Here is a 57,671-nt window from a genome sequence, read left to right on the forward strand (position 1 = left end):
CCTTGTCGCGGCTCCCGCGTCCCTACTGGCCGCCGTGTGGCCGGATGGCACGCTTTTCACCGCTCCCTTCGGTCCCGGGGGGACGTGGAATCTCTACAAGTCGGTGGCCACGCCGATGTCGTGGACGGAGGCCCAGTCGGCGGCGGAACGCAGCGTGGATCCGCTGGGTAAGACCGGGAAGCCGGGTCACCTGATCTGCATCAGCAGCGCGGCGGAGAACATGTTCGTCTATCAGAAGGTGACGGGCCACTACATCTGGCTCGGGCTCACCGATAGTGAGAAGCGCGGGGGCAAGGAGGCGGGAAGCAATCGCAATGGCGGCTGGCATTGGTTGACGGGCGAGCCTTACACGTATCAATCGTGGCGGAGCATCGAACCGAACGAGGGCGAATCGACCGGCGAGGATGCGGTGGCGATCGAGTCGTCCGGCCGCTGGGCGGACTGGCCAATGGGTGCGGACGGGCAGACCGAGCCCAGGCATGCCTCGATGATCGAGTGGGAGACGCGGTCACCGGAACCGGTGGCCGGAGCTGTGAAGATCGAGCGGGTGCTGCCGGAAAAGTGGGCGGTGGATCTTGCCGACTGGAAAGGCAGGGTGCGCGGCGAGGGACCATGGACGGTCATGAGCGTGCTGGGTCTGGATACGTCCAGCATCTGGAGCGTGGTTCAGGGTTTGCAGCAGCAAATGCCGACTTCGACGGTGGCCTACCGGATGTCGAATATGAACTACCACGTGGAGCACAACAATTTCTTCGCCGGTGGCTGGGTGGAGATTAAGGACAACCCGGCCTTTCCGATGTTCATGGGGTCCTGCGCGGCATTGCACGTGGCCAAGGTGAAGCTTGAGAAGCCCGGGACGTGGAGCTTCAACGTCCATTGTGACGACTACGCTGCGGTGCGCTTTCCGGGGCACAAGTGGAAGTCGGTGACGGGGCTGGGAGGCATCGATCCGCTGGATGCGGAGACGATGTACTATGAGTGCGAGTCGGGTGACGGCTGCATGGTGGGTGTGATTGATTTGCCGGCGGGAGAGAGCACGGTGGAGGTGCTGTTAGGAAACCGTGTCTTCGATGGGATGATCCAGATGCTGGCCGCTCCCGGGGAGCACACGATGGACGGGTCCACCGATCAATGGCGGGTGCCGGGCCACAAGGCGGCAGGCGATCTCGCGTGGCCGGGCGTGAGCAGCAAGGGGTGGTCGGTGATTCGCAAGAACTTGCCGACGGGTGCCAAGCCGATGGAGAAGCTGATGGATGGCATGGCGCTGGCCGAGGACGCGCCGGCGGTGACGGCGGAAGGGGTGGAGAAGATCAATTACATCGACTCGGATGCGGCGAGCGACATCAAGTTTCCGAACCCCGCGAATTTGCCTGGAGATGAGCCCGGTGGGCAGAATCAGTTCGTGGTGATGGCGCAGGCGGAGCTCGTGATTCCGCGCGACGGTATGTATCACATTGGCATTCATGCGGACAATCGCTGCGCGCTGCGGATCGCCGATCAGCAGTGGCTTCGTTTCGTGCGCGACACCAGCTACAACGGCAAGATCGAGGGTGACACGATGCACGAGGAGGACCCGGACCGGATGGGCACGGCAGGCCAGCTCTTCGGCGAGATCGAGCTGAAGAAGGGCACTTACACGATCGAGGCGTTTTACGTGAATCTCAAGAGCCCGACAACGCTGTCGGTCTTCGGTGCGCCGGCGGGATATGCGCCGCGGCTGTTGACGAAGGATGGTGGGAAGATCGAGCCGGACATCGATGGTTTGCCGCTGGTGATGCCGGTGGCTGCGGCTGAGAAGTGACTCGTCCGATGACCTCATGAAACGACTCTCCCTTTTGCTTGCCGCACTTGCTGTGGCTCCAATGTCCGCCCAAGCGGGGTGGCCGAACGGCACGCTTTTCACGGCGCCTTACGGTTCTGGCGGGACTTGGAATCTCTACAAGGTGGTCAGCACCCCGATGACGTGGACGGAGGCCCAGTCGGCGGCGGAGCGCAGCGTGGATCCACTCGGGAAGACCGGGAAGCCGGGTCATTTGGTGTGCGTCAGCAGCGCGGCGGAGAACATGTTCGTCTATCAGAAGGTGACGGGCGACTACATCTGGATTGGTCTGACCGACAATGAGAAGCGCGGAGGGAAGGAGGCTGGTAGCAATCGCGCGGGAGGCTGGCACTGGCTCAGCGGTGAGCCGTATACCTTCCAATCATGGCGGACCAGCGAGCCGAATGTGCATGAAGCCACCGGCGAAGACGCCGTGGCGATCGGGCACTCCGGGCGTTGGGGGGATTGGCCGTATGGAGCGGACGGCGAGATGGAGTTTCGTCATCCTTCGATGGTCGAGTGGGAAACCCGGTCGCCGGAACCGGTGGCCGGAGCTCTCAAGATCGAGCGGGTATTGCCGGAGAAGTGGTCAGTCGACCTTGCCGCATGGAAAGGCAGGGTGCGCGGTGAGGGACCGTGGACGGTGATGAGTTTGATGGGGCTCAACACCTCCAACATCTGGGCTGCGGTCCAAGGCTTGCAACAGCAAATGCCGGTATCGCCAGCGGCCTACCGCATGTCGAAGATGAACTATCACATCGAGCACGGCAGCTTCTTCGCCGGCGGCTGGGTGGAGATTAAGGACAATCCGATGTTTCCCATGTTCATGGGGCCCTGTGCGGCGCTGCATGTGGCCAAGGTGAAACTCGACAAGCCTGGGACGTGGAGCTTCAACGTTCATTGTGACGTTTACTCCGCGGTGCGCTTTCCCGGGCACAAGTGGAAGTCGGTGACCGGATTTGGCGGGGTGGATCCACTTGATCCGGAAACGATGTACTACGAATGCGAGTCGGGTGACGGCAGCATGATGGGCGTGATCGATCTGCCGGCGGGAGAAAGCACGGTGGAGGTACTGTTAGGAAACCGCAGCTTCGATGGCATGATCCAGATGCTGGCGGCTCCGGGCGAGCACACGATGGACGGCTCGACCGACCAATGGCGGGTGCCCGGGCACAAGGCGGCGGGTGATCTCGCATGGCCCGGTGTAAGCAGCAAGGGGTGGTCGGTGATTCGCAAGAATCTGCCGGCAGGCGCCAAGCCGATGGAGAAGCTGATGGATGGCATGGCCCTGCCGGAGAGCGCGCCGACCGTGGCCGTCGAGGGGGTGGAGAAGATCAACTACATCGACTCCGGGTCGGTCAGTGACATCAAGTTTCCGAATCCGGTGGAGCTGCCCGGTGATGAGCCTGGCGGGCAAGACCAGTTCGTGGTGATGGCGCAGGCGGAGCTGGTGATCCCGCGCGATGGAATTTATCACATCGGCATCCACACGGATGATCGCGGGGCCCTGCGCATCGCCGATCAACAGTGGCGGCGCTTCGTGCGCGACAGCACGTATCAAGGCGCGATCGAGGGGGACACGATCCACTCGGACGAGGCGAAGCCCATTGGAAATGGCTGCCAGCTCTTTGGCGAGATCGAGTTGAAGAAGGGGACCTATACGATGGAGGCCTTTTATATGAACCGGGATGGCCCGACGACGCTGTCGGTCTTCGGTGCGCCTGCGGGATACGCTCCACGGCTGCTGGCGAAGGATGGCGCGAAGGTCGAGCCGGACATCGATGGCCTGCCGCTGGTGATGCCGGTGGCAGAGCCGGAGAAGTGACCGGCGTGAGACGGGTGGAAAGCTAATTGAGAGACTCCTTGGCAAGTTGTGAGGAGTTATCGTAGTTGAATTCTTTATCTGCGGCATCCGTCCGCTCCTGAACCGATGAATCGACTTTCCCCCTTGCTGGCTGCTCTCGCCCTCGCCCCTGTGACATTGCAAGCAAGTGACATCGGGTGGCCGGACGGAACGCTTTTCACCGCTCCTTTCGGTCCCGGCGGGACATGGAATCTCTACAAGGTGGTCAGCACGCCGATGACGTGGACGGAGGCCCAGTCAGCGGCGGAGCGAAGTGTGGATCCGCTGGGCAAGACCGGGAAGCCGGGGCATCTGGTGTGCATCAGCGGCGCGGCCGAGAACATGTTCGTCTATCAGAAAGTGGAGGGGCGCTGGATCTGGGCGGGGCTGACCGACAGCGAGAAGCGCGGTGGAAAGGAAGCGGGCAGTGATCGCAACGGCGGCTGGCATTGGGTGACCGGGGAGCCCTACACCTTTCAATTGTGGCGGAGCAGTGAGCCGAATGAATATCACGCGACGGGGGAGGATGGCGTGGCGGTCGGGCATGCCGGCCGCTGGCTGGACATGTCGATTGGCGCGGATGGCCAGATGGAGACCAAGAATCCCTCGATGATCGAATGGGAAACCCGGTCGCCGGGGCCGGTGCCGGGAGCCCTCAAGATCGAGCCGGTGCTGCCGAAGAAGTGGGCGGTCGATCTTTCCGCGTGGAAGGGAGAGTCGATCGGTGAAGGGGCATGGACGGTGATGAGCACATTGGACCTCGATGCCTCGAGCATTTGGACGGTGGTCCAAGGCTTGCAGGAAGCGATGCCTGCCGAGACGACGGCTTACCACATCGCGTGGATGAATTATCGAGTGGAACCGCCGAGCAAAAAGACCGCGGGCGGCTGGATGGAGATTCCCAACAACCCGCGGTTTCCGATGCAGATGGGGCCTTGCGCGGCGCTGCACGTGGCGAAGGTGAAACTGGACAAGCCGGAGACGTGGAGCGTCAACGTTCACTGCGATGATTACGTCGCGATCCGCTTTCCCGGCCACAAGTGGAAGTCGGCGAGCGGGCTCGGGGGCATCGATCCATTGGATGCCGAGACGATCTACCAAGAGTGTGGGACGGGCGATGGCAACGTGATCGGCGTGATCGACTTGCCTGCGGGAGAAAGCACGGTGGAGGTGCTGTTAGGTAGTTCACAGTATGATGCGATGATCCAGATGCTCACCGCTCCGGGCGAGCATGCGATGGATGGCTCCACCGATCAGTGGCGCAAGCCGGGCCATACGGCCAAGGGGACGGTCGCGTGGCCGGGCGTGAGCAGCAAGGGGTGGTCGGTCATTCGCAAGAACCTGCCCGCGGGTGGCAAGCTGATGGAGAAGCTCATGGACGGTATGGCCTTGCCCGAGAGCGCGCCCACGGTGACGGCGGAAGGGGTGGAGAAGATCAACTACATCGACTCCGGGGCACCGAGCGACATCAAGTTTCCGAATCCGGTGGAGTTGCCCGGCGACGAGCCCGGCGGGCAGGACCAGTTCGTGGTGATGGCGCAGGCGGAGCTGGTGATTCCGCGCGATGGCACCTATCAGATTGGCATTAACTCGGACAACCGCTGCGCCCTGCGGATCGCGGATCAGAAGTGGAAGCGCACGATGCGTGACCAGACGTATCACGTGAAGATCGAGGGGGACACGATGCATTCCGAGGAGCCGGAGACTATGGGTATGGCCGGCCAATTCGTCGGGGAGATCGAGTTGAAGAAGGGCAGCTACACGATCGAGGCGTTTTACGTGAACGTGAAGGGGCCGACCGTGCTGTCGGTCTTTGGCGCGCTGGCTGGCTTTCCACCGCGGCTACTGGCGAAGGATGGCGGCAGGATCGAGCCTGATGTTTCCGGATTGCCGCTGGTGAAGCCGGTGATCGTGCCTGCGCCGGAGAGGTGACCTCGATATCGGAGCCTATTTGTCTAACATTTCCCCCTTCAGCCTGAATTTATGAAACGACTTTTTGTGTTATTGGCGGGGCTGATCATGGCTCCATTGTCCGCCCACGCCGCTTGGCCGGATGGGACACTGTTCACCGCACCTTTCGGGCCCGGCGGGACTTGGAATCTCTACAAGACGGTGAGCACACCGATGACGTGGGTAGATGCCGAGGCGGCGGCGGAGCGGAGCGTGGATCCGCTCGGGAAGACTGGAAAGCCGGGGCATCTGGTGTGCATCGGGAGTGCGGCGGAGAACATGTTCGTTCGCCAGAAGGTGGATGGTGGCTGTATCTGGATGGGGTTGACTGATAGCGAGAAGCGCGGAGGAAAGGAGGCTCACGATAATCCAAAGGGTGGCTGGCGTTGGCTGACGGGAGAGCCGATCACCTACGCGGCATGGCGCAGCATGGAGCCGAATGACGCCGGGACCGGCGAGGATGCGGTGGCGATGGAATCGGCCGGGCGGTGGGGCGACTGGCCGGACGGGTCCAATGGATTCGCTGAATGGCGGCATTCCTCGATGATCGAGTGGGAGACTCGTTCGGCCGAGCCGGTTGCGGGGGCGATCAAGATCGAGCGGGTGTTGCCGGAGAAGTGGGCGGTGGATTTCTCGAAGAGGGAGCCTATCGGCGGCGAGGGTCCGTGGTCGGTGGTTAGCGTCTTGGAGCTGAATACCATGTCCATCTGGAACGTGGTGAAGGATCTTCAGCAGCGGATGGAGATCCACGGCAACTTCATGCGGATGGAGCGGATGAACTATCACATCGAGCACGGCAGTTTTTTTGCGGGGGGCTGGGTGGAGATTAAGGACAATCCGCAGTTTCCCATGAGGACGAACCTTTGTGCGGCACTGCATGTGGCGAAGGTGAAGCTCGAAAAACCGGGGACGTGGAGCATCAACGTTCACGCTGACGATTACTTCGCGGTGCGGTTTCCCGGTCACAAGTGGAAGTCGGTGAGCGGTCTCGGCGGGATCGATCCGTTAGACCCGGAAACGATGTATTTCGAATGCGAGTCCGGCGATGGGAATGCGATCGGGGTGATCGACTTGCCGGCTGGCGAGAGCACGGTGGAGGTGATGTTGGCCAATCGCCTGCACGATGGGATGATCCAGGTGCTGGCCGCGCCCGGCGACCACACGATGGACGGCTCGACGGACCAATGGCGTGTGATGGGTCACAAGGCGGCGGGTGACTTGGCCTGGCCCGGCGTGAGCAGCAAAGGGTGGACAGTGATCCGGAAAGACCTGCCGGCAGGAGCCAAGCCGATGGACCTGCTGAAGGATGGGATGACGCTTCCCGAGAGCGCGCCAGCGGTGACGGCGGAAGGGGTGGAGAAGATCAACTACACCGACTCCGATGGTGCGAGTGAGCCCAAGTTCCCGAATCCATCGGAGCTTCCCGGTGACAAGCCGGGGTCGCAGAACCAATTCGTGGTGATGGCCCAGGCGGAGCTGGTGATCCCGCGCGATGGCCTTTATCACATCGGCATTTGTTCGGACAACCGCGCGGCCCTCCGCATTGCGGACCAGCAGTGGTTGCGCTTCGTGCGCGATAACAGCTACAAGGGGAAGATCGAAGGGGACACGATCCATACCGAGGATGCCGATACGATCGGGAACTACGGGATGCTGTTCAGCGAGGTCGAGCTGAAGAAGGGGGCCTACACGATCGAGGTCTTCTACATGAACCGGGACGTGCCGTGCACGCTGTCGGTGTTCGGAGCGCCGGCGGGATATGCGCCGCGGTTGCTGGCGAAGGATGGCGGCAAGATCGAGCCGGACATCGATGGGATGCCGCTGGTGATGCCTGTTGCTTCGAAGTGAAATTCTTATTCGCCTGTTAGCCCATGAATCGACTTCTCCCCCTCATCGCGACTCTCGTCGCGGCTCCCGCTTCCTTGCATGCGGCGTGGCCGAACGGCACGTTTTTCACCGCACCGTACGGTCCCGGCGGGACGTGGAACCTCTACAAGACGGTAGACACGACGATGACGTGGACGGAGGCGCAGTCGATGGCGGAGCGTAGCGTGGATCCGTTGGGGAAGACGGGGAAGCCGGGGCATCTCGTGTGCATCGGCAGCGCGGCGGAGAACATGTTCGTCTATCAGAAGGTGCTGGGGCACTACATTTGGCTCGGGATGAGCGACAATGAGAAGTACGGTGGAAAGGAAGCGGGCAGTGATCGAACGAAGGGTTGGCATTGGGTGACGGGCGAACCGGTCACTTTTCAGGCGTGGCGAAGCATGGAGCCGAACGAGTATTTGCCGACGGGAGAGGATGCCGTGGCGATCGAAAGTTCGGGCCGCTGGGGAGACTGGGCAATCGGATCGGACGGGCAGCAGATGGATTTCCGGAATGCCTCGATGATCGAGTGGGAAACCCGCTCTCCCGGGCCGGTCCCGGGAGCGGAGAGGATCCGGCGAGTATTGCCAGCGAAGTGGCGGGTCGATTTATCGAACAACGAGAGGAATGGTCCGGGGGATGGCCCATGGACCGTGATGAGCGTCCTCGGAATCCAGTCATTCAGTATCTGGACCGCGGTGATGGATCTACAGGTCAGGATGTCGTTGCTCAAGGATTCCACCCGTCGCTGCCAGCGGGTCAACTATCACGTCGAGTATGGCATCTCCCTTGCCGGCGGTTGGACGGAGGTCAAGGATCACCCGGATTTTCCCATGGTGAAGGATACCTGTGCGGCGCTGCACGTGGCCAAGGTGAAACTCGACAAGCCGGGGACATGGAGCATCAATGTCCACGGCGATGACTACTACGCGGTCCGCTTTCCGGGCCACAAGTGGAAGTCGGTGAGTGGTCTCGGAGGAATCGATCCGCTCGACCCGGAAACGATGTATTTCGAGAGCGAGTCGGGCGATGGCAATTCGATCGGGGTGATCGATTTGCCGGCCGGCGAAAGCACGATTGAAGTGTTGCTGGTGAACCGCACTGCAGATGGGATGATTCAAGTGCTCGCGGCGCCGGGGGAGCACGTGCTCGATGGCTCGACCGACCAGTGGCGCGATCCCGGCCACAAGGCGGCGGGAGATCTTGCGTGGCCCGGCATCGGCAGCAAGGGATGGACGGTCATTCGCAAGGATCTGCCAGCCGGTGCCAAGCCGATGGAGAGCCTGCAGGATGCGATGGGGCTTCCCGCCAGTGCTCCATCGGTGACTGCCGAGAATGTGGAGAAGCTCAACTACATCGACTCGGATGGTGCGAGCGACATCAAGTTTTCCAACCCGGTGGAAGTACCCGGCGACAGGCCGGGGGCACAGGACCAGTTCATGGTGATGGCGCAGGCGGAACTCGTGATCCCACGAGACGGGCTCTATCAGATTGGCATTTACTCGGACAGCAAGGCTGCCCTACGGATCGCGGATCAGAAGTGGCTGCGCTTCGTCCGCGACAACACCTACAAGGGGAAGCTCGAAGGAGACACGATACACGTCGAGGACGAGGATCGAAACGGCAACTACGGGATGCTGTTCGGCGAGGTGGAGCTCAAGAAGGGCAGCTATACGATCGAGGCACTTTACGTGAATCTCAAAAGCCCGTGTGCGCTGTCGGTATTCGGTGCTCCGGCGGGGTATGCGCCGAGGCTGCTGGCGAAGGATGGCGGCAAGATCGAGCCGGACATCGATGGCATGCCGCTGGTGATGCCAGCGGCTGCGAAGTGATGGGATCTACTGAAGACTGAAGCTCGAGGATCTCACTTGGGCGGAGCTGCTGCCGGTCATGAGGGTGAAGGTTCCCGGGTCCAGGCGGTAGGTTCCATTTGGCATCCAGTAGCCTAGGTCCTTTGAGGGGATCTCGAAGTCGACGGTGACGGTTTTGCCGGCGGGAACAGAGACGCGCTTGAAAGCTTTCAGTTCCTTGATGGGGCGGGTGACGAAGGCGACGTCATCCTGGATGTAGGCTTGAACGACTTCGTCGCCGTCGCGTTCGCCCTGGTTGGTGACCGAGACCTTGAAGCGAACGGTTCCATCATGAGGGATGGTACGCTTGTCTAACAGCGGGGGAGAGATTTGGAAACTCGTGTAGCTGAGGCCGTGGCCGAAGGGCCAGAGCGGGCTATTCTTGATGTCGGTGTATTTGGACGTCCACTTGTCGCCCTCGACGAGGGGACGGGAGGTCGGGGTGGAATTGTAGGTTAGCGGGATTTGTCCGACGCTGCGGGGGAAGGTGACGGGGAGCTTGCCAGCCGGGTTCACGTCGCCAAAGAGGACATCGGCGATGCCGGGGCCGGCCATGGTGCCGCCGTGCCAGGCGAGCAGGATGGCGGGGCAGGTCTCTGCCAGCCAGCCGACGGTGAGCGGGCGGCCGGTCATGAGAACCACGGCGTAGGGCTTGCCGAGGGCGCTGACCTTTTGCACGAGATCGAGCTGCTGTTGGGGAAGATCGATCGAACTCCGCGAAGTTGCTTCGCCGGTCATGTCGCCGTTTTCACCGACGACGACGATGATGTAGTCGGCGTCCTTCGCTTCATCGACCCCGTCGGATGGCTTGCGGAAGCTGAAGCCGGAAGATGAGCCTGCAGGAGTGTAGATCACAGTGCCGTTGTTGCCGAGGCGCTGGCGGACGGCTTCGACGAGTGTGACCGAGTCTTCAGCGTGGCCATCGCCGGTCCAGCTTCCCATTTGACTGAGCTTGTCATTCGCGAGCGCGCCGAGGATGGCGATTTTCTTGGCGGCCGGTGGGATGGGAAGGGTCTGGTTGTTGTTCTTCAGGAGGACGCAGGACTTCGCCGCGGCTTCGCGCGCGAGCTTGAGGTGATCGGGGTGAAGGATGGCTTCCTTTTCACGGGCAGGGTCGCCGTAGGGCTTGTCGAAGAGGCCGAGCGAGAACTTCATGCGGAGCACGCGGCGGACGGCATTGTCGACCAGCTTGAGGTCGTCGGCGTTGTCGATCAGGCCTTGAGCCTGCATCATGCAGCTGCCCCAGATTTCCACGTCGAGGCCCGAGCGGAGCGCGATCTGCCCAGCCTCATCCCAACTCGGGGCGACGCGGTGATTCACGAGCTGACCGATGGCGTCGTAGTCCGAGACGACGATGCCTTCGAAGCCCCACTCCTTGCGCAGCACGTCCTGAAGCAGCCAGGGATTCGAAGTGGCCGGGACGCCATCGATGGCGCTGAAGGAGGGCATGATGGAACCAGCACCGGCCTTGAGGCCGGCGAGGAAGGGCGGGAAATGGGTTTCGCGAAGGGCTCTCAGCGAGACGTCGGCGAAGTTGTAGTCGCGACCGCCTTCGGCTTCACCGGAGCCGGCGAAGTGCTTCAGGCAGGCCATCATGCGGTCGGGGGCGGAGATGTCCTTTCCCTGGAAGCCGTGGACTCGTGCGGCGGTGAAGGCGGAACTCAGGACCGGGTCCTCGCCGGAGCCTTCGACGATGCGGCCCCAGCGGGGATCGCGGGCGATGTCCGCCACGGGGGCGAAGGTCCAGGAGACATTTGCGGCGCGGGATTCCTTGGCGGCTACGGCGGCGCAGCGTTCGGCCAGGTCAGGATCCCAGCTCGCTGCTTCGCCCAGTGGCACGGGAAAGATGGTGCGGTAGCCGTGGACGACGTCGAATGCGAAGACGAGGGGGATCTTGTGGCGGGTGGAGAGGGCGGCCCTTTGCATCTCGCTGGTCGGGCCGGTACCGCGGACATTGAAGGTGCCGCCCAGGACGCCAGCTTGGGCGAGCGCCATGTGCTGGGGCTTCCAGCCGCCGCCAGCGTGGCCGTCGACGAGGCGGAGCTGGCCGAGTTTTTCCTCAAGCGTGAGCTTCGAGAGGATGGCTTCGATGCGTTGCCCGGTCTCGTCCGCGCGCGCCGTGTGAAAGGCGGTTAGGAGCAGCGACAGCGTGAGACAGAACGGACGGGTCATGTCATCATGACATGTGAGCCCGCGGCGGGTGTCAATGTCCCTCGGGTTTACCCGTGTGTCACATTTTGTCAGTCGAAACGCAGCCGCAGGAACAGGCGGTCGCCCAAGGCTGGGCGGGCCACCCGGGCGCGGAGGGTTTCCTGCGTTTCCGTTTCGCCGATGACTTCAAGCGGGACATCGGTCCAAGGCCCGAACTGGTCGCCGGACTCGGCGTGATAGCTGACGTCATTGCGTCCCTTCGGGCGGGTGAAGGTGATGGTGAGGTGAGTGGCGTCCAGCGAGAAGGCGGGAGGGGCGGTGAAGCTGTTAGGATCGGTGCCGAGGGCGTATTCGGCGAGGTTGTCGAGGCCGTCGTGGTCGGCGTCGTCTTCTGGATCGGTCTCACCGGCGAGGATTTGGGCGGCGGTGAACTGCTGCGTTTTCCACAGCGAGTAGATCATGCCATTGATCGCGAGGGTGCCGTTGGCAGTGCCTTGATAGTTCGTGTCGTTCACGGTGGCCACGACGGCGTAGCTGCCGATGGCGGAGGGCGCGGTGGCAGATCCATCGTAGGTGAAGGTCGCCGTAAGGCCTGCGGGGCTGGTGGTGGCGGTCGCTGCTTTCGGGGTGCCATCGTAATCGTGGGACAGGTCGCCGAGGGTGACGGTGGCGGTGGCCTTGCCAATGATGAGGGTGTCGCTCGCGTTGCCCTGATAGTTCGTGTCGCTGATGCTTGCGGCGACGGCGTAGCTGCCGGCGTTTGAAGGAGCACCCGGAGAGCCATCGTAGGTGAACGAGACCGAGAGGCCGAGTGGCGAGGTGGTGGCGGTGGCACTCTTTGGAGAGCCGTTGTAGGTGGGTGTAAGGCTGCCGAGTGTGACGGTGGCGGTCGCTTTGCCGATGACGAGGGTGCCATTCGCGGTGCCCTGGTAGTTCGTATCGTTGATGCTCGCGGCGACCGCGTAGCTACCGGCGTTCGATGGAACAATCGGAGAGCTATCGTAGGTGAACGAGACCGTGAGTCCGGCTGGCGTGGTGGTGGCGGAGGCACTCTTAGGAGAGCCGTTGTAGGTGGTCGTCAGGCTGCCGAGGGTGATGGTGGCGGTAGCCTTGGCGATGATGAGGGTGCCGGTGGCGCTACCTTGGTAATTGGGATTGGTGATGGTGGCTTCGACGGCGTAGCTGCCGGCATTTGTCGGGACGGTGGAGGAGCCATTGTAGGTCACTGAGACGGCAAGGCCCGGTGGTGAGGTCGTGACGCTGGCTGCCTTTGGCGTGCCATCGTAGGTCGGTGTGAGATTGCCGAGGGTGACGGTGGCGGTGGTCGGATTGACCGTCACGCTGGCGGTATTCGAGATGCTGCCGGAGGTGGCGGTGACGACATAGGGGCCCCCGGCGGTGGTGGCGCTGAAGAGACCGGAGCCATTGATGGTGCCTCCGCCGCTGACGGACCACGTGAAAGATGGCGGCTGAGTCGCCATGGCGGTGCCGAATTGATCGAGCAAGGAGGCTCCGAAGGCCTGGGTGCCACCGACGGCCAGGCTTGCTGTGGCGGGAGAGACGGCGATAGACGATGCGGTCTGAACCACGCGGACGTGGACGGAACTGCTGGTGGTGAGGCCTTGGGCATCTTGAACGGCGACGGTCACGAGGTAGTCGCCGGTCGCATCGAAGTTCGCGAGGGTGGTCTTTGCCGCGTTGGTGCCGTTGGTTTGGAAGAAGACCGAGACTGGACCGGTGCTGCTCCAGGTGTAGTGGAGCGCGGGTTCGCCTCCATCGTCGCTGGCGGCCACGGTGAAGGTGGTGCCGGTGCCGCGAAGGATCTGATAGACGGTGGTGTCAGGGTCGGTGACGGCTTCGATAGACGAGCTGCTGGCTGCGGTGGTGATGGCCGGTGCCTGGTTCGTGATATTGCCGCCGCCGATCAGCGAGATGGTATCGACATACCAGCCCGGGCTGGAGGTGCCGGTGTCGGTGGCGAGCCGCCAACGAAGGCGCAGGCTCTTGCCGGCGAACTTCGCGTTGTCGGTGAAATTGACGAGCGTGTTGACGAAGCTGCCGCTGTTGCCGGACCACGCGCTGGTTCCTTCGAACTCGCTGCGGTCGCTCGGTTTGCCAGTGCCGCCGATGGTGCTGTTGTAGCCATTGCTGGCGAAGCTGAGGCCGGAGCTGGCGGAGGTGACTTCAAACCAGGTGCCTCCGTTGATCGAGAATTCCAGTTTTCCGCCATCGCGTGCCGACTGGAGGTTGTAACTGTGCCAGAAGCCCAGCTGCATGTTGCTGGCATTGGCTGGGATGGAGATGGACGGGGAGGTGAGGGCGACGGTGGACTTCGTTGAAGGGGCGGGGGCAAAATACGAGGTTGTCGGGGAATGGCTGTTAGAGGTGACGAGCGACCATGCATTGCTGCCGGTGGTCGCTTGTGAGGTCCAGCCGGTGACGGTGCCGTCGAAGCTTTCGGCAAACAGGGCGCCGACGACGGCGAAGCCATTCGAGAGCGTGGCGGTTTCAAGATCGGGATTGGTCGCCACTACATTCCATGTGCCCGGTGCGGCACCGGTGAGGTTTACCTGGCAGCGCAGTGATTCGCCGATCAGCTGCTCGCCGGTGGCCTGGATGTCGGTCTGGCCGGAGCGGGTCAGCTTGATCGCGGTGCCCGCTTCGAAGCCGGTGCCTGTTAGATCCATGGTGATGGTTCCGGGCAAGGCACTCGCCGGTGTGACGGTGGCGATGGAAAGTGGCGGTGGTGGCGGGACCACTGCGGCCGCGCCATTCAGTAACAGCGAGTAGTTCTGGTTGCCATTGGTCAGCGTGCCGGAGAACGAGACCACGGCTTGCCAAGTGCCGGCGGCGCCGGGCGAGGGGATGAGGACTTGCTCGACGTTGTCGGTGTTGTTGATGCCGGTGGTCGCGGCGGAATCCATCGACGCTTGAGTCCATGTGCCGACGAAGGGCATGACCCAGGGGAAGAACTCCGAACCGGTCGGCGAGACCAGCTTGAGGTTCAGGTTATTGACCAGCCGCGGGCTGCGGAGGTCGGAGGTGGTGGTCGCGGTGCCGGCGGGATCGGTCCAGCAGAGGGTGGCGCGGATGGGCGAGGTGCCGTCCCAGACGAAGGACTGGGTGCGGACGACGGTGCTGGTGGTGACCTGGTTTTCCGTGACGCGATGCTTTTCGGGGAAGCTGGAATGGTCAGTGAGAAGGTCCGCGGCGGCCTTCACGTTCAGGAGGCCCCAGCCGTATTTGTAGTCGGGGCCGGGATTGCCTCGATCATCGGCGGTGTGGATCAAGAGGCCTTTCAGGGTGCTGGCGCGCATCGCTCCGCCGGGGAAGAGATTGCCGTAGAGTTGGATCAGCAAGGCGGCGGAACCGGTTGCGTTCGGGGTGGCCATGCTGGTGCCACTATAAGTGCCGTAGCTCGTGTTGCTGGCATTCAGGCATGAGTAGAGGGCTTCACCATTGGCGACCACGTCCGGCTTGATGCGGCCGTCGTCGGTGGGACCGAAGGAGCTGAACGAGCTTGGCGTCGCCTTCGAGACATCGCGGACGCCGCCGGTCACGGCATCAAGGGTCGATCCGACGGTGAGGATGTTCTTTGCCAGGGCATCGAAGGAAATGCACTCGAAGCCGCCGCGATACTGGCCGTCACCGCTTGGGTGCAGGGCGGGATCGAACGAGACCACCGAGCCGCCGCCGGGAGAGAGGGTCACCCGATCTCCGGTGACGGGGTTGTCTTCGCGCTCATTGCCCGCGGCACGGAACTCCAGGTAGTAGGGGGCGTTGAACGACAGCGCATCCTGATCGCGCGCATAGGTATTGTAGCGGCCGAAGTCCTGCTCGAAGCCGGTGGCGGTGGTGCCATCACCCCACCACTCCCAATCCTGGTTGGCTGCGCCCACCCAATTCCAGCCGCTGATGTAGCCGTAGCTGTGGTTGGAGAGATAGATGCGGGTGGCCTGCTGGCCTGGGGCGGTGGCGCCGCGGGCGGTCATTTCGGTGACGTCGCTGTTCCAGTCGTAGCTGTCGATGGTCGCCTGCGGGGCCATGCCCTTGGCATTTGCCACGACGCCGGCGGCGGCCAGGGTGCCGCCGACGTGGGTCGCGTGGTCGATGGATCCCGCGCCGTCCTTCACGATCACCCGGCCGCCGAATTCCTGGTGGGTGCTGCGTGCCGAGCCGCCGTCCCAGAGGCCGATGGTGATGCCGCTTCCCTGGACCGCGTAGGTGTCCCGCACCAGATTCGCGCCGGTGGAGATCGCGGCGTTGACGTTCTGGGTGGTGAAATAGACCGGCTTTTCGCCATCGAAGTCGGCGAGCTCCTCGATGGTCCCGTTCCGGCGTGTGACGCGGAGGGGCAGGCCCCGCTGCTGGGCCTTTGCCTGGGCGGCTTGGCGGCGCTGGCCGTCCGCGACTTTCAGGCGGTCCACAATGCGCTGGCGGGAGGCCGGGTCATTGAGGCTGGCGCCGGGTTCAGCGAGGAGATCGGCCAGACGTTCTTGGGAAGCCGCGGGAAGGGTGGCAGCCAGAAGCACCGCCAAGGGGAGGATGCGGGTGAGGTTCATCCGGAGGAGAGCATTGGAAATTTCATTTCAAAGGTCAATCCACCGCTAATGAGGCGACTCGGGACTTGGCAGCCCGGCAATCCCGCGTACCGATCAGCCCGTGGGTGCCGGAACCATTCAAGACCCGTCGTATGTCCGCGAGGCCTTCGCGCGCATCGCCGACCGCTATGTGACGACGAATCACGTGCTCAGCCTAGGCACGGATATCCTGTGGCGGCGGAAGGTGGCGCGGATCGTGCGTTCATGGCAGCCGCGGCGGGTGCTCGATGTGGCGACCGGCACCGGGGATCTGGCGCTTGAGATGCAGGATGCTTGTCCGGACGTGGAGGTGACCGGTAGTGACTTTTGCGCGGAGATGCTAGCGCATGCGAGCCGGCGGGGACTGGCGCGGACGCTGGTGGCGGATGCGCTGGCGCTGCCGTTTCGGGATGGGGAGTTTGATGTGGTGACGGTGGCCTTCGGGCTGCGGAACATGGCCGACTATGCTGCGGCGATTCGTGAGATGCGGCGGGTGCTGCGGCCGGGTGGGCATCTTGTGGTGCTCGATTTCTCTTTGCCGGAAGGTGTGATGAGGAAGCCCTATCGCTGGTATCTGCACAATGTCCTGCCGAAGATGGCGGGCTACCTGACGGGGCAGAAGGATGCGTATGAATACCTCGGTGGCTCGATTGAGGAGTTCCCGATGGGGAAGGAGATGTGCGGGCTGATTGATGCGCAGGGTTTCCGAGGGGCGGATGCGCGGCCGCTGTGCTGTGGGGTGGCCTCGATCTATACGGCGGAGGCGGTTTGAAGTGCGTTCGCATACCTATTCCCCATCCCGATAATACCGTGGCAAACCTGAACAAATTCGCTTAGCCTCTGAGGGATGAAACCTGAAACCAAAGTTGTCGCCATCATCTTTGGATACTGCGCCATCCTGTGGGTGACAAACTGGTCGCTCAGCCATGAGTATGCGCGGGAGGTGGGACATACTGCGTCGTCCCTCGATCTGAGAGGACTGGGCGCTTTATTCGGGTTTGTTTCCTCGATTGTTCTCGCCCGTCGAATCTGGCAGGTTTGGCGTGTTATCCTCGATGCGCGGGTCAGGGTACCGAAGTCGGCGCGATTGTGGGGGGACTGGGGTTACCTGTGGCTGCTCCTTCCTCTCCTCATCCATACGGACTTTCATTCGAATGGATCGGCGGAGGACGGCGCGGACGTTCACACCGTCTTCGAGTATGGAAGTTCGGCGGCTTCGTTTCTTCTCTCCGGCCTCGCGATCATGCTGTTCCAGCTTTTGGTCAGACTGGAGGCGTTCAATCCGGAGAACAGGAACGCAGAGCAAGCCGAGACAGGTCATCGCCTGCCGGTCACCTAAGGCCGATGCTGGCTCAAGCGGCCACGCTATGCTTGACGCAGATGCGCTACTGCTTCCGCGAGATCTGCGGGCGTGACTTGATCGCTGAGGTAGGCGTCGCCGGGGGCGCGGAGGAGGACGAAGCGGATCTTGCCGGCTTCGAACTTCTTGTCGCGGCTGAGTTTCTCTAACACTCGCTCGGTGGAGATGGCGTGATCGAGGACGAGAGGGAGTTGGAACTTCTCTAACAGGGCGAGGATTTCCTGTGAGGCGGCGGGGGCAAGGCCGGCGTGTTTTTCGGAGAGGTGGAGGGCGGCGCGGAGGCCGAGGGAGATGGCTTCGCCATGGAGCATGTCGCCGTAGGGGACGGCGGCTTCGATGCCGTGGCCGATGGTGTGGCCGAGATTGAGCAAGGCGCGGAGGCCCTTGGTCTCGTGTTCGTCGGCTTCGACGATGCGGGCCTTGATGGCGATGTTCCGGGAGATGAGGTCGGCAGGGACTTCACGGGTGGCGGGATCGAGTGCGGCGATCTCGGCGAGCATGGCACCGTCGCGGATGGCGGCGTGCTTGATGACTTCGGCGAAGCCCTCGCGGTATTCGCGGCCGGGCAGGGTGGCGAGCACGGCGGGATCGACGATGACGAGCCGCGGCTGGTGGAAGGCACCGAGGAGGTTCTTGCCCTCCGGCAGGTTCACACCGGTCTTGCCGCCGACGGAGGAGTCGACCTGGGCGACGATGGTGGTGGGGATTTGGACGAAGGGAATGCCGCGGTAGAAGATGGCGGCAACGAAGCCGGCGAGGTCGCCGACGACTCCACCGCCGAGGGCGATGACGAAGGAACGGCGGTCGTGGCCGGCGGCGGCGAGGGAGGAGCAGAGGACCTCGGCCTGGGCCATCGACTTCGAGGCTTCGCCGGCGGGGAGAGTGTGGAGGGTGGGGGCGAAGCCTCCGGCGATGAGTGCCTCGGTGAGGGCGGCGGCGTGGAAGTGGCCGACCGTTTCATCGGTGATGATGGCGGCTTTTCCGGAGAGGCCGGCGGAGCGGAGGGCATCGCCCGCGCGGGCGAGCAGGCCATTTTCCACGCGGACTTCGTAAGACCGCTCTCCCAGATCGACATACACGCTCGGCATGCGGCGGAGCATGGGAGGCGGGGGGAGAGGGAGGCAAGCCCGGTAGGTAGCGGATGTAGTCAGTATGACTACCGGCGGAGGCGGTGCCAGCTGGCGGTGTCGGGGTGGAGGAGCGTATCAAGGGGGCGGCCGGCGAGGTCGTGGTGGGTGATGACGTGCTCTAGCAGGAGGAGGGAGGCGACGGCGTCGTAGAGGGCATCGTGCCAACGGCCGCCGGGGTGGTGGGTTTCGAGGACGTGGGCGAGGCCGCGGCTTTCGCAGAGGGCGGAGAGCGAGTGGTCCGGGAGGTCCGGCCAGGCGGCACGGGAGAGGAGGAGGGTATCGACCCACGGACCGAAACCGTGGCCGGGGAAGGCGCGGAGGAAGCGCTTTTCGGTGCCCTTGCCGTGGGCGACGACGACGGCCCCGGCGAGGTGCTTTTTCATCTGCGGCCAGAGGGAGAGCAGGGCCGGGGCACCATGGAGGTCCTCATCCCGGATGCCGTGGACCTTGCGGGCGGACCAGGTGATGGGGGCGTCACTGGCGAGGTAGGACATGAAGCGCTCGCCGTGGCCATCGGCGGCGGACCAGGTGGCGAGGCCGACCTGCACCGGGACATCCGTGCGGCCGCGGGCGGCACCGGCCGACTCGAAGTCGATGGCGGCAAAACGGCAGTCCCCGATGGTCACGGGGGAAGGGCAGCACGGGGGCGGGCGGGTTGGCGATGGGAAAAGCATCGGATGGGGGCTTGCCAAGGGGGGCCCGGTGGCGAAAGTTCCGGCGCTCCTGAATGGCGGAACGCCGCACACCCCTTTGGCTCTGGCCGAATTTGCTCAGCTTGGACGCACCGATCGTCGCGGTGGTGTGGCTGGGGATGTTTGCCCGGGTGTGGCTTGGTTACCTGGAATGGCAAAGCTATCTCGCGCTGGGACTGGCGGTCTGGGTGATCTATGTGGTGGACCGCATTCTCGACGTGAAACTGCTGCACGCGGATGACCCGCGGCTGGGACCGCGGCACGCCTTCGTGAAGCGGAATCAGAAGAAGCTCGGCTGGCTGGCGGTGGCGGCGGGGCTGGGCTGCGTGTTCATGGCGTTCTTCGTGTTGCCGTCGCGCCTGATCGGTCTTCCCACGGAAATCGGTTACCTGCTGCCAGCCGGGATCCTGACCTTCGTGTTCTTTTCGATGAATCTGGCATCTGCCGGAAATCCGGAGATCCCGCACCTGCGGAACCTGCTGGCCGGGGTGACCTTCTCCTTCGGCACGGCGATGCTGGCGCACATGCACATCGGCTCGGAGGGGGTCTTCCACCTGCTGCAGTCGCGGGAGATGCTGTGCTTCGCGCTGCTGTGCGCGGTGAACATTTCGGCGATTCACTTCTGGGAGCAATCGCGGCAATCGCGCGACGAGGACTTCAAGGCGGCGCATGAGCTGGCGCTGACCCTGCCGCTCGGGGTTCTCGGGGCGGCGTGCATTCTCTCTGCGGGGATGGACGAGGAAACGACCGGACGGCCGTTTTTCTATGCGGTGCTGATTTCGGCGGCGCTGCTGTTCATCCTGAACCGCCAGCGGGAGCGCTTCTCGATGGATGCGCTGCGGGTGCTGGCAGATGTGGCGCTGGTGGCACCGTTCCCGATTTTCTGGCTGCTTTCGAGTTCCAGATAGCGCTTGCGGCAGATTGCCGTGGGCCTTTATCTCACGCCTCTCATGTCGAAGGCACTCGATATCAAACGCCCTGCTTTCCTGATCCTCGGCGCGCCGGGGTCGGGCAAAGGAACCCAGGGGAAAATCCTCGGCTCGATCCCGCGCTTCTTCCACTGCGCGTGTGGCGATGTGTTCCGCTCCCTCGACACGCGCACGCCGATCGGCCGACGCTTCGTCGACTACTCGAGCCGTGGTGAGCTGGTGCCGGACGAGCTGACGATCGAGCTATGGAAGGCGCAGGTGGACAACTGGCGCGAGTCCCACGTTTACAAGCCGGACATCGATTTCCTGGTGCTGGATGGCATCCCGCGCAACGTGCCACAGGCGGAGATGATCTCGGAGTTCCTGCACATCCATCAGGTCTTCCACCTTTCCTGCCCGGATCGCGAGGAACTGGCGCGCCGCATGAGAAAGCGGGCGCTGAAGGACAACCGGATGGACGACGCGTCCGACCGCGTGATCCAGCAGCGGATCGCCACCTACGAGGGCGAGACCAAGCCGATCCTGGACTACTACTCGACCGCACTGGTGACGGACATCGATGCGACGCAGCCGCCGGTGAAGGTGCTGAATGACATCATTTCGAAGATCGTTTCGCTTCCGGCTTATCAGGAAGTGGCCAAGGTGGTGGCATGAGTTTGGCGGACGCGCGGGTGGTGTTTTTTGGCAGCGGGGAGATCGCGATTCCCGCGTTCCGCCGCTTGATTGCGGATGGGCCGCGGCCGTTGGCGCTGGTGACGCAGCCGGACAAGCCGGCGGGGCGGCATCGTGAGCTGACGCCGCCGCCGATCAAGCGGGTGGCTCTGGAGGCGGGGATTCCCGTGCTCCAGCCAGAGAGTGTGCGGGATGAGGCGAGTCTGGAGGAGCTGCGTGCCCTCGCACCGGATGTGATCGTGGTGATGGCCTACGGACAGATTTTGCCGAAGGCATTGATCGCCATTCCGCGGATTGCCTGCATCAACCTGCATGCGTCGATTTTGCCGCGGCATCGTGGGGCCTCCTGCTTGCAGGCGGCGATCGACGAAGGCGATGCCGAGACCGGGATCACGGTGATGCACGTGGTGCCGAAGCTGGATGCGGGCGACATCATTCACGCGGTGGCCACGCCGATCGGCGCGGAGGAAACCGGCGGCTCGCTGCATGACCGGATGGCGGAGGTGGCGGCGGAGGCCTTGGCCCAAGCGTTACCGGGGATTCTCGGCGGAACCGCTTCCCGGACGCCGCAAGACGGGGAACGGTCGACCTACGCGCCGAAGTTGGAGCGCGAGCACGGGCGGATCGACTGGACGTGGGATGCGGAGCGGCTCGCCCGGCGCATCCGCGCCTATGAGCCGTGGCCCGGGACCTGGACGAGCTTCGACGGCAAGCGGATCAAGATTTTCCCGGCGAGGGCCGGGTCGGGGGCTGCCGGTGAGCCGGGATCCCTGAGTGTGGTGGAGGGCGAGGTCCGGGTCGCCTGTGGCGAAGGATTTCTCGTGCTGGGCGAAGTCCAGCCGGACGGATCGCGGCGGATGCCGGCGCGGGATTGGGTGAAGGGGCTGCGGAGTTTGCCGGCTTTCGGGTAGGCAACGCTGGCGGCTTGTTTTTTCAGCATTTCGCCGCAGGCTCGGGACTGTGAAACCGTTGCTCCTGCTGCTTGCTCTGGCCCTGCCCGTGGTGGCCACCACCATTTCCGTGGTGCCGATCCACGAGCCGCTGAGCATGCACGGGACGGACGTGGACGAAGGCATCACCGAGACCGGGGAGGCGCTCCAGGCGACGGTGACCGCCCGCCCGATGGCGCTCTCCGGCGCATTTCCCGAGGCGCTGGTGGAAGCCATCCGCACTCCTCACAAGTTCCCGACGAACAGTCCGAACTACAAGGTGGACGAGGTGAACCTGCTGGTCCTGTGCAACGTGGGGATCACCGCGGAGGGGAAGGACGACGGCCTGCATGTGGCCCTGAATGTTTCCCATCTGGCGGTGCCGGAAGGGGTGGATCTCACCGCGCGGCAGGTGTTGAAGCTGGCTCTGGTGGCGATTCACAAGACCTTGGAGGACTACCAAGGGCCGCAGATGGCGCCTCTTCACGTGCATGTTGCCATCGAAGGCGTGAGCGATGACACGGCCTCGCTGAAGGATCTGGAGACGACCTACAAGCTGGAGGGCGAGTGAACCGCCTTTTGCCTTTCCAAAAGTAGCTGCTGCCTGCTTGGATCGCGCAACGCCAGCCATCGAATGAGTTCGTCCCCACCCCGCTACAAGAGAGCCATCCTTAAACTCAGCGGGGAAGCCCTCCGAGAACCCGGCAGCACCGATAACATCTCACCGGAGATCGTCGAACGGATCGCGCGAGAGGTGCGCGAGGCCTTGGCTCCCGGCGACTTGCAGTTAGGGATCGTGGTCGGCGGCGGGAACTTCTGGCGCGGTGCCTCTGCCAGTGCCCGCGGCATGGACCGTGCGACGGCCGACTATGTGGGCATGCTTGCCACGGTGATGAACTCGCTGGCGCTCCAGGGCTCGATGGAACATCACGGTGTGACCTGCGTGGTCCAGTCGGCGATCGAGATGAAGAACGTCGCCGAGACCTTCATCCGCCGGAAAGCCGAGCGACATCTCAACGACGGCCGGGTGGTGATTTTCGCCGCCGGCACCGGAAGCCCGTTCTTCTCCACCGACACCACCGCCGCGCTCCGTGCCAGCGAGATGAGTGCGGATGTCGTTTTCAAGGCGACCATGGTGGACGGTGTCTACGATTCCGATCCGAAGAAGAATCCGGACGCGAAGAAGTTCTCCCGTGTTTCCTTCCATGACTGCATTTCGAAGCAGTTCAAGGTGATGGACGCCACCGCCTTCAGCCTGTGCATGGACAACCACATCCCGATCGTGATTTTCGATCTCGGCAAAGAGGGCAACATCACCCGTGCGCTGCGCGGGGAATCGATCGGCACCATCGTCGATGGCGAGGAAACCGTGCTCGCCTGACTTTCTAACAAATCCTTCCCGCAATGGATCCGGAAACCGCTATTCTTGAGACTGAAGAGGCCATGGAAAAGGCCGTGGAGTACCTGCACCACGAGTTCGCCACGGTCCGCACCGGCAAGGCCTCGCCCAGCCTGGTCGAAAACATCGATGTCCATGTGCACAGCTACGGCAGCACGATGAAGCTCAAACAGCTCGCGATGATCACCGCACCGGAAGCGCGGTTGCTGGAGGTGAAGGTATTCGATCCGGCGACGACTCAGGACGTGGAGCGGGCGATTCGCGAGTCGCGCCTGGGCCTGAATCCGGCGGCGGCTGGTATTTCACTGCGCATTCCGATTCCCGAGCTTTCCGAGGAGCGGCGTATCCAGATGGTGAAGCTGATCAAGCAGATCGCCGAGGAGGGGAAGGTCCGCGTCCGCAGTGCTCGCAAGGAGGGCATGGATGCCGCGAAGAAGATGAAGGCTGACAATTTGCTGACCGAGGACGGCCAGAAGGATCACGAGGCCGAGGTGCAGAAGCTGACCGACAAGTATGTGAAGATTGTCGACGAGCTGGTGGTGGCGAAGGAGAAGGAAGTGATGAAGGTCTGATGGGGCGTTGAGGGGTGTGGGCGTTCCGTCCACACCGCGTCGACGAAACGTCGACACCCCTTATGGTCCGGCTACGCGCGGGCGAAGAGCTTTCCGAAGTGCGGCACGAAGGCGTCCGCGAAGTCCGCAACGCTTACCGGCTTGCGGGCTTCTTGTTGAACGCTGCTCATGATCACGCCGTCGATGCCGCAGGGCGTGATGGCGAAGAAGGGTAGCAGCGATTCCGGTGTGATGTTGATCGCGAAGCCGTGCATGGAGATCCACTTGCGCACGCCGACGCCGATGGAGGCTAGCTTGCGGTTCTCTACCCAGACGCCGGTGAGGCCCTCGCGACGGCCAGCGGGGATGCCGAAGTCGCGGCAGGTGAGAATGAGGGCTTCCTCGATGCCGCGGAGGTGGGCGTGGAGGTCGCGATTGCGTTCGCGCAGGTCGAGGATGGGGTAGCCGACGAGTTGGCCGGGGCCGTGATAGGTGGCTTGGCCGCCGCGGTTGGTTTCGACGACGGGGGCGGGAAGCATTGCGGTGTCCCGTAGGGAGGACTGATCGCGGAGGCGGCCGATGGTGTAGACGGGTGCGTGCTCTAACAGGAAGAGGGTTTCCTCGCCGGTGGCGTTGAGGAGAGCGTCGACGGCGGCGTCCTGTTGTTTGAGGCCGTCTTCGTAGGTGATGTTGGTGCCTAGATGGACGGTTTTCATACCTGACGTCGTTCGAGCATTTTGGCCTTCAGGGGGTCGGATGCCTGGAGATGGGCGAGGCCGATTGCGAGGGCGTCGGCGGCGTCGTGGGGAGGGGTTTCAGAAAGGCCTAACAGAGCGCGGACCATGAAGGCGACTTGCTGCTTGTCGGCCTTCCCTTTACCGGTGACGGCCATCTTCACCTTCATCGGCGCGTATTCGTATACGCTCAGGCCCGCATCAGCGGCTGCGATGAGTGCGGCGGCGCGGGCGGCACCCATGGAGATGGCGGTGCGGTGGGACTGCACGTAGATGATGCCTTCCACCGCGACTTCGTCGGGCTGGTACTTTTCGATGACGTTCCGCAGGTGGGTGCGGACTGCTGCGAGTGCGGCAGACTGGGGGAGGCGATCGGGAATCGAGATCACGTCGAAGGCCAGGGCGTGGGCCTTGTGCCCGTCGCCTTCAACGACGGCGTAGCCGGTGTTTCGCACTGCGGGGTCGATGGCGAGGACGCGCATGATCGTGAGCAATTATCGAGGTTCTCCCTTAACGTTCAGAGCTTCTCGACAAGGTCCTTACCGCATTGCCCTGCGAGCGCGAGGAGAGGGCCATGATTCCTTGGAAGATAGCGATCAATCCGAAAGCGATTGCTGCTCCAGCAGCTTCTTCAGCTTTGGCAGGAACCTCAAAAAACAGCCAGAGCATGACTCCCGCCGCGATGAAGAAGACCACTGCCAAGCCAGCACAGAGCCGGGTCTTTACCCGCAGTCGCTGCTCCCAAGCGTCCAGCTGCTTTTGCAGGGCCTCCGAACTTGCGAGAGCTTCGTCGAGATCCTGCTTCCCAGTCTGGCTCATGGCGGATGCTACCTCCGCTTCTTCTTGCCGCCCATCGGCTTCTTGCGGATGGGCTTGGACGGAGAATCGTCGAGTAGCGCGGTGTAGATGTAGTCGAAGCCTTCCAGCTTCTGGCGCTTGATCTTCTGATCGATGAAGACCTCGACCGACTTCGCATACTCCAGTTCGTCCGCAGTGAGGATGGTGAAGGCGTCGCCTTCGGCTTCAGCGCGGCCGGTACGGCCGATGCGGTGGACGTAGTCCTCGGCGTTTTCCGGGACGCGGTAGTTGATGACGTGGGAGACGCCGGAGATGTCGATGCCGCGAGCGGCCACGTCGGTGGCGACGAGCACTTCAAATTCGCCGCTCTTGAAGCCGGCGAGGGCTTTCATGCGGTCGACCTGGCCGATGTCCGAGTGCATGGCGGCGACCTTCTCGTGACCCTCACGTTTGCAAAGGGCACAGACTTGGTCGGCCTCCTTGCGAGTGCGGGTGAAGATCATCACCGAGTGGTAATCGGTCTTGTCGAGCAGCGCGATCAGCAGATCGTCCCGCTGGTCCATCGAGACCGGATAGAAAGCGTGGGTGACGGTGGAAGCGACCGCACGGCGGGCGATTTCCACGCTGACCGGATTGATGAGACACCACTGGGCGAAGGTCTGGATGGCCGCTGGCATGGTGGCCGAGAAGAAGAGGGTCTGACGGCCTTCCCACGGGCAGAGATTCACGATCTTGCGAACCTGCGGGAGGAAGCCCATGTCGAGCATGCGGTCGACTTCATCGAGGATGAGGATCTTGACCTCGTTGAAGCGCATGGTGGCGCGGTAGAAATGGTCGACCAGGCGTCCCGGGGTCGCGACGACGATGTCGGCACCGGTTTGCAGGGCCTTGAGCTGATCACCGAAGCCGACGCCGCCGAAGAGCAGGGCGACCTTCAGGCCGGTGTGCTTGCCGTATTTCTCAAATTGCTCGGCAACCTGATGGGCCAGCTCGCGGGTGGGTTCCAGCACCAGGATCTGCGGCTTGCCGAGCGGCTTGATCTTGCTCAGCGCGGGCAGCGCGAAGGCCGCAGTCTTGCCCGTGCCGGTCTGCGAGGCTCCGATCACATCGCGCCCCTCCAGGATCAGCGGTATGGCCTGAGCCTGGATCTGAGTGGGGTTTTCGTAGCCCGACTCCGTAACGGCTTCGAGGACGGCGTCGGAGAGGCCTAATGTGTCAAATCCCATGTGTTCGGGGATTGCGTAGGGCTCAAGCCCCCCCCGGTCAAGGGACGAGTAACTTGTGAGAAAGAACTTACGTCGCGGCGGGGCCGGCGGGGGAATGGATCAGCAGGCACTCTTCCAGAAGTGGCTGAAGCTCCTGAAGCAGCGGGTGGCCTTGCACGAATTCGATCCGGTAGCGCGTTTCGACCCGCTTGAGCGCGAAATCGAGGTCGGCTTTCACGAGGTCATTCACGTCGCCGCGGATCACGGCCACCAGCAGGGAGAATTGACCGCAACGAACGAGGGTGCGGCGGCCGTCGCCGAGTTCGAAGCCGAGCATGAGTGCGCCGGTATCGTCACGGACCCGCAATGCGAGCTGGCGTGCGAACGAGCCGACCTTCCGCGGATGGGCATGGCGGACCGGATTCGAGCTGGCGTAGGAGATGAGCGAGAGCTTGTCGCGATCAAGCAGGTAGACTTCCTCGACGTGGAAGCGGCGGATCTTGTCGGAGACGACTTCGTCGTAGGTCCGGCTGGTGAAGAGCGCCTGCAGGCGCCACATGGAGCGGTGGCCGAAGCCGGGCTGCTGGAACGGGCCGCTCTGGTGCTCTGCCAAGGCGCGCCGGAAGGTGGAGCGCAGCATGGCTTCCAGCGAGGCATCGTCGCGGAAAGACTCACCGGTCATGGCGCTGGCTACCAGAGGGGCGATGGCGTCGCGCAGGTCCTCGTCGGTGTAGTCCTTCGGAGGGCTGGGCATCGGCGGCGTCTTCGGCGTCACCGGCATTTCGTCGGCGGTGAAGCGCGCGAAATTGCCGAGTTCGGGAAGCGGAGTCCGGTGCGGGGTTTCCGGCGGCAGATTGCCAGCCACCGGCAAGCTTTCGACAGAAAGGCCGGGTCGGGAAGAGTGGCCGGTGACGCCTTCGAGAGGGGCGGGCAGCGGGGGGATGGCGGTGGTCATCGCGCACCTCCCGGTTGGCCGGCTTGGAGCGCGGCGGCTTCGGCGATGGCCCGGGCGGCATTGGCCAATTGGAGGAAGGATTCCTGAAGGCGTGCTTGTTCGGCCCCTCCGCGCGCGGAGGTCTCGACGTTCGCCTTTACCCACTCGCGGGTCTTTTCCAGCTCGCCGCGCAGTTCCGAGATCAAGTGCTCCTCGCGCTGGTGGAGGTAGGTGCGGAAGCCTTGGTTCCAGTGGTCGAGCCACCGGGAGAAGCGCTGCTCGATTTCCACCTGGGCCTCGAGTCCGGAGTCGGCGCGGTTTCTTGCGGCAGCCTGGATCTGGCCGGCGAGGCGATGGGTCTCTTCCACGCGGCGCGCCTTTTCGGCGTCGATCTCATCGCGCAGTGCGGCGAACTTCTCGTCCTGCCGTTTTTCAAAGGAGGCCAGGCCGATTTCGAACACGTCTCCACCCGCCTGGGTCGGCAAGGGGCGCAGGTTCGCTTCCAAGCGGTCTAGGCGTCGTTCCACGCTTTCCATCTGTCGACCCACGAGTATTTCGCGGATCCGTTCGACCTGGCGTGACGGATTGGTATCAGGGGGGGCTGAGGGCATGGGGGGACTCGCTCCGTGGGGTGATCCGGTGGGGGTGCTCCGGACAGGAGAAAGCAATAAACAGCGCAAAAAGCTACGACACCGCGGGGACTTCTGTAAATGCCAAGATTGTTCCTTAAGTTTTCTTAACTATCTCCGACGATGAACAAAATTCCCTAGGGCGAAAAGGGCTGGCGAACTCGGTGAAAGACACCCTTGCGCCGGTATGGTAAGGGGAGGCCGATGTCCGACCAAGAATACGACAAGGAGCGCGATCAGGTGCTCGCCGCCGCCTACGAGAAGACTCGCAAGAGCCTGATCGCGCGGCTGGACAATTGGGAGGACCAGAAGACGTGGGACGAGTTCTACCAGACCTACTGGCGGCTGATTTACGCGGTGGCGATCAAGGCGGGGCTGCGTCCGGACGAGGCGCACGACTGCGTGCAGGAGACGGTTCTTTCCATCGCCAAGCAGTCGAAGAAGAAACTTTACGATCCCGAACAAGGTTCCTTCAAAACGTGGCTGATGAACATGACCCGCTGGCGGATCAACGACCAGTTCCGCAAGCGCAAGAAGGACACGGCGATGGCCGGCGGGGAATGGGAGGATGACCGCAAGACGGCCGTCATCGACCGCTTCGAAGACCCGAAGGGGGACATGCTGTCACGCCTTTGGGATGTAGAATGGAAAAAGAACGTCGCCGACGCCGCTTTAGCCCGTGTGAAAGCGCAGGTGTCGCCCAAACAGTACCAGATTTTCGACTGCTACGTCGTCCGTCAGTGGGACGCGAAGAAGGTCCAGGACCACCTCAACGTGAGCATGGCCCAAGTATACCTCGCGAAGCACCGCGTGGGGTCCGTCTTGAAAAAGGAACTCGCCCGACTCGAGGAGGATGCCGACGAGTAGGCCGCGCCCTGATCCGGTCATACCCGACCACGAGGTCCTGCGTAAAGTTGGCGGCGGGGCCTACGGAGAAGTCTGGCTCGCCCGCGGGGTGACCGGTGCCCTGCGCGCGGTGAAGGTCGTGTGGCGGGAGGACTTTGAGGACGAACGGAGCTTCGAGCGCGAGTTCGAGGGTATCCTGAAGTTCGAGCCGATTTCCCGCGATCATCCGGGGCTGGTGAATATTCTCCACGTCGGGCGCAGTGTCGATGGCGTCTCCTTCTACTACTACGTGATGGAGTTGGGAGACGACGTGCTCACGGGGCGCGAGATCAACCCCATTGAGTATGAGGCCCGGACGCTGCGCAGCGATGTGAAGCGCATCCCGGGCAAGCGGCTGGATACCGAATTCTGCGTGGATGTCGGCGTGCGTCTCGCCGAGGCGCTGCGGCACCTGCATGACAATGGCCTGGCGCATCGCGACGTGAAGCCGGCCAACGTCATCTTCGTGGGCGGCAAGGCGAAGCTGGCGGACATCGGGCTGGTCGCCACGCGTGGCCAGCGGACCTTTGTGGGCACCGAGGGATTCGTTCCGCCGGAAGGTCCGGGGTCGGCACAGGCGGATGTCTATAGTCTGGGCAAGGTTTTGTATGAGATCGCCAGCGGGAAGGACCGCATGGATTTCCCGGAACTGCCGGACGACATGCCGCCGAAGCTGGAGCGCAAGCGCTGGCTCGCGCTCAACCAGATCATCTGCGATGTCTGCGAGCCGCAGCTTTCCAAGCGCCGCGTTTCCTCTGCCGGTGATCTGGCGGATGCACTGAAGCGCCTGCAGGAAGGGAAGCGCCGCAAGCGGCGTCGACCGGTCGGAGCTTTCTTTGCCACTGTGATGACGGCTGCCGCGCTGGTGGTCGGCACGTGGGAGGTTTTCAAGGGCAGCCCGTGGATGAATTTCTCCGGCGAACTCGGCAGCCTGATTTCTTCGGGTGATCCCACGCCGCAGTCTTCCGGAGTAAACCTGCCGAAAGATCCGGTGCCTGCGCTCATCAAGGTGAACAGCCGACCCGAGGGGGCGATGGTCATCGACTCCAGCGGGGAAATCCTCGGCACCACGCCGACGGACTTGATCTCCGCCCGCGTCGGCGAGCAGGTGTCATTCCGTCTGGAGAAGGATGGCTTTGCCCCGGTGCCCTTGCAGGCAATCGTGCCGGCGTCGGCGGCGGAGGAGCCGCTTTTGTTAGAGGCGGAGCTGAAGGTCTTCTCGCCACCGCAGCCGAATGAACCGTGGACTGATCATCTCGGCCAGCGATACGGCCCGGTCGGTGAGGGGCATGAAAGCCGCCAGCCGGTCGGCCAGGAACAGTGGGAAGCGTATCGGGCGGAGAAGGAGCGCCCGGCCGATGCGGCTGAGTTCGTCGAGGTCGAGGAGGGGCAGATCAAGCGCAAGATCGCGGTGACCAGCGAGGGCGAGGCCAAGGAGTTTTGCTGGTGGCTTGCGTCCAAGAGCATCGGGGCGGGCTTGCTCACGGAGAACCATGAGGCGCTGCCGCTGATGGACCTCGCCTTTTCCAATCCCGGTCTCAGCGAGCGGGCAAAGAAGGAGAACCTGCGGCCCTTCCGCTGTCGCGTGCAGCCGATCGCCTTCGCGCGGATCGTGCTGACCACCGAGCCTGCCGGGGCGGAGGTGTTCATGAAGACTTCCGATCCGGCCTTCACCAACAACGTGGGTCGCACCAATGGCCAGCTTGCGATCGAGTCCCTGAAGCCCGGCGACAATGAGCTGCTGGTTTTGTTAGAAGGCTACAAGCCGCTGTCCCGCAAGGTGACACTCAAGCGTGGCGAGACGCTGGAGCTCCATCTCAAGCTCCAGCTGAACAACAGCGTGGTGATGGACAAGCCGTGGGAAAACGGGCTCGGGATGAAGTTCATCCCGCTGGGTCCCGACTTGATGGCTTCCATCTGGGAGACGCGGGTGAAGGACTACGATGCTTTTGTCCGCGCGCGGAATCTTCCGAGCCCATCCACCGACTTCCAGCAGGGCCCGGATCATCCGGTGGTGTTCGTTTCCCGCAAGGATGCGGAGGACTTCTGCGTGTGGCTGACCGAAGTGGAGCGCAAGCAGGAGCGCCTGACGCAGGTGCACGAGTATCGCCTGCCCACCGACTACGAGTGGAGCCTGATGGCGGATCTGAAGGAGCAGGTGGACATTTCCCCGGCGAAGCGCGACTCGCTTCGCGCGAAGGTTTTCCTGTGGGGAGTGGCGTGGCCGCCGCCGGGGCCGGCGATCGCGAATCTCGCGGATGCGAGCGCTTCCAAGGCCCGTGGCATCCCGGCGGAGCGCACGATCAAGAACTACGAGGACGGATATGAAAAGACCGCGCCGGTGGGTTCTTTTCCGCCGAACGCACTGGGCATCTACGATCTCTGCGGCAACGTCCACGAGTGGGTCTCGGACAACTACAGCCCGACGGTGGCCTCAGGCGTGCTGCGTGGCGGCGGCTGGAATACCTACCAGCCGCAGAACCTCTACATCGGCGCGCGGAATACCCAGCCGCCGGATTTCCGCGATAGCATCTACGGCTTCCGGGTGGTGCTTGCCAAAGTCCCGCCGCCACCGGAAAACACTCCTGCCGAAGACGGCACCGACTCCGATGGTTGAAATCAAGATCGATTACCAGGGCGACCTTCATTGCTCCGCCCTTCATGTTCCTTCCGGCACCGTCATCGAAACCGATGCGCCGGTGGACAACAATGGTCGCGGCGAATCGTTTGCACCGAGCGATCTCGTGGCCACTGGACTTGGTGTTTGCATGGCGACGGTCATGGGCATCGTCGCGAGACGGAAGGAGATCCCGATGGAAGGGCTGAAGGTGGCGGTGAGGAAATACATGACCACCGAAACGCCGCGGCGCATCGCGAAGCTGGAGGTGGATCTTGATATGCCGCTGCCGGCGGATCATCCGGAGCGGCGTTTGTTAGAGAGCACGGCGAACGGTTGTCCGGTGCACCACAGTTTGCACCCGGATATCGAGGTGGTGTTCAACTGGCGGTGGCAGTGACGTGCTTTTTGCCCGCCGGTCTGGTCCTAAGGCAGGCGTTTTCCAAGGCGCACGGAATCGAGTCGGGCGGCGTTTTGCACCGGGAGGTGAGATGTCTCGCCGGTTGACTTGAGTGATCTTCTTCCCTTTGTTCCGAGCGGCTCGCACCGGATGCCGCTCAACTCAAGATGAAGAGAACTCCTTCGCTTAACTCCGCTCTCGCAGTCGGGTTTATCATGCTGCTGGCCTTGGGCAGCGGGTATTACGCGAGAACCCAGTCGCGGCAGGGGATCGCATCGCCCGGGGCTGCTTCTGCCGCGATGGTTCCGGCTGCAAGGGAAGGAACGCAGGCGAGCGCCGCCCCTTCAACGAGTGCAGCGGGCGCGACGAAAGCCGGTGGCGAAATTCCCAGTGATCTGTGGGAGGCCTTGAGCGCGGCCCGGCGAAGCATCCGCCCGATGGAGGGGGATACGGAGCAGGCTTCCTACTATGCCCATCATCCGAAGCAGCGGTTGACGGTGCGTTTCAAGCCCCAAGGGATATCCATCCGACCCTCTGGAAGAGGTGACTGGAATCTGGCGATGACCAGCGCGTCCGCTGGCGAAGGGAGCATGATTTCGACCCACGGCACGCGTGCGGAGTACCGGCACCCGGATGGCTTGGTGGAATGGTTTGAGAACCGTGCCGAGGGAATCGAGCACGGCTTTACCGTGGCCCGGCCGCCGGGAGGAGCAAAGGAGGGGCTTTCCTTGACTGTGAAGCTTGCGGGTATGACGCCGGAAGCTGCCGGAGAAAGCAGCGATCTGCTGCTGCGATCTGCGGATGGGGTGGCGCGGCTTTGCTACTCGGGGCTCAAGGTGTGGGATGCCGAGGGCGATGCCTTGCCGGCCACCATGCAGGCCTCTGGAAGCGACATCCTCATTGCCGTGAATGACCACGGTGCCACTTACCCGGTGACCGTCGATCCGGTGATCACGACCTACCGGGAGAAGATCGAGATGGCAGAACCCGGGCTGGGGGATTCGCACAATCAATTCGGCAGGGCGCTCGCCTTCGATGGCGAGACCGCGTTGGTGGGGGTGCCGGAGGACAATACCCTGAGCGGTGAGCACTCGGGCAGCGTGTATGTATTCCGGCGGAATGGCGGGGCGTGGGTGCAGGAAGCCTGGCTCACCCCAAGCGACGACGGTGGGATTGGATATAAAACTTTCGGCGCGGCGGTGGTGCTTCAGGGAGATACCGCTTTCATCGGGGCTCCGGGATTTGTGGCGGGCGGGGATACCACGGCGATGCGGGGCGGCGTGCATGTCTTCACCCATACCGGCAGCACATGGACGCTGCGGACGGTGATCGCCGGGGCGGAGGGTACTGCGCGCGAGGACTTCGGTTGGTCTTTGGCTGTCTCTGGCACCACGCTATTGGTGGGTGCACCGGGGGATACCGCGTACTTTCCTTCCAATACCGATCTCCACGGCAGTGCCTTCGTGTTCGAGAAGTCGGGCGAGAGTTGGAATCAGACCGCGAAATTGATCGCGCCCGATGGCGCGGATCAGGACCTCTTCGGCGCGGCAGTGGCCTTGGATGGCGATCGGGCGATCGTGAGCGCGCCGGATGACGATGAAGGCGGCGGCATGATGGAAGGAAGTGTCCATGCTTTCACGAAGAGCGCTGGGAACTGGTCTCACGTGCAGATGATCCGGGCGACCGGTACGGGCTACAATGCGGCTTTCGGCTCTGCGATCGCGCTGGAGGGTGACACGCTGCTGGTGGGTGCTCCTCTCGCGGATGGGCCGGGCAGGGCTTATGAAGGCGGAGTCTTTGAATTTACGGCGAGCGGCGGAAGCTGGTCGATGAAAGGCCGGCTCAGCCCAGCGATGGATGGCGTCATTGGCTTCGGCCGGTCGGTCCTTCTTAATGGGGGGCAGGCGATCGTCGGGGCACCCGGTTGGGAACTTTACTCGCCGAGTCCAGCGGGCAGCGTTCACTTTTTCCAGAGGAGCGGGAATGCGTGGAGCGAGAGCGAGCCCTTGCTCGCGCCGAATGGGTACCAGGGCGACACCTTCGGTTTCCCGCTGGTCCTCGGCGGTCAGAACCTTCTGGTGGGCATGGGATCCGCAGGGTCTTACGCGAACTACACGATCAATGGCGCCGAGTGCGTCCACGTATTCTCGGGCAGCGGCGGCACGTGGCAGCCCGAAGCCGTGCTCCGACCCACGGACGGCGGCGATCAATCCTACCTCGGCACTGCCGTCGCGATCGATGGGGATCGCTGCGTGATCGGCCTGCCGTATGATGACAGCGGAGTGAACGACTACCGGGGAGGGAGCGCCTACATTCTCTCCCGGGAGTCCGGATCATGGACCTTGGAAAGCCGGCTTTCTGATCTGGGAGATCCGGGAGCCATCGAGTTCGGCCTGGCGGTGGCGATCGAGGGTGACCTGGTGGTCGTCGGGTCGGAGGAGGGGGCCTTTGCCTACCGCCACGATGGAGAGACGTGGGGCCTGGAGGAAAGCTTCACTCCCAGTGTCCGGGTCGCCGACGACAAGTTCGGCGCTGCGGTAGCCATCAGCCAAGGGCGGGTCGCGGTGGGCGCACCCTTCATCCACTACCGGTCGTTCAGCAGCGATGGGAAGGTATTCGTTTTCGCCCGGAACGGGGAATCGGAGTGGCAGCAGATCGCGCTGTTAGAGGCGAATGAGACTTACCCTTCTTATCCGCCTTATCGCAGCGGCGATTCCTTCGGCCATGCACTCGACTTTGATGGCGACCGGCTGTTGATCGGGGCGCCGAGCCGCTACGCGACCAGCAACCAGGGAAGGGCGTTTCTTTTCGTCGAGAAGAACGGGGCTTGGGAGAAAGAGGCGAGGGTGCTTGGGGCGGAAGACGAGCATTCCGATCGCTTCGGGGCAGCCGTGGCCTTGGATGGCGATGGGATGTTGATCGGTGCGCCCCGTGATGAGCGGGCTTATTTTTTCCGCCACGAGGGGAGCGAGTGGGCGCTCCAGCAAACGCTAACGAGCCCGGAGGCTGGATTTGAAAGCCGTTTCGGCAGTGCGGTCGCGTTGGAGGGAAAGCTGGCGGTGGTGGGTGCGCCGCAGTTCTTTGCCGAGTATAACAATTCCGCGCCGATCGTGCCTGGGTCGGTCCATCTCTTCGAGATGGAAGATGGCTCGTGGAGCGAGCAAATCACCCTGCATGGCGACGTTTCCACGGGTGATGCCTTCGGCTTCTCGATGGCGATGGATGGGAATAGCCTCCTCGTCGGCGCACCGTGGGATGATTTCCTTTCGTCTCCTACGACGGGTAATATCTCGCCCGACCAGGGAAGTGCGTATTTCTTCGAAATCGGGTCAGGAATCCCGGTGCTTCTCCGACACTTCGATGGCGATGACGATGGCGCGCTTTCCCTGGACGAGTGGAGTGCGATCTATCCGGCGCTGGTGAAGAGAGAGACTGCCTTCCCGGTGATCGATGCAGACGAGTCGGGTATGCTGGACGAAGCGGAGCTGCGTGCCGCGAGGAACATGAAGGCGGTCGCGAAGACCCTGGGGCTTTGGGCGGACCGAGCCGAGGCGTTCATTGAACTCGATACGGACCAAGATGGGATCGTGACGAGGTCCGAGATCGCCGCGATGTGGTTGCCGGGTGCCAGTGCCAAGAGCATCGACTCAGCCTGGAAGCGTCTTGAAGTGCCTGAGGGCTTTGACTTCACCTCGTGGATTCAGGCGCGGACCCTTCCTTCCTTATCCTCCTTTGAGAAAGGGAAGGATCTCCGCAAGGAACGGCGCGTTCTCTTCCGCATGCTTGATGGCGATCAGGATGGAGTGGTAAGCCGAGACGAGTTTTCAAACCTTTTCCCGTTCAGCACTCGTTCCAAGACGATCGAAACCGCGTGGCGCGTTGCCACTGGTACGACGAAGAAGGAAACGCCCCCGGATTCAATGACGAGACTGGAGTTCATCGAGTCGACGAAGGTGCCGACGCCTCACTGGGAGTGAAGGTCTCCGAGGGCCGCTACCGCACCATCTCCCAGCGGCTGGGGGGAGCGACGAGGCCCTTGTGGTTGGGGGCGCCGTTCACGATGAGGGGGTGGGCATGCCAGTGATAGTCGTAGGCGTGCTTCCACTCGTTTTCGAAGACGCCGACATCGAGAAAGTATTGGCCGGCGGCGAGGTCGAGGCGGTCGAGGAGAAAACGGAGCTTGCCTTCGCCTGTTAGATCCGGGACTTCGGTGCGGGAGAGGAGGGTATTCGTGTCGAGGCAGACGGTGCCGTCCTCGCGAGTGATGGAGACGACGAATACGGGGGAATCGATGCGCTTGGGGGCCTTGTAGCCGAGGGTGATGGCAAGCGGTTCGCCGGAGCGAATGGATGCGGGGTGATCGACCGAGACGATTTCCATCTCGAAAGTGCCGAAGCGGTTTTCGCGCGGGACGAGGTCGATGCCGCTGCCGAGCTTGCGACCCGGCCCGGAGGGAGTGCGGCGCAGCGTTTCCATGCGCATCTCGGTCTCGTAGAGATTCGAGACGACGTCGGCGCTGCCGAAGGCGGCGACTTCACCGGGCTTCAGCCAGAGGGCGCGGTCGCAGAGATCGCGAACCTGATCCATGCCGTGCGAGACCATGACGATGGCGCAGCCGGCTTCGCGCATGGCGGTGATCTTCGCGTGGCACTTGGCCTGGAAGGCGAGGTCGCCGACGGAGAGGAACTCATCGACGAGCAGGATTTCGGGGTCGGTGTGGACGGCCACGGAGAAGGCGAGGCGCATCATCATGCCGGTGCTGTAGGTGCGCACCGGCTCATCGATAAAGTCTTCGAGTTCGGCGAAGGCGACGATCTCATCGAGTCGCTCGTTCATTTCGCGGCGCAGCAGTCCGGCAACGACGCCGGCGAGCATGGCATTCTCGCGGCCGGTGAGGTCGCCGAGGAAGCCGCCACCGAGATCGAGCAGGGCGCCGAGGCGGCCATTGGTGGAGATCTTGCCTTCGGTGGGGCGGCCGATGCCGCCTAACAGTCGGAGCAGGGTCGACTTGCCCGCGCCATTGGCGCCGACGATGCCGAGCATTTCGCCGGGGCCGACGTGGAAGGTGACGTCGCGAAGTGCCCACGGCATCTCCTTGCGGCGCGCTTTCCACGAACTTTGGGGGCGGTAGCGTTTGCCGACGGAGTCGACGGTGATTCGGGACGCGTTCACATTTCTTCCACGAAGCGGTGGCTTTGAGCGATGAAGATTCTCCGTCCACCGACGATGAGAACCAATGCGACGGCGGACAGGACCCACAGGCTGTGGGTGTCCGGCCATTCGTTTTTAAGCAGCACGGCGCGCCATGCTTCCAGCAGCGGGGTCATCGGGTTCACGTAGAACCACTGGCGCAGTTCCTCCGGGACGACGTGGATGTCGTAGAAGACCGGAGTGACGAACATCATGAGTTGCAGGAGCACGGCGACGATGTGCTGGGTATCGCGATGCAGCGCATTGAGCGAAGCGAGCGGATAGGCCAGTCCGACGGCGAGGAAGTACTGCAAGGTTAGTAGAATCGGCAGCGCCCACCATGCGGAACTGGGACGCAGGCCCTCATACCACATCAGGCCGAAGAGCAGCGGCCAGGCGACGACGAAGTGGAACAGGCGGACGCTCACGGTGACGTGCGGCAGCAGCGACAGCGGGAAACCGGGCTGGCGGGCCAGCGCGGCATTTCCGGTGATGAGGGCGGTGCTTTGGCCGAGGGCACCCTGGAACCAGCCCCACACCAGCACGCCGATGTAGACGAAGCAGGGGTAGTGGGGGATCTGCGAACCGAGGACATTGCGGAAGATCGTCGAGAAGATGATCAACTGCAGGATGGGGCTGCCGAGCGCCCAGCCGAAGCCGAAGAAGGAGCGCTTGTACTGGGCCTTGAGGTCGCGCAGGGTGAGCAAGACCAGCACGTCCCATGCGTGAAGCCAGCGCCGGCTCGTCGTGGTGGTGGCGAGTGGCAGCGGTTGGACGAGATCAGGTGTCATGCGAGGTCGGCTGCGGGAACCGGGGGCATCGTCACCGGGACTTCTTCCACGGGACGGGCTCCGGGACCGTGTTTCTTCACGTGACGCAGGCTCTTCCATAGCGACCAGGGGCCTAGCAACATGCCGGCGGTTTCGATTGCCAGCAGTTTCCACGGATAGTCATAGCGCCCGCGCAGGCGATTCCAATAGCGGGACATCATCGACTGTGGGAGCTCGTAGGCGACGCGGACGAGAGCGCGCTTGTCGCGGTACTTCATAAAGGTCAGCAGGTGGTAGGCCACGTGACCCTTCGAGTAGGCGAAGAGCTGCTGGTGCAGCGCCTTGTGGGTGATCCGGTGGTGGTGCCACGCGACTGCGGCGGCCTCGTAAAGGATGACGTGGCCAGCACGCAGGGCCTGATAGAACCACATTGTGTCCTCGCCCACGCCAGCGGGAACGCCGGCTCCGAGGGCTTCTTCGAAGGGGCCGATCTGCGGGTCATCGAAGAGGCTGCGACGCAGGGCCATGTTGCCGGTGCCACCGAGCTGCCAGGTCGGCGTGGCGCGGCGCTTCCAGTAATGGAACCAGTATTCGTCGTACTCGCGGCCATGGTAGCCGCGGCAGAAGCCGCCGTAGGCTTCGAACAGGAGTTCGGCCTCGGTTTCAAGGCTGGCCGGCAAGGTATTGCCGGTGACGGCGGCGACGTCGGCGCGGCTGAACGGCTCGACGAGGCGCTCCAGCCAGTGCGGGGAAACGACCATGTCGTCATCGGTCATGGCGACGATTTCCTCGCGAGCGGCAGCGAGGCCGGCATTGCGAGCGTAGGAAGAACCGGGGCGGCTTTCCTCGACGAGTTCGACGTCGGGGAAATCGCGCAGTACTTCGCGGGTGCCGGGACGGCCGGGGCGATTGTCGACGACGATGACCTGCACGCGGCGCTTTGTTTCGAGCGTCTTGAGCGAGGTCAGGCAGCGGCGCAGATCGTCGGGGCGATCGCAGGTGCAGATGACGAGGCTGACGCCGATTTCGTCCGAGAGCGGATGATCGGGGCCCTGCTCCGGCTGGACCAGGTCCTGCAGGTGAGTCATGTGGCGGGCCCAGATGATGTCGGGTGACTCGTCGCCGAGAGTGACAATCTGCCACCAGAAGATGCGCGAGATTTCATCGGCCAGGCGCGAGGGAACGATGGGCGTGCGCTTGCAGTTGAGGTGCATGCGGCCGAGCGGCTTGTCGCGCCATTGGACGAGAACCTCGAGGGTGTCCTTGCTGGAGTCCTGATTGAGCGTGGGCAGCGGCTTTGATACATCGACTACGGCCAAGCCCGTCTTCGGTGGACCATGGACGACGGGAGCGATGCGGAAGGTGTCGGGGCGTTTGGCTTCGTCGGCGACGATCTTGCGGCGGGCCTTGGTGTAGCCACCCTTGCGGGCATCCCAGTAGCCCTTGATTTCGCGGTTCACGAGTTCAAGCGGGAACCAGGTGGGCGACCACCACGAACGCTTGAAGCGCTCCCATGCCCAGTGGCGCCACCACCAGCTGGCGAGTTTTTTGACGCCGGCGCGGTCCTCGGGGAACTCGTCGGCCTCGCGGTCGAAGAAGCAACGCGTGGCGTGGCCGTAGCTATAGAGAAGCTTCGACAGCTCGGCGATGGTGCGGCGGTGACGGTGGCGGACGATGGCCGTCGGCTCGTAGAGGCAGATCATGCCCGAGCGGATGCAGCGGAAGAAGATCTCATGGTCGCCGCCGCCAAGGGTGGGCGTGCCGACGTCGAGGGCGGGGTCGAAGTGACCGATCCGGTCGAAGAGTTCGCGGCGGATGGCCATGTTCGCGCCGGCACCAAGTTGGCCGGCGCCGACGAGGTTCCAAGGCATCGGTGCGCCGGGAGCGGCGGATTGGAGATAAGTACGGGCGCAACCGCGGCCAAAGCCACCGTAACGCTCAAACAAGGCCTGAGCTTCGGTTTCCAGCTCGGCCGGCTCGATGAGGCCGGTGACGAGGCCGATGGACGGATCTTCCGCGAAGACGCGGCCGAGGGCGCCGATCCAGTCGGGATCGACCATGACATCGTCATCCGTGTAGGCGATGATGGCTCCCTTCGCTTCAACGATGGCGCGGTTGCGGGCGTGGTCGAGGCCCGGGGTTTCCTCACGGACGTAGCGGAACTGGGGAAAGTGGTTTTGGACCAGCTCTTTGGTGGCCTCGGTGGCCGGGGCATTGTCCACGATGATGACCTCAAGCGGCTTCACGCGCAGGGCGGCGAGCGAAGCGAGGCACTTCTTCATGTCCTCCGGGCGGTCGCGGGTGCAGACGGCGACGCTGATGGTGGAGGCTGAGTTGGGAGCTTCGGGATCGGGGCCGTGCTTGCGGACGTCGAGCGGCTCGAGAATGCCATTATTGATCAAGGCGCGGCGGGCCATTTCGCGGCCGAGCCGAGCCTGTTGGCGGGCCATGATCCGGAGTCCGACGTCGCGGCTGCGAACTTTGCCCGAGACCACGGGAACTTGAATCACCGCGATCGGAACGCCGTGCCAGCGGACGAAAACGCGGGCCGCGCGGTAGTCGGGGCCGACTTCGACATCGCCGGGTGAAGCGAGCTCGTAGTCGAGGGGTAGGATGGGGAGTAACATGGGGAGGGAGGGGAGGTGAGAGGTTCAGGATTTCGGCAAAGAGCCGGTGGTGGCGATTGCCTCATGCCAGCGTCGCAATTGGACGGACTCGGCCCAGGAGGAGCGCTGGGGTTTCCCGGGAGTGTCGTCGGGGTCGGCGAAGCCGGGAGGGCGGTCGCGGGTGCCGGTCGCGATGCGGACGAGGCTTTTCAGCGCCATGAGGTAGAAGCGGCGGTTTCCGAAAAGCATGAGATCGGCCAAAACCGCCCGGGCCATCGAATGGAGGCAGGCGGTGTAATCGCCCCAGAGGTAGCATTTGGCGACGAGGTAGCTGTAGAAATTCCCGGCTGACCAGCGGTAGACTTCGGGGGCCAAGCCGGTATTGCGGGCCTTGGCGCGGGTCATGATGACCTCGTAGGAGCGGCTCATGCCCTCGGCATTCAGGCTCATGCAGTCGGCGATCTGCCGGTAGCCGACGAGGCAGCGGCGGACGAGGCCCACCTGATAGTGCTCTGCGACCCGGAGGCTGAGGTCCCAGTCTTCGCAACCCTGCACGCCACCTTGCTCGGAGCGTTCGAGGTAGTTTCCGATCTGGTGAAGGGCTGTAGAGCGGAACAGGGGGACACTGCCGCAGCCGACGAAATTCCTCAGCACCATGGGCCGCAGGACGCTGCCCTGGATTTCAAAGGGAAAGCCGGTGGTGATCTGTTGGCCGCGGGCGTCGATTTTCTCCGACCAGCAGTAGCACATGCCCATCTGCTCGCCTCCCGCTTCCATGCAGGCGACCTGGTCGGCGAGCTTTTCGGGGTGCCAGAGGTCATCCGCATCGAGCGGGGCGATGTATTTCCCGCGGGCTTCGGCGATGGCGGAATTGCGCGCGGCACCGACGCCGCCGTTTTTGCGGGAGATAAGTCGAACCCGGGGGTCGCGGGCGGCGAATCCGCGGGCGATTTCCGCGGTGCGGTCCGACGACTCGTCGTCCACGACGAGGATCTCGACCTCGCGCAACGTCTGATTGCACGCGGACTCCAGCGTCAGCGGGAGCCACGTTTCAGCGTTGTAAGCGGGGACGACGATCGAAACGACGATCTCGCCGGGATGCATGGGTGTGGGGGACATCGAGGGTGGGGAGACCCAAGGGGGGGATGTGAACCGGGTCGCATGCTATCTGTTCATAGCGGCAGGTTGCAATCCATAACTCTTGGAAATAGCACACGTAATCGCGTGGGGGCGGGGTGGCGGATTCCGGGCGACTTTGTGAAATTTTTCACAAAGTGCGCTTGCCGCTCGCCGGGGCGTTTTTCATAGTCCGCCCCGCCCGGGGTCTCCCCGCGCGCCTCCTTGCCCCATGAGCGACAACGCCGCCACCGCCGAAGCCAAGCTTCCAAAGGATCTCGCCGCCGAAAAAGGCCTGGTCAACGTGCAGATCGATGGGGTTTGGCTGCAGGTCCCGCGAGGGATGCGGATGATCGAGGCCTGCAAGCTGGCGAAGCAGGAGGTGCCGCACTACTGCTACCACCCGAAGCTTTCCGCCCCCGGCAATTGCCGCATGTGCCTGGTCCAGATGGGCATGCCGCCGCGTCCGGCTCCCGGCCAAGATCCGACCTACGACGCCGAGGGCTACCTGCCGATTGGCTGGATGCCCCGCCCGGTGATCGCCTGCGCGAACACGGTGGCCGAGAATATGGGCATCCGAACCACGGGTGAGCTGGTCGAAAAGTGCCGCGAAGGGGTGATGGAGTTCCTGCTCATCAACCACCCGCTGGACTGCCCGATCTGTGACCAGGCGGGTGAGTGCCGTTTGCAGGAATTTTCCGTCGAACACGGCCGCGGTGAGTCCCGGTTCGTCGACATGAAGGTGAAGAAGCCGAAGAACGTGGACATCGGTCCGCGGGTCCGGCTGGACGACGAGCGCTGCATCATGTGCAGCCGCTGCATCCGCTTCATGGACGAGGTGGCCGACGACGCGGTGCTCGGCTTCACCCAGCGCGGGACGCACACCACGCTGACGGTGCATCCGGGCCGGAAGCTGGACTCGAACTACTCTCTTAATACGGTCGATATCTGTCCGGTCGGTGCGCTGACCTCGAACGACTTCCGCTTCCAGATGAGGGTTTGGTTCCTCAAGGAGACCAAGAGCATCGACGTGAACTGCGGCACCGGTGCCAACATCACGATCTGGGGGCGTGGCAACAAGATTCACCGCGTGACGCCGCGTCAGAACGACGACGTCAACTCGACATGGATGCCGGATTCGCACCGCCTGAATTTCCACTACGTCGACAGCGACGCGCGTCTGACCGAGCCGATGATCCGGGCGGGTGCGACGCATCAGGCGAACTCCTGGTTCCACACGATCCGCACCACGGCGGAAGAATTGAAGAAATTCCAAGGCGGCGAGATCGCGATCGTGGCCTCAGCCCGCATGACGAACGAGGAACTCTTCCTCGTCCGCGCGCTGGCCGAAGAACTCGGCACGGGTCAATACACCACCGTCCCGCGCACCGGCGAAAGCGACGGCATCCTGATTTCCGAGGACCGCAATCCCAACACCACCGGCGCGAAGCTGGTGTGGCAGACGCCCGATCCGCACGGCGGCTTGTTCGCGATCCGCGAAGGTGTCCGCTCCGGCTCGATCAAGGCGCTGCTGGTACTGGGTGAAGATCTCTTTGAAGCAGGCTTCACGAAGGAGGACCTTGAGAAGCCAGCGTTTATCGCCTCGATCCAGCTCCTCGCCGGTCCGACCGCCGAGGTGAGTGATGTGGTGCTTCCTGGTGCCGCCGCTGCCGAGAAGCGCGGCTCCATGGTGAACGTCACCGGTCGCCTCCAGCGCCTGAACCGCGCCGTCGAGCCCTTCGGCGATGCCAAGGACGACTGGGAAATTCTTCGCGACCTGATCCTCGCGCTCCAAGGAGCGAACCCGACCGATGGGCCGGCGATGATCGAAGATGTCTTCAAGTCGATGGCCGAAGGCGTTGCGGAGTTCAAGGGGCTGACCCTTTCGAAGATCGGCGACCTCGGCCTGCCGGTCACTGAAACCGGCGTGAAGATCCCGCTGCTCGAAAACGAACGCGCCCGCAAAGCCGCTGGCCTGATCAACGGCTAATTTCCCGCCTCCATGGACCTCGTCTCCCTGCTTATCATTGTCGCCAAGGTCATCGGCCTGACCTTCATGGTCGTGCTGCCGCTGGTGCCGATCTCGGTTTACTTCGAGCGCCGCTTTTCCGCGATCATCCAGGACCGCGTGGGTCCGAACCGCGTCGGTGTGCCGCTGACGCTGCTCGGCGCGAAGAAGGACTTCTCATTCTTCGGCCTGATCCAGCCGATGGCGGACGGTGTGAAGCTTTTCCTGAAGGAGGACTTCACTCCCTCGCACGTTCGCAAGGCCTTCTACTGGCTGGCTCCGGCGCTGACCGTGGTGCCCTCGCTGGTGACGGTGTGCGTGGTTCCTTTCGGCGGTGACATCGTCGTGAATGGCGAGCACTACAAGCTGGTCATCGCGAACCTCGACGTGGGGCCACTGTTCATCTTCGCGATCTCCTCGCTGGCAGTCTATGGCATCACCCTGGCCGGCTGGTCCTCGAACTCGAAGTTCCCGTTCATCGGCGGGGTGCGCTCGACGGCGCAGATGATTTCCTACGAAATCTCGCTCGGTCTCGCGGTCGTGCCGGTGCTGCTCTACTACGGCGACCTCAATCTTTCCAACATCGTGGAGCAGCAGTCCAAGAATGGCTGGCTGCTTTTGCCGCTCTGGAATGAGCATGGCACCTTCCTGACGAAGGCCTATTGGGAAACCTGCGGTGGACAGTGGCTGTTCTGGGTGCCGGCGATGATTGCTTTCGTGATCTTCACGACCTCGGTCTTCGCGGAAACCAACCGCATGCCCTTCGACCTTCCGGAGTGCGAAACCGAACTCGTGGGCGGCTACCACACGGAATACTCCTCGATGAAGTTCGCGATGTTCTTCATGGGTGAATATGCCGCGATGGTGATCGGCTCGGCGATGGTGGTGACGCTCTTCCTCGGTGGCTGGTCGCTCGGCCCGTGGTTCGACAAGTGGGCGGCGAGTGTTCACATCGGCCCGGTCGGCATTGGCGGTCTCCTCAACATGGCCGTCTTCATGGGCAAGGTGGTGGCGTTCATCCTCTTCTTCATCCTCGTCCGCTGGACGGTGCCGCGCTTCCGCTACGACCAGCTCATGCGCCTCGGCTGGGTGATCTTCTTCGAAGCCGCGCTGATCAATGTCTTCCTGGCCGCGCTGGTGATCGCCGCGCCACAGTTCGGAGCTGCCACCACCGTTGGCGGGTTGATCGTCCTCGCCATCGTCACCGGAGCCCTGATCTGGGTGCTCAAGGTGTCCGAGAAGAAGTCCGTCCCGGTCTCCATCTAACTTTCCCATCCATGGCCGTCGTCAAAGTCACACGTCCGAAACTGAATGCCGGGGAGAAACTCTACCTCGGCGCGGTCATCAAGGGCTTCATCATCACGATGAAGCACGCCGTCGACTCGCTGCGTGGCAAGACCCGCGGTTCGAAGGACATGGAGTCCTCGGGTCTCGGCATCACGATGCAATATCCCGAGCAGAAGTGGGACGAGCACTTGCCGGAGCACTACCGCGGCGCGCCCGCGCTGGTGACGGACGAGCAAGACCGCGAGCGCTGCGTTTCCTGCCAGCTCTGCGAATTCATCTGCCCGCCGAAGGCAATCAAGATCATTCCGAGCGAGATTCCGTCCGACGATCCGTGGGCGAAGGTCGAGAAGCGCCCTCTGGAATTCGATATCGACATGATCCGCTGCATCTACTGCGGCATGTGTGAGGAAGTCTGTCCGGAGCAGGCGATCTTCCTTCGGAAGGACTACGCCATCACCGGCCTCAAGCGTGCCGACATGGTGCACGACAAGAAGAAGCTTTACGAGATCGGCGGCAAGCGAGTCGGCCTCGTCAACAAGTGGAACGAGCTCAAGTAACCCAATCCTCCCATGCGCTCCATCGCTTCCGCCATTATCGTCGTCTGCGGGACCTTCGGCATTCTCAATGCCCACCGTCTGGTTGCAGGTCCGGATCCGTTCGGCTCGGTGACCTTTGTGATCTGCCTTCTTCTGCTCGTGGTCGGCGTTGGCGGTTGGATCTATTGCCTGAAGAACGACGACTGAACTCCCTGCGCTTTTCTCCCTGATGCCTCTCTACCTCTTCTGGTTCTTCGCGATCGTCATGCTGCTTGGCGGGGTCGCGGTAGTCGCGCTGCGGAATCCCGTCGCGTCCGCGTTGTCGATGGTTGCTTCGTTCGTGGGACTCGCGGGTCTGTTCATTGGTCTGAATGCCTTCTTCGTGGGGATTATCCAGATCCTCGTCTATGCCGGCGCAATCATGGTGCTGTTCATCTTCATCATCATGCTCCTCGACTTGAAGACCGAGGAGAAGCGGGCGCCGAAGCTGGCTCCGCTGCTCGGGGGATTGGGCATCGTGCTGGCGTTCACGATCCAGCTGATCGGCATCCTTTCGAAGTCGCCGAACGTCGAAGACAAGCCTCTCGATCTTACCGCCGCTTCAGCGCATTTCGTCGAAAGCAGCCCGGGGATCTCGGCCAAGCTTGGCGCCGGTCACTTGCCCGACGTGAACCTGATCGGTGACGTGCTCTTCAACGGCTACAACCTGCCGCTGCAGATCGTGGGCGTGCTCCTGCTCGTCGCCACCGTCGGCGTCGTCGTCCTTTCCAAGCGCCAAACCACCTGAGCCATGGCCTCCTTGAACGATTACCTGCTCGTCTCCGGACTTCTATTCGCCATCGGCCTCAGTGGCGTGGTGCTGCGCCGGAACATCATCGTGGTTTTCATGTGCCTGGAGCTGATGCTCAGCGCGGCGAACCTCACGCTGGTGGCCTTCTCGCGCTTCCACGGCTCCAACGGTCTGCCGGACTACAACGGCCAGATGCTGGTGTTCTTTGTGATCACCGTCGCCGCCGCCGAGGTGGCGGTCGGCCTTGCCATCATCGTCGCCCTGTATCGTGCGCGGCAGACGATCAGCACGGATGATCTCACGAGCATGCGCGGCTGAGCCAAAGCGCGCGTCCATCGACCTACCTTTCCCCGATGTCCAAGTTACTACCCTGGGTTCTCCTGTTCCTTCCGCTGATCGCCGCGGCGGCGAACCAGCTTTACTTCAAGCGGAACGCCTTCATCGCGTCGATGATTTCGGTGGGGTCCGTTGCGGTGACGTTTGGCATTTCCCTGATGCTGCTTCGCGGCAATCCAGTCGCCCCCGAGCCGATCAACTGGCTGACGGTCGGTGATTTCAAGCTCCAGATCGGCATCACCTTGGACCCTCTGTCCACCGGCATGATGATCGTGGTAACGGGCATCGGCCTGCTGGTTCACGTTTTCTCGCTGGCCTATATGGCTGACGATAGCGCCAAGGCGCGCTACTTCACCTGCCTCTCACTCTTCATGTTTTCGATGACCGGCATCGTGCTGGCGTCGAATTTCATCATGACCTTCATGTTCTGGGAGCTGGTCGGTCTCAGCTCTTACCTGCTGATCGGTCACTGGTATCAGAAGGCCTCAGCTGCGGATGCCGCCAAGAAAGCGTTCATCGCGAACCGGGTGGGGGACTTCGGCTTCATGATCGGCATCCTGATGCTCTGGGGTATCACCGGTCACCTCGGCTTCTCCGGCATGAAGGAGTGGGCCGCTGGCGGTGGCTTGGCGACCGTTTCGACCGGGGTGCTTGGGGCGGCCTTGCTCTGCGTCTTTTGCGGTGCCATGGGGAAGTCGGCGCAAATGCCGCTCCACGTCTGGCTGCCGGATGCGATGGAAGGCCCGACTCCAGTGTCCGCCCTCATCCACGCCGCGACGATGGTGGCGGCGGGCGTTTACATGCTGTTCCGCGTGCAGTCCTCGATTGGCGCGGAGGCTTTCGACAACTTTGCGGGCCAGACCATTTCCTGGATCGGCGGCATCACCTCGCTGTGTGCGGCGCTGATGGCCACCCAGCAGGGCGACATCAAGAAGATCCTCGCCTACTCGACGCTCTCGCAGCTCGGCTACATGGTGATGGCGGTTGGCCTGATGTCGGGTGAGGCCGGCATGTTTCACCTCTTCACGCACGCCTGGTTCAAGGCGCTGCTGTTCCTCGGCTCCGGCGCGATCATCTACGCCTGCCACCACGAGCAGGACATCTGGAAGATGGGCGGCCTGCTGAAGAAGATGCCGATCACCGGCCTGACCTTCTTCATCGGTACTGCGGCTTTGATTGCCGTGCCGTTTGTCACTTCCGGCTTCTACTCGAAAGAAGAGATCCTCGCGGCTGCCTACAACGGGAACAAGGCGCTCTTCGGTATCGCGGTCTTCGTTGCCTTCCTGACGACCTTTTACATGACCCGCGCCTTCGTGGTCACCTTCCTCGGCAAGACCCGCTCGGACAATGCCGACCATGCCCATGAGGTCGGTCCGATGATGTTCCTCCCGCTGATCTTGCTCGCCTGCATGGCTATCGGCTCCGCTTGGCTGACCGGCCCGCTTCATGCAATGGACCCACGCATTCACGCGCATGAGGGTCATCATGAAGATAGCGCTCACGCGATCATCCTGGGGGCCTCGATCGGTTCGCTGGTGCTCGGCCTGCTCGCTGGCTTCGCCCTCTACAACGGCAAGGACAAGGATCCCGTTTCCATCCCGCTGTTCCGGGAGCGTTTCTATATCGACAGCTTCTACGACAATATCATCGTCCGCTACTTCCAGGATGCCTTCGCGGCGATCATCCACTTCTTCGATGAGTTCCTCATCAACGGCCTGATTGTTGGCGGCTTCACGCGCCTCGCCGAGGGCTTCGGCGGCTTGTTCCGCAAGGTACAGTCGGGCAATCTCCAGGGCTACGCCTTCGCCTTTGGCATCGGCGTCATCCTCGTCATCTACTTCACCGCGTTCTGAGCCATGCTCCTCCTTCTTCTCGTCCTTATCCCGCTGGCGGCTTTCTTGGCGATGCTCGCCGGTGCGCCAGCGCGCAAGGCAGCCGTCGCTGCTGGCGTGGCCAATCTCGTACTTGGCCTGTGGGCTGCGACTTCATGGCAGAACAGCAAGCTGTGGTCGATTTCGCTGCCGGTCCTTGAAAAGCCCGCGCTTCACTTGTCGCTCGGTTTCTATGACGGCATGAGCGTGATCATGGTGCTGCTGTCGGTGATCGTGACCTTGGCGGCGCTCCTTTCCGGCAAGGCTCCCGAAGGCCGCGAGACTCTCTACTATGGTTCTTCGCTGCTGATCTCGGCCGGAGCCATCGGAGCCTTCGCTTCGACCGATCTGTTCTTCTTCTACGCCTTCCACGAGCTGGCGCTGATCCCGACCTTCCTGATGATCGGCATCCTTGGTCGCGGCGACCGGAAGGAAGCGGCATGGAAGATCACCATCTACCTGGGGCTTGGCTCGATCATCTTGCTGGCGGGTCTGGTCTGGCTCGCGAATATTGCCGGGACCTACGACATCCCGACGATGTTGAACGCGGCGAAGGAGGGCTCGCTCAAGATCGACGCCTCCGCCCAGAAGAGCATCGCCGCGCTGCTGCTTGTCGGCTTCGGCGTGCTGGTCTCGCTGTTTCCCTTCCACTCTTGGGCGGCACCGGCTTATGCCAGCGCGCCGGCACCGACTTCGATGCTTCACTCGGGCGTGCTGAAGAAGTTCGGCCTCTACGGTTTGCTCCGCCTTGCGATTCCGCTGGTGCCTGAGGGTCTCGATGCCTGGCTGGTCCCGCTCTGTGTGCTGCTGCTTGGCAATATCCTGTGGGTGGGCTTCGTGACGATCAGCCAGAAGCGCCTTGATGGGATGCTCGGCAACTCGTCGGTGATGCACATGGGCTACATCTTCCTCGCGATCGCCGCGCTGGCTGCTGCGAAGGCGACCGGACAGGTCAATGAACTCGCGCAGCCGGCCGCGGTGCTGCTGATGTTCGCGCACGGCGTTTCGATTGCTATGCTCTTTGGCCTCGCTGATCGCATCGAGCGGAACACCGGCACGCTGGAGCTTACGGATCTCGGCGGCCTGGCCAAGTCAGCACCGGGCCTTGCTTTCCTGTTCGGCATGGTCGGCATGGCCTCGATCGGCCTGCCGGGGCTCGCCAACTTCGCGGGTGAGGTGATGGTCTTCCTGTCCTCCTTCAAGAACTACAACCCCGCTGCCGGTTTCGGTCCGGTGCAGATCACCTGCATCATCGCGATCTGGGGCGTGGTCATCAGTGCCATCTACATGCTCCGGGCGTATCGCCGAATCTTCCAAGGTGAAAGCGTCCGCGCCACCGACGGTGCTGCCGACCTCACCTTCGCGGACCGTCTTCCGGCATTGATTCTCGCCGTGGCGCTGCTGGCGGTGGGTCTCTACCCGAACCTGCTCCTCAGCCTCCTCAAGTGATTCCCACTGATCACCGATCACTGATCACTTCTCACCTCTTCCCATGCCCGCCTTTTCCCTAGAAGCCCTGACCGTCTTCCTCGGCCTGCTGTTGCTGATGCTCGAAGCGTTCGGTCCCAGCCACTCGAAGAAGTTCGTCGGTTTCGCCGCTGCCGCGGGGCTTGCCTTCATCCTGATCCTCTCGTTTTTCGCCTATGGGCCGGAAGCGAAGCCGGATGCCGCCTGGGCGAAGTGGTCGCTTTGGAATTTCTATGCCTTCGATAACCTTGCGCGCTTCTACAAGGGCTTCGCGCTGGTGACCACGATCCTGGTGGTGCTGATGTCGATCGACTTCCGCTCGATTCTTTCGCGCTTCACGGATCATCCGGACTCGGAGGCGGGCACGGGTGAATACTACGCGCTGCCCGTCTTCGCCTGCGCAGGGATGATGTGGATGGCTTCTGCGAAGGACTTGGCCGGTGCCTTTGTCGCGCTGGAGCTGGTCACCATCACCTTCTATATTCTGGTCGCTTTCCTGCGCCGCAATGTCGGTTCGCTTGAGGCGGGTGTGAAATACTTGATCCTGGGTGCGCTGAGCACGGGCTTCCTTGTCTATGGCATTGCTTGGATCTACGGCGCGACGGGCACGATGAGCTTGGTGGAGATCGGCGCGAAGATCAGCACACTTTCCAATACCACGCCGCTGCTGTTTGGCATCGCTCTCATCCTGATCGCCCTCGGCTTCAAGATTGGCGCCGTGCCGATGCAGGTCTGGATCCCGGATGTTTATCAAGGTGCGCCGACTCCGACGACGGCTTTCCTTTCGGTCGGCTCGAAAGCGGCGGGTTTCATCCTGCTGATCCGTTTCCTCGATCCGCTGCTGCAGACCGGTTCGCCGGTCGCCGGTCAGGTGACATTGATGCTCGCGATCATGGCGGGGGCTACTTTGCTCTTCGGCAACCTCGCCGCGATCTCGCAGACGAATTTCAAGCGGCTGCTGGCCTATTCGTCGATCGCGCATGCCGGGTTCCTCGTGCTCGCCTTGGCCGCCTCGAAGCCCGATACCGTGGATGACCTCAGCTCGGTTCAAAGCGTTTCATTCTACCTCGCGACCTACCTGTTGATGACGCTGGCTAGCTTCTTCATCCTGGCTCAAGTCCGCATCCAGGATGGCTCGGAGGAGATCAATGCCTTCAACGGCCTCAGCAAGCGCAACCCGACCCTCGCGCTCGGCCTGACGCTGATCATGGCTGCTCTTGCAGGTGTTCCGCTGACGGCGGGTTTCTGGGGCAAGTTCTTTGTCTTCAAGCTGGCCGTCGGTGCCGGCCTGTGGTGGGGAGTTGCGCTGGCCACCGTGGGTGCCGCCGCCGGCTTCTACTACTACTTCAAGATCATCCGCGCGATCTGGTGGGAAGCTCCGGCCAATGACGCGAAGCCGCTGGTGCTGCCGCAGATCACCCGCACCTGTGTGGTGGCGCTGACGCTGGCCGTGATCGTGCTCGGCGTGTGGCCGCAGCCGATCCTGTGGCTTTTGAACTGAGTCGAGGAGTGCGGGCGTTTTGTCCGCGCTGAGTCGACAGGATGGCGATGCTCCTTATGGTGAGGTATGCCCATTTCGAGCGCCCGCCGGATGAACTTGATCGCGTTGGCGGTCTTGTTAACGGGGCTGATTTCCTTCGTCGCCTTCCACTTTCTGATCTTCGTTGATTTCCGTCCGGACGACGACGCAATCCGCGGCTGGCAAGTTTGGCCGGAGGTTTGGCGGTTCGTGAGAGATCCGGACTTCAATCAGTTGGAGGACCTGATCGCGACGTCGGCCTTGTTCACCAGCGTTCTGTTGACCGTCATCTCACCCTTTGCGATTCCGTTGTTCCGGTCTTCTAGGCTGGCGTGGTGGCTCGCGGCCATCGTCTCCGGTGCGGCCATGCTGGGGCTGACGGGCGTGTTGCTGGTCAACTACGTGATGGAACCGTCCGAGTCGGAGAAGCCGGGTGCTGGGTTCTTCTGCCTCGTCGCTTCGCAGGCGTTGAACTTCGTCGGGCTGCTTTTCGTTCGCAGGGAGAACGAGCCGGAATTGATCGCGGGAGGGCCGCCATAGGCCGGAAGGAAGAGGCTGACTCACGCCCAGGGGCTGATGCCATGGCCGTTTCCGCCCCAGAAGGCGAACCATTCCGAGGCGGAGCGATATACCTCGATTTGTCCCTCGATCGAATCCCTCGGATCTGCATCGGAATCGGGCTTGGCGGTAGCGGGATCGAGTCCGTGAGACGCTGCGACTTCTACAGCCCGGTCGTAGAGTGACCTGCCGTCTACTCTGGCTCCCACCAATGGCACTTCTCTAGTGAAAATTTAAATCTTTCATGCAATAGCTCGGCTGATTCGTCCCCTTGGAAAGTGAATCTAATTTCGTCGACGGCGTTCTCTCCGATGATGGTAATACCTTGAGGATTGTAGCCGCCTGTTACTGCGTGGAGTATTTTAAATTTTTTGAGATACTTTGCTAGCTTTCGATCCCTAGGCTTCTTGTCGATTTCAGCCAGTCCGACTTTCGGCCATCGTTCATCATGGTGGAGATTATCTTCAGTTAAATAAAAATGTATAATTTGGGTGCATTTTGAGAAAAACTCGGTGTGTTTGAATTTGATCAATTCTCCTATGTGGGCTTGGAATCCCTCGGGTTTTTTGATTTCGGCAAGCCTTGCGATCAAAACTTCTGATTTATCGTCGCTCACGAATATGTCGAATCCTTTCACGTTGCTCATAAATTACCTTAGGCGAACGGGTGCAATCCGAATTAGTCGCCCAAACTCACGCGACAATTCACTAAGCCTTTGAGAGAATCCTGAGGACTGCACCACGCTCGCAGTGGCAATGTCTACCTGAACCAAGAGGCCAATCGAACCTGATGGCATCGTTGCTTCCTTCAGGCGGAATGATTCGCCATCGGAGGTGGTTCCGTAGATTGCGCCCTGCTCAGCATCTCGCAAGCTTCCCAATTTGGAACGGATACCAGAGAGAATCGAGGCCTCGGTTGACCCAGAACTAGTGAAAACCTGCACGCCAATGTTGGAATTTCTATCATAGTGATCGATTCTGCTGACGTTTCCGCCAAGATTTGCACCCGCTGCAGCCTCACCGCCTCTTCCGCGATCTTGAATTGGATAGGGTGGAATTGATCCGGAATTCGCAGAGCTTGCCGCCATTCGTTCCATTGTTTCTGAAAGAATCAAAAGCCCGCCCGTCCCAATTGTCACGATATTGTTTGCCTTCTCAAGCTTGTCTAGCCAAGTGGGCATGTTTATTGCCATCATGAACATTAGATATCGTCCATGTAATAGTATTCTTATTGCTTGAATCTGTCCTTGCAATGCGAAGCCGTGAAGTCGGACGCGCATCGAATCCAACCGGCCCAGCATAGTCTGAGAAGACTGCGCGGCCGATATGTCAACTAGCATGTGACCACTGGGATCAATTCCATTTATGGGATCCGCATGTGTGTAGAGATATTTGTGGAGACTTAGAGGTTCAGTTTGCGAACCTTCGTAGAGATCCTCGGTGTGGAAGCGTCCGGTGTCGGGGTTGAGGTAGCGGGCGCGGAGGAAGTACATTCCTAGGTCCGAGTCCCATTGTTCGCCGGTGAAGAGGTAGCGGTTGGCGGTTCGGTTCTCGAGGGCGAGGGGGTCTTGGGGGACTAGCTGGCCGGAGGTTGGGTCGAGTTGGCGGAGGCCAATCAGGGTGCCGAAGGCTTCGTAGGTGTATTCTTCGACGAGGGTTCCGTCGTCATTGCTGAGGCCGCGGACGCTGCCGAGGCCGTCGTATTGGTACCAGCGGCGCTCGGGGGTGGTGAGGCGTTGTGGTATGCCGCTGACGCGGGTGATCCAGTTGTCGAAGGCGATGAGGTCGTGGCCGTAGAGGTAGCAAGCGGTCAGTTGGCCGGTGCCGTCCTTTTCCTCGACGACTTGGGAGTAGCCGGTGGGATTGGCGCGATCGACGAGATAGCGGGTGATGCTCAGGTTCAGGTTGTCCTGCTTGACCCACTTGGCGACGCGGTCTCCGTCGGTGTTGTAGAGGATGTCGACGGCCAGGCCATCGCCGCGGGTGCGGCGGATGAGACGGTTGTCGAAGCTGTAGAGGTCGGTCGCGGAGACCGGCCATCCGTTAGGTCCCTTGGTGTCGCTGACGGTGGTGTTGCCATTGGCGTCGTAGCTATCGCCGATGTATTGGTCGCGCTCGTTGTAGGCGCCTTCGCGATATTGTTCGGGAACGAGGGAGGAGATGGAGCGTCCGGCGACCCAGTTCCGGTCCATGGGGTAGCGGATCTGGCGGTTGCCCACGGGGTCGTAGGTATAGCCGATGGTTCCCAAGGGGGTGTCGACGTTTTCGCCTTCGGTATGGCTGATATCCTCGTGGACGAGGCGATAGAGCCTATCGAAGGTATTGACCACGGTGCGTCCGCCGAGTTCCGAGATGCCGGTGCGGTGACCGGCGGCATTCAGCGTGTAGGTGTAGCCCTGCAATGGAGCGGCCACGGCACCGCTGCCGCCGGGCTGGCGATCGATGGAGAGATTGGTCAGACGATTGAGGGAATTGTAGGCGTAGGCGTGGGTGACCTGATTCAGGTAGCTGGTGCCGGCGAGATTGCCATTGGCGTCGTAGGCGTAGCCGGCGATCGCCCGGGCAGCGGGATCGACGCCTTCCTGTCCTTCATGGACGGTGGTGAGGCGGCCGAGTTCATCGTAGTCATAGGACAGGTCGTAGCCGCCGGGGGTATCCGACTTGACGCCGGCCAAGGTGCCGGTGGCGTCCCATGCATAGCGGAGGGTGCCGGTGGTGGAGGCTTGGACGAGAGGACGCGACTGGAGGTCGTAGGACCACGAGTCCGTGTGGAGGACGGTGCCGGCTGCGTTCTTCACCGTGGCATTGGTCCGGCGGCCGAGGACATCGTAGCTGAACTCGTGACGCGCGGGAGCGTGGTCGAGTGCCAGCGAGGGATGATTGGCATCGGCAATGACCGCAAGGAGGTGGTCATTGAGTGAGTCATACTCGCGGGTGGTGACGTGGCCATTGAAGTCCTGATGCTGGACGAGGCGGCCGAGCGTGTCGTAGCCGAAGTGCTCCTGATGCCCATCCGGCATGATCCGGGCGATGCGGCGGCCGAGGTCGTCGTAGCGATACTGGGTGTAGGCGAGGGGAGTCGATTGGCCGATCTGGCGGCTCTGCGAGTCATATTCATACTCGGTGTAGAAGCCTTCGGCATCGATCACGTAGTTCAGTTGCCCGCGGTCGGTGTAGCCGTATTCGGTGGTGTTGCCGGCTTGGTCGGTTGCAAGGATACGGCGGCCAGCGGCGTCGTAAGTGGTCTGCGTGTAGGTGCTGTCCGCGAAATTCGTGCGGGTCAGGCGTCCTGCGGCATCGTATTCGAAGCCGGTGGTGATCCCTTTCGCGTCGGTGACCGAGGTTTGTCGTCCGGCGTCGTCGTAGGTGGTGGTCGTGCGTTGGCCGAGGGCATTGACGACGGCGGTGCGGCGACCGGCGTCATCGTATTCGAAGGTGGTTGCTTGTCCGTTCTCGTCGGTGCTGGCGACTACGCGGCCATCGGCATCGTAGGTGGTGGTGCGGCGTGGATTGTCCGCCAGTGCGGGTGCTGCGGCGATATCGGCGACTTCCGAGAGGATGGTCGGGGGCATCGTGGCATCCGGCAGGATGGTCGTGGTGGCGCGGCCAAGGGCATCGTAGAGCGTGTAAGTGGTCACCCCGGCGGCATCCGTGGTGGCGGTCTGGCGGCCTTCGATGTCGTAGGCTGCGGAAGTGACGGTGCCATCCGGGTAGGTGGTGCTCACCAAATGGCCGAGCGCATCGTAGACGTAGACCGTTTCGCGGCCCGCGGCGTCGATGGTTTTTGCCGGTTTGCCGATGGCATTGTAGACCGTCTCCGAAGTCGAGCCACCCGGCAGGATGGTGCGGGTCAAGCGGCCTGCGGTATCATACTCGTAGGTCGTGATGATCTGCTCATTTGGGTGGCCATCGCGATAGCGGAACGTTTGGGTCCGGTTACCGGCGGCATCGTAGACGAAGTGATTGCCATCGCTGTCCGAGATTTCGCGTCCCTTGGAATCATAGGTGGATCCATTACCGCGGCCGGTGGCGTCCACCACACCGGAGACGTTTCCATTGCCATCGTAGTGGATGGTGGTGACCGCATTCCCCGGGTCGGTCATGTGGATCAGATTACCGACGCCATCGTATTCGAGGCTGGTCGTGTGGCCGAGCGCGTCGGCGCTGGTTAGCGGACGGCGCTTGGCATCGTAGGTATAGGTCGAGGCATGGCCTGCCGGATCAGTCTCGGTGAGCAGGTTGTTGTTCGAGTCGTAGGTGCGGCTGGTGACCAAGCCGAGAGGGCTGGCGACGGAGGTCTCGTTGTCGTTCGCGTCGTAGGTGTAGGACGTCACGCCATCGAGGGCATCCGTGGTCTTGAGGATGTTTCCGCGATCGTCGTATTCGTGGATGGTGACGTTGCCGAGGCGGTCGCGGATGATCTCGCGGTTGTCGGCGAGGTCGTGTTCGAATTCGACGGCATTGCCCGCGGCATCGATCTGGCGGACCATGCGGCCGTCATCGTCGAACTCGGTGCGGATGGCATCCACGCCGCGGGGGTCGGTGATTCGAGTGAGGTAATTCGGGAAGGCCGTGTCCTCGTAGTGGAAGGACGTCACTTCACCGGTGCGGTCCGTGACCGATTGGAGGCGGCCTGCGGTATCGTAGCCGTAGAGGATCTTTTCTCCGGCGGGGTCGGTCACTTCGGTGATGCGACCGGTACCATTGCGAGTGAAGAGGACGCTCTCGCCGGAGGAATGAACGAGTCCGCTGCGATTGATCGTGAGCGTGTTTCCATTCGGGTCTTCGAGCGAGACCAGGCCTTGGATTTCATCGATGACGTAAGCGGTGCCATCCGCTGCGGTGTAGCGGAAACGCTTTGGATCAATCGGCCCAAAGGTGAAGTCGATGACCGTGCCATGGCCGGGGACGGGGCCATTCCAGATTACGGAGGGATCTCCTTCGACTTGCAGGGTTCCTTCCGAGCCATTGATGGCCTTGAAGACGATGGTGCCTTCGGAGATTTCGGCGAACTTCTGGTAGTTCTGCTGATCTTCGGACAGCGGGGACGAGGCACGGAAGACGGGCTCGAATGTCTCGGTCTTTCCTCCGGGGAAGGTGACGACGACGCGCTTCTTGGTGGTGGGGAAGACCGAGTAGATGGGCGTGATGCCGGAGATGGTCTGGTCTTGCTCCCAGCCTTCGCCAAGGCGACCGGCCTTGCGCACCTTCACGGAGCTGAAGCCGACGCTCCAGCCGGGACCGAAGTCGCCGGCTCCGGAGTCGCGGCTGTCATAGGTGCGAGTGACGGTGAGCGGAACGCCGCCGACGGGGATGGAGAGGTCTTCGAAGGCGAGAGAGAAATGACCGATCTTGCGGTTGCCTTCGAAGAGGATGGGGATCGAGTCGCTGGAAGTGGAGCCGAATTGGGTGGTGGCCGAGAGCTTCAGGGTATAGACGCCATTCAGCATCAGCGTCGGATCGATCGAGCCGAGCACTTCTTGATTCACCGGCTGGGTGCCGCTGGCGATGACGACCGATGTGCCGGTGACTGGCGCTCCTTCGGGGACGGTGGGTGTTAGGGTCAGCGTCCACGATGTGAGGCGGCGAGCCTGGACCGTGCCCGAAACCTCGACGGGTCCGGTGATTGAGTCGCCGTCGCCGGGAGAGGCGATCTCCACGAGGAAATCATCGACGCGTTGCTCGCCCACCGTGA

43 protein-coding genes (2 of these 43 only partly in view) are annotated in these 57,671 nt (G+C 62.5%); 27 read left to right on the forward strand and 16 right to left on the reverse strand.

Annotation, left to right across the window (positions count from 1 at the left end; all coding sequences use genetic code 11):
- From WKV53_RS05970 to WKV53_RS05990, 5 genes are all read left to right on the forward strand, one after another.
- Positions 1 to 1,801: the 3' portion of a lectin-like protein gene (locus WKV53_RS05970; protein ID WP_341403446.1), read on the forward strand. Its footprint begins 29 nt before the window's first position; 1,801 of the gene's 1,830 nt are visible here — the last part of the coding sequence; its start codon lies off the left edge, out of view; the stop codon is at positions 1,799 to 1,801.
- A 16-nt stretch (positions 1,802 to 1,817) separates the two neighbouring features.
- Complete coding sequence (locus WKV53_RS05975) at positions 1,818 to 3,644, forward strand: lectin-like protein (protein WP_341403447.1); 1,827 nt, start codon at positions 1,818 to 1,820, stop codon at positions 3,642 to 3,644.
- A 105-nt stretch (positions 3,645 to 3,749) separates the two neighbouring features.
- Complete coding sequence (locus tag WKV53_RS05980) at positions 3,750 to 5,594, forward strand: C-type lectin-like domain-containing protein (RefSeq protein ID WP_341403448.1); 1,845 nt, start codon at positions 3,750 to 3,752, stop codon at positions 5,592 to 5,594.
- A gap of 51 nt (positions 5,595 to 5,645) precedes the next feature.
- Positions 5,646 to 7,460, forward strand: coding sequence for a lectin-like protein (locus WKV53_RS05985; RefSeq protein ID WP_341403449.1), 1,815 nt, complete (start codon positions 5,646 to 5,648; stop codon positions 7,458 to 7,460).
- Positions 7,461 to 7,483: 23 nt separating this feature from the next.
- Complete coding sequence (locus tag WKV53_RS05990; RefSeq protein ID WP_341403450.1) at positions 7,484 to 9,310, forward strand: C-type lectin-like domain-containing protein; 1,827 nt, start codon at positions 7,484 to 7,486, stop codon at positions 9,308 to 9,310.
- A gap of 6 nt (positions 9,311 to 9,316) precedes the next feature.
- On the opposite strand, the gene WKV53_RS05995 is transcribed toward WKV53_RS05990, so the two are convergent.
- A complete protein-coding gene (locus tag WKV53_RS05995; protein ID WP_341403451.1) occupies positions 9,317 to 11,500 on the reverse strand; it encodes a glycoside hydrolase family 3 N-terminal domain-containing protein in 2,184 nt (727 codons plus the stop codon).
- 68 nt (positions 11,501 to 11,568) lie between these two features.
- The gene (locus WKV53_RS06000; protein ID WP_341403452.1) at positions 11,569 to 16,041 is read right to left on the reverse strand and encodes an MBG domain-containing protein; all 4,473 of its coding nucleotides are present in this window, start codon (positions 16,039 to 16,041) and stop codon (positions 11,569 to 11,571) included.
- Positions 16,042 to 16,141: 100 nt separating this feature from the next.
- Here WKV53_RS06000 and WKV53_RS06005 point away from each other — a divergent pair, with 100 nt between their 5' ends.
- Together WKV53_RS06005 and WKV53_RS06010 are read left to right on the forward strand one after the other, a co-directional pair.
- Positions 16,142 to 16,831 (forward strand): ubiquinone/menaquinone biosynthesis methyltransferase, encoded by a 690-nt coding sequence (locus WKV53_RS06005; RefSeq protein ID WP_341403453.1) that lies wholly within the window; start codon positions 16,142 to 16,144, stop codon positions 16,829 to 16,831.
- Between the two features lie 75 nt (positions 16,832 to 16,906).
- On the forward strand, positions 16,907 to 17,398 hold the full coding sequence (locus WKV53_RS06010; RefSeq protein ID WP_341403454.1) for a hypothetical protein: 492 nt from the start codon (positions 16,907 to 16,909) through the stop codon (positions 17,396 to 17,398).
- A 26-nt stretch (positions 17,399 to 17,424) separates the two neighbouring features.
- Here WKV53_RS06010 and aroB read toward each other — a convergent pair whose 3' ends face one another.
- Entirely contained in the window at positions 17,425 to 18,519 is a 1,095-nt protein-coding gene (gene aroB / locus WKV53_RS06015; protein WP_341403455.1) for a 3-dehydroquinate synthase, read from the reverse strand.
- Between the two features lie 56 nt (positions 18,520 to 18,575).
- A complete protein-coding gene (locus WKV53_RS06020) occupies positions 18,576 to 19,175 on the reverse strand; it encodes a 3'-5' exonuclease (protein ID WP_341403456.1) in 600 nt (199 codons plus the stop codon).
- 149 nt (positions 19,176 to 19,324) lie between these two features.
- Between WKV53_RS06020 and WKV53_RS06025 the strand changes: the two genes are divergently transcribed.
- The 6 genes from WKV53_RS06025 (at position 19,325) to frr (ending at position 23,742) form a co-directional block, all read left to right on the forward strand.
- Positions 19,325 to 20,149 carry a UbiA prenyltransferase family protein gene (locus WKV53_RS06025; protein WP_341403457.1) on the forward strand — a complete coding sequence of 275 codons (825 nt, stop codon included), beginning with the start codon at positions 19,325 to 19,327 and terminating at the stop codon, positions 20,147 to 20,149.
- Positions 20,150 to 20,191: 42 nt separating this feature from the next.
- Positions 20,192 to 20,824 carry an adenylate kinase family protein gene (locus WKV53_RS06030; protein WP_341403458.1) on the forward strand — a complete coding sequence of 211 codons (633 nt, stop codon included), beginning with the start codon at positions 20,192 to 20,194 and terminating at the stop codon, positions 20,822 to 20,824.
- Complete coding sequence (gene fmt, locus WKV53_RS06035; protein WP_341403459.1) at positions 20,821 to 21,753, forward strand: methionyl-tRNA formyltransferase; 933 nt, start codon at positions 20,821 to 20,823, stop codon at positions 21,751 to 21,753. Before WKV53_RS06030 ends, fmt begins: the two co-directional genes overlap by 4 nt.
- A gap of 49 nt (positions 21,754 to 21,802) precedes the next feature.
- Entirely contained in the window at positions 21,803 to 22,342 is a 540-nt protein-coding gene (locus WKV53_RS06040; protein ID WP_341403460.1) for a hypothetical protein, read from the forward strand.
- 63 nt (positions 22,343 to 22,405) lie between these two features.
- Positions 22,406 to 23,152: a UMP kinase gene (gene pyrH, locus WKV53_RS06045; protein ID WP_341403461.1), complete on the forward strand. Its 747-nt coding sequence runs from the start codon at positions 22,406 to 22,408 to the stop codon at positions 23,150 to 23,152.
- A gap of 23 nt (positions 23,153 to 23,175) precedes the next feature.
- Entirely contained in the window at positions 23,176 to 23,742 is a 567-nt protein-coding gene (frr, locus tag WKV53_RS06050) for a ribosome recycling factor (RefSeq protein ID WP_341403462.1), read from the forward strand.
- 71 nt (positions 23,743 to 23,813) lie between these two features.
- On the opposite strand, the gene lipB is transcribed toward frr, so the two are convergent.
- The 6 genes from lipB to WKV53_RS06080 form a co-directional block, all read right to left on the reverse strand.
- Positions 23,814 to 24,437 (reverse strand): lipoyl(octanoyl) transferase LipB, encoded by a 624-nt coding sequence (gene lipB / locus WKV53_RS06055; RefSeq protein WP_341403463.1) that lies wholly within the window; start codon positions 24,435 to 24,437, stop codon positions 23,814 to 23,816.
- Entirely contained in the window at positions 24,434 to 24,937 is a 504-nt protein-coding gene (ruvC, locus tag WKV53_RS06060) for a crossover junction endodeoxyribonuclease RuvC (protein ID WP_341403464.1), read from the reverse strand. Before ruvC ends, lipB begins: the two co-directional genes overlap by 4 nt.
- Before the next feature lie 28 nt (positions 24,938 to 24,965).
- Positions 24,966 to 25,274 (reverse strand): hypothetical protein, encoded by a 309-nt coding sequence (locus tag WKV53_RS06065; RefSeq protein WP_341403465.1) that lies wholly within the window; start codon positions 25,272 to 25,274, stop codon positions 24,966 to 24,968.
- 8 nt (positions 25,275 to 25,282) lie between these two features.
- Positions 25,283 to 26,479, reverse strand: a complete 1,197-nt coding sequence (locus tag WKV53_RS06070; RefSeq protein ID WP_341403466.1) for a DEAD/DEAH box helicase — start codon at positions 26,477 to 26,479, stop codon at positions 25,283 to 25,285.
- A gap of 67 nt (positions 26,480 to 26,546) precedes the next feature.
- Positions 26,547 to 27,413: a hypothetical protein gene (locus WKV53_RS06075; RefSeq protein ID WP_341403467.1), complete on the reverse strand. Its 867-nt coding sequence runs from the start codon at positions 27,411 to 27,413 to the stop codon at positions 26,547 to 26,549.
- Entirely contained in the window at positions 27,410 to 28,003 is a 594-nt protein-coding gene (locus WKV53_RS06080; protein ID WP_341403468.1) for a hypothetical protein, read from the reverse strand. Before WKV53_RS06080 ends, WKV53_RS06075 begins: the two co-directional genes overlap by 4 nt.
- A 222-nt stretch (positions 28,004 to 28,225) precedes the next feature.
- Here WKV53_RS06080 and WKV53_RS06085 point away from each other — a divergent pair, with 222 nt between their 5' ends.
- The 4 genes from WKV53_RS06085 (at position 28,226) to WKV53_RS06100 (ending at position 35,900) form a co-directional block, all read left to right on the forward strand.
- Positions 28,226 to 28,888: a sigma-70 family RNA polymerase sigma factor gene (locus WKV53_RS06085; protein WP_341403469.1), complete on the forward strand. Its 663-nt coding sequence runs from the start codon at positions 28,226 to 28,228 to the stop codon at positions 28,886 to 28,888.
- The gene (locus WKV53_RS06090) at positions 28,875 to 31,523 is read left to right on the forward strand and encodes an SUMF1/EgtB/PvdO family nonheme iron enzyme (RefSeq protein WP_341403470.1); all 2,649 of its coding nucleotides are present in this window, start codon (positions 28,875 to 28,877) and stop codon (positions 31,521 to 31,523) included. Before WKV53_RS06085 ends, WKV53_RS06090 begins: the two co-directional genes overlap by 14 nt.
- Positions 31,516 to 31,923 carry an OsmC family protein gene (locus WKV53_RS06095; RefSeq protein ID WP_341403471.1) on the forward strand — a complete coding sequence of 136 codons (408 nt, stop codon included), beginning with the start codon at positions 31,516 to 31,518 and terminating at the stop codon, positions 31,921 to 31,923. The genes WKV53_RS06090 and WKV53_RS06095 overlap by 8 nt, the downstream gene beginning before the upstream one ends.
- Before the next feature lie 437 nt (positions 31,924 to 32,360).
- Positions 32,361 to 35,900: an EF-hand domain-containing protein gene (locus WKV53_RS06100; protein ID WP_341403472.1), complete on the forward strand. Its 3,540-nt coding sequence runs from the start codon at positions 32,361 to 32,363 to the stop codon at positions 35,898 to 35,900.
- Between the two features lie 16 nt (positions 35,901 to 35,916).
- On the opposite strand, the gene WKV53_RS06105 is transcribed toward WKV53_RS06100, so the two are convergent.
- From WKV53_RS06105 to WKV53_RS06120, 4 genes are read right to left on the reverse strand one after another with little or no spacing between them, the layout of a single operon-like run.
- Complete coding sequence (locus WKV53_RS06105; protein WP_341403473.1) at positions 35,917 to 37,095, reverse strand: ABC transporter ATP-binding protein; 1,179 nt, start codon at positions 37,093 to 37,095, stop codon at positions 35,917 to 35,919.
- Positions 37,092 to 37,904, reverse strand: coding sequence for an ABC transporter permease (locus WKV53_RS06110; RefSeq protein ID WP_341403474.1), 813 nt, complete (start codon positions 37,902 to 37,904; stop codon positions 37,092 to 37,094). Before WKV53_RS06110 ends, WKV53_RS06105 begins: the two co-directional genes overlap by 4 nt.
- The gene (locus tag WKV53_RS06115; protein ID WP_341403475.1) at positions 37,901 to 40,510 is read right to left on the reverse strand and encodes a glycosyltransferase; all 2,610 of its coding nucleotides are present in this window, start codon (positions 40,508 to 40,510) and stop codon (positions 37,901 to 37,903) included. The genes WKV53_RS06110 and WKV53_RS06115 overlap by 4 nt, the downstream gene beginning before the upstream one ends.
- A gap of 24 nt (positions 40,511 to 40,534) precedes the next feature.
- On the reverse strand, positions 40,535 to 41,608 hold the full coding sequence (locus WKV53_RS06120; RefSeq protein WP_341403476.1) for a glycosyltransferase family 2 protein: 1,074 nt from the start codon (positions 41,606 to 41,608) through the stop codon (positions 40,535 to 40,537).
- 229 nt (positions 41,609 to 41,837) lie between these two features.
- On the opposite strand from WKV53_RS06120, the gene WKV53_RS06125 reads away from it, so the two are divergent.
- The 10 genes from WKV53_RS06125 to WKV53_RS06170 all read left to right on the forward strand — a co-directional run bounded on the left by WKV53_RS06125 (position 41,838) and on the right by WKV53_RS06170 (position 51,959).
- Positions 41,838 to 43,595 carry an NADH-quinone oxidoreductase subunit G gene (locus tag WKV53_RS06125; protein ID WP_341403477.1) on the forward strand — a complete coding sequence of 586 codons (1,758 nt, stop codon included), beginning with the start codon at positions 41,838 to 41,840 and terminating at the stop codon, positions 43,593 to 43,595.
- Positions 43,596 to 43,607: 12 nt separating this feature from the next.
- Positions 43,608 to 44,879 carry a complex I subunit 1/NuoH family protein gene (locus tag WKV53_RS06130; protein ID WP_341403478.1) on the forward strand — a complete coding sequence of 424 codons (1,272 nt, stop codon included), beginning with the start codon at positions 43,608 to 43,610 and terminating at the stop codon, positions 44,877 to 44,879.
- A gap of 11 nt (positions 44,880 to 44,890) precedes the next feature.
- Complete coding sequence (locus tag WKV53_RS06135) at positions 44,891 to 45,457, forward strand: 4Fe-4S binding protein (RefSeq protein WP_341403479.1); 567 nt, start codon at positions 44,891 to 44,893, stop codon at positions 45,455 to 45,457.
- 12 nt (positions 45,458 to 45,469) lie between these two features.
- Positions 45,470 to 45,643, forward strand: a complete 174-nt coding sequence (locus WKV53_RS06140; protein ID WP_341403480.1) for a hypothetical protein — start codon at positions 45,470 to 45,472, stop codon at positions 45,641 to 45,643.
- 22 nt (positions 45,644 to 45,665) lie between these two features.
- Positions 45,666 to 46,223 (forward strand): NADH-quinone oxidoreductase subunit J family protein, encoded by a 558-nt coding sequence (locus WKV53_RS06145; protein ID WP_341403481.1) that lies wholly within the window; start codon positions 45,666 to 45,668, stop codon positions 46,221 to 46,223.
- Between the two features lie 3 nt (positions 46,224 to 46,226).
- Entirely contained in the window at positions 46,227 to 46,544 is a 318-nt protein-coding gene (gene nuoK, locus WKV53_RS06150) for an NADH-quinone oxidoreductase subunit NuoK (RefSeq protein ID WP_341403482.1), read from the forward strand.
- A gap of 35 nt (positions 46,545 to 46,579) precedes the next feature.
- Positions 46,580 to 48,415, forward strand: a complete 1,836-nt coding sequence (gene nuoL, locus WKV53_RS06155; protein ID WP_341403483.1) for an NADH-quinone oxidoreductase subunit L — start codon at positions 46,580 to 46,582, stop codon at positions 48,413 to 48,415.
- Positions 48,416 to 48,418: 3 nt separating this feature from the next.
- Positions 48,419 to 49,882, forward strand: coding sequence for a complex I subunit 4 family protein (locus WKV53_RS06160; protein ID WP_341403484.1), 1,464 nt, complete (start codon positions 48,419 to 48,421; stop codon positions 49,880 to 49,882).
- 43 nt (positions 49,883 to 49,925) lie between these two features.
- Positions 49,926 to 51,401 carry an NADH-quinone oxidoreductase subunit N gene (locus tag WKV53_RS06165; RefSeq protein ID WP_341403485.1) on the forward strand — a complete coding sequence of 492 codons (1,476 nt, stop codon included), beginning with the start codon at positions 49,926 to 49,928 and terminating at the stop codon, positions 51,399 to 51,401.
- 66 nt (positions 51,402 to 51,467) lie between these two features.
- On the forward strand, positions 51,468 to 51,959 hold the full coding sequence (locus WKV53_RS06170; protein ID WP_341403486.1) for a hypothetical protein: 492 nt from the start codon (positions 51,468 to 51,470) through the stop codon (positions 51,957 to 51,959).
- A gap of 211 nt (positions 51,960 to 52,170) precedes the next feature.
- On the opposite strand, the gene WKV53_RS06175 is transcribed toward WKV53_RS06170, so the two are convergent.
- Complete coding sequence (locus WKV53_RS06175; RefSeq protein ID WP_341403487.1) at positions 52,171 to 52,593, reverse strand: hypothetical protein; 423 nt, start codon at positions 52,591 to 52,593, stop codon at positions 52,171 to 52,173.
- A gap of 33 nt (positions 52,594 to 52,626) precedes the next feature.
- A protein-coding gene (locus tag WKV53_RS06180; RefSeq protein ID WP_341403488.1) for a PKD domain-containing protein crosses the window boundary here: on the reverse strand, positions 52,627 to 57,671 show its end. Its footprint extends 7,924 nt past the window's final position; 5,045 of the gene's 12,969 nt are visible here — the last part of the coding sequence; its start codon lies beyond the right edge, outside the window; it ends in the stop codon at positions 52,627 to 52,629.

Origin of the sequence: Luteolibacter sp. Y139 (assembly GCF_038066715.1) — a bacterium.
GTDB classification, from domain to species: domain Bacteria; phylum Verrucomicrobiota; class Verrucomicrobiia; order Verrucomicrobiales; family Akkermansiaceae; genus Haloferula; species Haloferula soli.

Coding starts and splice junctions, on each gene's coding strand:
- WKV53_RS05975 (WP_341403447.1), top strand. CDS start 1,818: ATGAAACGACTCTCCCTTTTGCTTGCCGCACTTGCTGTGGCTCCAATG.
- WKV53_RS05980 (WP_341403448.1), top strand. CDS start 3,750: ATGAATCGACTTTCCCCCTTGCTGGCTGCTCTCGCCCTCGCCCCTGTG.
- WKV53_RS05985 (WP_341403449.1), top strand. CDS start 5,646: ATGAAACGACTTTTTGTGTTATTGGCGGGGCTGATCATGGCTCCATTG.
- WKV53_RS05990 (WP_341403450.1), top strand. CDS start 7,484: ATGAATCGACTTCTCCCCCTCATCGCGACTCTCGTCGCGGCTCCCGCT.
- WKV53_RS05995 (WP_341403451.1), bottom strand. CDS start 11,500: ATGACCCGTCCGTTCTGTCTCACGCTGTCGCTGCTCCTAACCGCCTTT.
- WKV53_RS06000 (WP_341403452.1), bottom strand. CDS start 16,041: ATGAACCTCACCCGCATCCTCCCCTTGGCGGTGCTTCTGGCTGCCACC.
- WKV53_RS06010 (WP_341403454.1), top strand. CDS start 16,907: ATGAAACCTGAAACCAAAGTTGTCGCCATCATCTTTGGATACTGCGCC.
- aroB (WP_341403455.1), bottom strand. CDS start 18,519: ATGCTCCGCCGCATGCCGAGCGTGTATGTCGATCTGGGAGAGCGGTCT.
- WKV53_RS06030 (WP_341403458.1), top strand. CDS start 20,192: ATGTCGAAGGCACTCGATATCAAACGCCCTGCTTTCCTGATCCTCGGC.
- fmt (WP_341403459.1), top strand. CDS start 20,821: ATGAGTTTGGCGGACGCGCGGGTGGTGTTTTTTGGCAGCGGGGAGATC.
- pyrH (WP_341403461.1), top strand. CDS start 22,406: ATGAGTTCGTCCCCACCCCGCTACAAGAGAGCCATCCTTAAACTCAGC.
- frr (WP_341403462.1), top strand. CDS start 23,176: ATGGATCCGGAAACCGCTATTCTTGAGACTGAAGAGGCCATGGAAAAG.
- lipB (WP_341403463.1), bottom strand. CDS start 24,437: ATGAAAACCGTCCATCTAGGCACCAACATCACCTACGAAGACGGCCTC.
- ruvC (WP_341403464.1), bottom strand. CDS start 24,937: ATGCGCGTCCTCGCCATCGACCCCGCAGTGCGAAACACCGGCTACGCC.
- WKV53_RS06065 (WP_341403465.1), bottom strand. CDS start 25,274: ATGAGCCAGACTGGGAAGCAGGATCTCGACGAAGCTCTCGCAAGTTCG.
- WKV53_RS06070 (WP_341403466.1), bottom strand. CDS start 26,479: ATGGGATTTGACACATTAGGCCTCTCCGACGCCGTCCTCGAAGCCGTT.
- WKV53_RS06075 (WP_341403467.1), bottom strand. CDS start 27,413: ATGACCACCGCCATCCCCCCGCTGCCCGCCCCTCTCGAAGGCGTCACC.
- WKV53_RS06080 (WP_341403468.1), bottom strand. CDS start 28,003: ATGCCCTCAGCCCCCCCTGATACCAATCCGTCACGCCAGGTCGAACGG.
- WKV53_RS06085 (WP_341403469.1), top strand. CDS start 28,226: ATGTCCGACCAAGAATACGACAAGGAGCGCGATCAGGTGCTCGCCGCC.
- WKV53_RS06090 (WP_341403470.1), top strand. CDS start 28,875: ATGCCGACGAGTAGGCCGCGCCCTGATCCGGTCATACCCGACCACGAG.
- WKV53_RS06095 (WP_341403471.1), top strand. CDS start 31,516: ATGGTTGAAATCAAGATCGATTACCAGGGCGACCTTCATTGCTCCGCC.
- WKV53_RS06100 (WP_341403472.1), top strand. CDS start 32,361: ATGGAGGGGGATACGGAGCAGGCTTCCTACTATGCCCATCATCCGAAG.
- WKV53_RS06110 (WP_341403474.1), bottom strand. CDS start 37,904: ATGACACCTGATCTCGTCCAACCGCTGCCACTCGCCACCACCACGACG.
- WKV53_RS06115 (WP_341403475.1), bottom strand. CDS start 40,510: ATGTTACTCCCCATCCTACCCCTCGACTACGAGCTCGCTTCACCCGGC.
- WKV53_RS06120 (WP_341403476.1), bottom strand. CDS start 41,608: ATGTCCCCCACACCCATGCATCCCGGCGAGATCGTCGTTTCGATCGTC.
- WKV53_RS06125 (WP_341403477.1), top strand. CDS start 41,838: ATGAGCGACAACGCCGCCACCGCCGAAGCCAAGCTTCCAAAGGATCTC.
- WKV53_RS06130 (WP_341403478.1), top strand. CDS start 43,608: ATGGACCTCGTCTCCCTGCTTATCATTGTCGCCAAGGTCATCGGCCTG.
- WKV53_RS06135 (WP_341403479.1), top strand. CDS start 44,891: ATGGCCGTCGTCAAAGTCACACGTCCGAAACTGAATGCCGGGGAGAAA.
- WKV53_RS06140 (WP_341403480.1), top strand. CDS start 45,470: ATGCGCTCCATCGCTTCCGCCATTATCGTCGTCTGCGGGACCTTCGGC.
- WKV53_RS06145 (WP_341403481.1), top strand. CDS start 45,666: ATGCCTCTCTACCTCTTCTGGTTCTTCGCGATCGTCATGCTGCTTGGC.
- nuoK (WP_341403482.1), top strand. CDS start 46,227: ATGGCCTCCTTGAACGATTACCTGCTCGTCTCCGGACTTCTATTCGCC.
- nuoL (WP_341403483.1), top strand. CDS start 46,580: ATGTCCAAGTTACTACCCTGGGTTCTCCTGTTCCTTCCGCTGATCGCC.
- WKV53_RS06160 (WP_341403484.1), top strand. CDS start 48,419: ATGCTCCTCCTTCTTCTCGTCCTTATCCCGCTGGCGGCTTTCTTGGCG.
- WKV53_RS06165 (WP_341403485.1), top strand. CDS start 49,926: ATGCCCGCCTTTTCCCTAGAAGCCCTGACCGTCTTCCTCGGCCTGCTG.
- WKV53_RS06170 (WP_341403486.1), top strand. CDS start 51,468: ATGCCCATTTCGAGCGCCCGCCGGATGAACTTGATCGCGTTGGCGGTC.